Source organism: Paramagnetospirillum kuznetsovii (genome assembly GCF_003284725.1).
GTDB classification, from domain to species: Bacteria; Pseudomonadota; Alphaproteobacteria; order Rhodospirillales; family Magnetospirillaceae; genus Phaeospirillum; species Phaeospirillum kuznetsovii.
This window is the reverse complement of sequence record NZ_PGTO01000008.1, coordinates 1-56,027: the sequence shown is the minus strand read 5'-3', so window position 1 is coordinate 56,027 and position 56,027 is coordinate 1. Positions and strand designations below refer to the sequence as shown.

The following is a 56,027-nucleotide window of genomic DNA, read 5'->3' as shown; positions in this document are numbered from 1 at the left end:
ATGCTGGAGCAGTATGTGAAATTTCACCGCTATTTCCCTTATTATGCGGAGGTTATCTAATCGCTGGGGATGATCACCTAGCCGTCCGCCTCCTCTCACTAGGCATCACCCACGGCACTTGATCCAGCGTCCCCATGTCGATGACCTCCCGTCCCGTGTGAATCGCAGTCTCTGCGGCCAGGGCCAGCAGCTTGCAGGTCTCGCCGGTCAGCCCCTCTGACATGGCATGGATACGGCCGATCAACTCCTTCGAGCGGAAGTCGCTCTCCTGCCGCAGCTCCAGGCTCTGGGCATACCGCGCCACGAACAGTGCGTATTCCCGGCTCACGCTCCAGCGCGGGATACCGATCGGCTCGAAGCGGTTACCCAATTGTTGGTCGGTCTGGAAGACACGCACCGCATCCTGGGTGCCCATGGCCACCACGGGGATCTTCAGCTCGTTGCTGAGGCTCTTCAGGCTGTTCAGCACCATGGAGCGCTGATCCACCTTGCCGATCAGGAAGTTGCTCACCTCGTCGAGGATCAGCACCCGGGTGCCGACGGCAGCCAGTAGCTGGAGCAACTGGTCCCACTTGGCCTGGGGCCGGGCCGTTGACCGATAGGGGGCGCCCAGCGAGCGCAGGATCGCATCGTAAAGGCCGCTGATATCGGCATAGGGCGGGGCATGGGCGTAGACCACCGGGCGCTTGCCGAAGTCGGGACTGTCCTCGGCCGGACTGTGGTCGCGGACGAACTTCTGCGCCAGGGCCGTCTTGCCGTTGTTGGTGTCGCTATAGATCAGGCTGCACGGCGGCCGGACCACCTTGGGGTGGTCATAGAGCCAGGCCAGACGGCCGAGGATCGCTTCACCCGCCTCGTATGCGACGTAGCGCGGGCTGCGAATGCGGCGGATGCGCCCCTCAAGCTCATCCTGGGGGAAATCCAACGGCAGCATGGGCGCCGGATTGAGCGCAAACAGATCGGGCGTCACCATTCTTCTACCCCCATCTTGATCTCGGCATCATCGAAGTCGAAGTCGTTGGATGTCGGCTTGGGCTTCGGCGGATCGGCGGCCTGGTTGTCGACCACCAGGGCCAGATGACCGTCGCGGCGCCGCGTGGCCTTGGGCTTTGTCGGCGATTCCGATGGCGGGCGCGGCGGGTCCAGGGTCAGTTCCGCGCGGTGCTTGCCGAGCTCTCGTTTCTTGGCCTGTTCGCGGCGGGCACGCTTGGTTTGGCGGGCCGCCTCGGTGGTGATACGGTGCATGTCCTCGTAAGCGTCGAAGATCGCCTGCTCGTTCTCGGCAGCTTTGCCCTGGCGGCGCAGCCAAGTCGACCGCCCGGTACTCCCACAGCGAGATCGATGGCCGCCCGATGTCGCGATAGGGAATCTCGACATAGTCGCTAAGCCTCGGATCGAGAAAGTAGAGCTTGGAGATGTCGGTTGGGTCGCGGCGGACCTTGAACTTCCGCCGCCGGCGGCCTTCGTCAGCCCGGACCCACTGGGACAGCAGCGGATCGCGGTACCAAATCTTGTCCCAAACGATGCCTTCCGGCTGCACCGTGCGCTCGATGAAGGGCAGGAAATCCAGGCGCAGCCGCCGAGGATTGGGGATGGGTTCGGGCAGGCCAATGCCCCGGAACCGGTCGGTGCCCATGATACCGTCATTCCACCGGGCCAAGGGCGGGCAGCCGATCCCGCTATGGACCTTGTTGTGGTAGACGCCGACGATGAGGTTGAGCAGCCAGGGGCGCAAGTCCCGCAGCGTCATCTGGGCCTTGGCTTCGGACTTGTACTCACCGCGCTGCTTGGGGTTGGAGAAGGTGGCACCGGGAAGGGCGTGGACTTTCCTCGCCAAGGTCCCGGCCAGGCGCTCGATGTGACCGCCGTAATGGGGCGTCTTCGGCGGGCGAAATTCGTAGCGGATATCGTGTTCGTCCAGGGTGTCCTGGATCAGGTAGCTGCGGAAATCCTTGCCGTTGTCGGAGTGGATCATGCGGGGCTTGCCCCAGACCGGCCACTCACCCTTGACGCCCAATCGCTCCAGTTCCGCCGCCTTGTCCAGCATTCCATGGCACAGGCAGAGACCGACGGCGAAGGCGCCGGGATTGTCGAGCGAGAGGTGATAGCCCACCACCATGCGACTGAAGACATCGATAGCCAGAGTCAGCCATGGACGACCGATGGGCAGCCGCATCTCCTCGTCGAGCACCATGATGTCGAGCAGGGTGTGGTCGATCTGCACGACGGCCAGTGGCACATCGGCACCGGGGAAGTTGCCCTTCACCGCCCCGAACTTGTCGTGGGCGGCCTTCTTACCCTCGCGCCGCAGCACTTTCAGCTTGGGATCGACGGCGCGCAGCCGGGCCCGGATAGAGCCGGCACACGGCTTGGTCTCCTGCCTCGCGGCTCGGCAGCGGCGCTCGACCTCCAGGATGACCTCCTCGCCGCTGGCCTTCTGCGTGGAGAGGTACTTTTCGTCGATGACGCTGGCGATGATCGCCTCGACCTCGGGTGCCAGACGCTTGGGCATCTTGCGCCCCTTCCGTCTCGGCGCGAGATCGCTGACCCGACGCCGCCCTTCGTACAGCCTGATCCAGTCATAGATCGTCGTTCGGCAGATTCCATTGGCCTCGGCAATCCCAAGGACGTCCTTTTCTCGTCGTCGCTCGCAGCGCACCAGTGGCTTGATGATGGCGAAGCGCCGCTTGGCCTCGACCAGGTCTTCGGGAGCCAACCCGTCCAAGCTACGATCGGCCTGAGCGGGTTCGGCATCCTTGAGCGATCGCAGCTTGGAGACGGGCACCACCTCCTTGTCCAGACCATCCCCGACGTCGAGCAGGACCGAGGAGGCCGTCACCGCCTCGACGATGGTGCAGCGCTTGCCACGCCAGAGAACCGAGGCGCCAGGCTGAAAGCTGAATCCATTGCTCATGGCCGCTTCTCCTTTGCCGGTGTAACGAGGGCGCTCATGGTCAGGGGGCAATCCAGGTCGGCTGTCACCTCGAACTCTGCCACCAAGGTCCAAAGGCTGGGCAGAACCTCCGGCCGGCTCAAGCCCAGCGCCGCCGCAACTTCGTCGGCGAGCGATGCGACGCTGTTCGGACCACCTTTCCGCAGGACCGAGCGCAGTGCCTCCCGCAGACCGGCTGCAACGGGGCGGCCTCGGAACGGCAGCAGGAAGGTGGCATTCTCCAGCCGGGGCGTGCGGATTTCCCGCTCGGTCACCACCTGGAAGCGCCAGCCCTGTCGGCGGGCATAGGTGCGGGCGGCGGCAAAGCGGCCGTCCAATTGCCCCGACACCAGCATGGGATCGGTGGAGTATTTGATCTCGACCAGGCGCGGTACCGGCCGACCGCCACGATAGGTCACCAGGAAGTCGGGCACGTAGGATCGGGCGCGGCCGTCGGCATCATCGTATTCTATCCGCACCGGCTGTTCCTCGATGCCAACGACGGCCGAATCGAAGCGGCAGAGCAGCGCGAAATCCCGTTCCAGGGTCGATTCCACCTGGACGCCGGGCCGCCCCTGTCCCATGGGCACCCGCCCACTCACACTGCGATAGCAAAGGCCGATCTTGCGCACGGGCATCGAGTGTCCCCCATCACTCTTCACAACCAACATTACCGTCGAGCGTGATTGTGTCGGGATCATGACCATTAAAAGGTGTTTTGATGGCGCCAAGTCCAAGCGTCCGGCGAAGCAGGGCGTCCAACCATGGCCCCACATCCTCGCCGGCACGGTGCGCAGCCCGGCGGGCGGCAGCCTTCACCTCGGGGGAAACACCATCCAGCTTCCAGTAACGCCCCTTGCCCCAGGGCAGACCGGAGGCCACGGGTTCGGCCACTCCGCCCATGGAGCCCAGTTTGGTTCCGCACAGGGCCATCAGGTTCCGATGGCTGGCCGTCTGGCCGTGGTCGTGAAGCACCTGGGCCGCCACCGCGATCTCGTCTGCGGCGTCGCCCTTGTGCGGCTCCTTCAGGTGCCAGTCCACGGCATGGGCGTAGGCATAGGGATACTCGCCCACCGGACGCTTGCGCAGGTCGGTGCTGGTCATACCCACCGCCTTGGCGGCCTCGACGAAGCGATGCGGCCAATCAGCCAGCAGCCAATGGGCCATGGCGACCAGCGCACCGCGAGCGCGCGGAGTCAGCAGGGCACCATCCCGGGCACGGGGAAGGCTTTCCGGCCGAACCGCCAGACTGAGGTCGTGTTCAGCCAACCAAAGCCTCAAGGCATGGGCGTGCTTGCCGCCCGCCAGCAGACGGAGCAGCTGGGCCAGCATCTCGAACACCGCGAAGGAATAGACCGGCCCGTATTCGCCGAGGTCTCGCCATCCCTCCCGGATCAGCTCCAGCAGGTCGCGCTGCACGGGGACGGCATCGACTGCAGGTTCATCCCCGGTGAAGTCGCGGAGATCAGCGCCGCAGCCCGGGCAGCAGATGGTACCCCGCCCGTCCTGGCGCAGGATGCTGAACGGCTCGGCGCAGGTCGGACAACGGTCCAGCAGCAGGCGTCCGTGGATCGGGCAGACCGTGAAGAAGGAGAGCCGCCAGTTGAGGCGCAAATACGGCTGCGTATCCACCCGCAAGCACCAGGGGCAGACCTGCTGGCCGAAGCAGCGCCGACCGCCCTCGCGCCCGGCTGGCGGCGCCCAGGCCAGCTTGTTGAGGCCGTCGTCGTATTCGAACAGACGCCCGGACCAGCGGCGGAAGGTGGCGTGTTTCAGGTCTTCCGCCGCGAGTCCAGTCTTGCCCGCCAGCAGATCCAGCAGCCAGTCGTCGGCGTGGCGGTCGAGATCGCGGGGATTGCGATCACCACCGGGCTGGACGATGCGGTAAAGCTCGCCCGGCCGCAGGCCGTTGGCAGCGGCGGTTCGGGTAAACCATGAAGATACAGACTCGTCGGGCAGCAGTCTGGGGTACCCTGGCCAGCGGTCATCGTCGCGCATCGGCCCAGCCTCCAACCGAAGTGGAGGCCGAAGATCATAGCGCGATTGGCCCGAACTGGGGGCGGAGGAGAGGACTCAACGGCCTGCGCAGAGGGGGGCGGGACTTCCTCCAACGGATAGCCCTTTAAACCGGATCAATCCGATAAAACACGTTCGCCACCAACAATGTGCCGGCGACACGATGCGACGGTCATCCGGACCGAATCTGCGTCCCTATCGTCTTGTCTTACACGGAGAATGCCTGGGCGGCGCGTCCCGAATCCGTCCGCCCTATGGCTGTCGCCGTCCGGATTAAAGGTGCGAAATCCGGCTTAAAGCTGAAAGCGACAGCTAAATTTCCATGAAACGCAAGGTGATGGTTGGGGGACTAGGATTCGAACCTAGACTGGCGGAGTCAGAGTTTGCAAGTGAAGCTGTAATACGTTGTATATTAGAGCTTATTTTCTCCAAGAATCAAACTGCTGACAAAACTGCTAATTTTTCTTGGTATTTCTCAATGTTTTCATCCTGTTAGGCCCAACGCGGCTCGCTGCGGCGCAGCGTGTTCGCTGTTTGTTCTTGGCGGTTCTGCGGTTGGCAGCGTATGCTATAATGGGAAATCTGACTGGATGGTTCGGCCCAGGCGGCAGGTCGGTTGTCGTGTTACACGACAAGTTTCTTGGCTTTCGTTGATGCTGACTTATTATGCGCTGTTCCTCCTCCATCAACAGTCCTCCCTGGAGCGCACAATGTCTCCGAAAGTCCTAAGAGCAATTGGGCACGCAGCAATGGATGCGCAGCATCTGCTTCTGATGGATTTGGTCCAGAAAATCGTCACAACACTTAGAGAAGGACGGAGTGATGAGGAATTCATAACGTCTTGCATCGAATTCAAGGAGGCGCTTGCAACGCACTTCTCGGCGGAAGAAACCGCCCTCAAAGACGCGAGCTATAGTAAATACAAGGAGCACGCTGAAAAACATAGTGAAATCATAAATTCAATATCAACCTCTATTGAGGCGCTCAAGCTCGTAACATCAACATCGACAAAATTTTCAATCGTAAATGAAATTGAGGATTGTCTGTATAATCATGAAATTGTTGATGACTGTGATTATAGTGGAATAGCGCATAACATCCCAGAATCTTACTGCTGGGATGACACGCTATCGGTCGGCATTGAATGGATTGACAGTCAGCACAAAAATTTATTCTCAATGGCAAAAGTGCTTGGCGAATATGTTCGTGCTGAAAATTGGAAGCTGGCACAGTTTGTTTATGCAAGAATAATTGACCACATTAAAAAGCATTTTGATGATGAAGAGCTTCATATTGGTCATATTGGAGCAGATTTACTTTCACATCGCCGGTCTCATTTGCACGCACTCGTAGCGCTTAACGATATGTGGGATGGAGATCACTCGGATATACTTAAAAAAGTTGAAGAGTTTATATATCACTGGCTGCGACAGCACATTATTAACGATGACCAAGCTGACCTTGCGGGGAACATCTCTCAAAAATAGTCTTGCATGCTTGTGGCGCTGTCGATTTCACATAGCGTCTGCTCACGCAAAACGGCCAGCCTGCGGCAATTGGCCTTCTCCATCTCGGTCGTCGCGACAGCGGGGTATTTGGCCTCGTTGACGCTCAGCGAGGCGAGGTTACACGACAAAACTCAGTCACCTTCAGCGCCAACGGCCTTGCGGAATGAGGCTATAAGACGGTCAATTCGCGAGGTCATCGCCGATTGATCCCCAAGCTGCGGCCCTGCATCAACAAGAGATCGGAATAGATCTGCGTCGTCCTGAGAAAACGCGCCAATGTCGGCAAGCGCCATTCCCCAATTTGAAAAATTTCTTCGTTTGATCGATCCCTCATAAAGCTTAAATGCGCCATAGTGGCGCTTGTCCTGTTGGATCGCGTCATACAAGACATGTAAGTCATTTTCATGTCCTTCAAGAACCTGAAAAAATGTTCTGTCATGATACAAAAGAACGCCGCTAATGTTTTTATCTAAATTGTTTTCCGAAGACCGAATTGCAAGCATACGGATGTCGTCAGACAGCATATCGTTCCAGGCGGTGCTGCTGTAAATGATGCAATAAAGCTCATTATTCGGATTTGGCGAGCCCATCGGTTATCCAGCGGAAAATTTATGATGCTCGATGATCATAAATTGTCGATGATGGTGATGCAATATTGCTGGTCGATATGCCATCGCCCAGCGAGCGCCGAAGACAGGTGTCGTGTAACACGACAGCATAACCTGCGCTTCAATGCCTTATGCAGCTTGGCAAATATCGCAATAGCGGCAGCTATCTTTTACCCACCGACGTATCTCTCGCAGAAGCCGACGGTCTGTCCCCTGCTGGTTTTCCAAGATGGCATAGGCAGCAATCAGGTTGGCCGTGTGCATCTCCGACAAGATCGGCAGAACTGCAGCCTTTATGTGCGGCGGGGCCTGATCAAAAATCTCGCACATCGAAAACCATCCCTTGGGTGCATTGCAGCACAGTCTTCTATGCGTTAGTAGTAGAGTGATCATATCCCTTCGGTTAATAAATTGGAAACCTTTAATGCTGCAAGGTCGACGCTCACCTGATTGCACATCCCTCTGCGTTCGGCGCCATCAAGCCGCTTCTACTCGCTCGGCGGGGAAGGTCACGGTAACTGTGGTGCCGATGCCCTTCTCGCTGGCGATGGCGAGCGTTCCTCCATGCAGTTCGACCATGCCCTTAGTCAAGGGCAGACCAAGGCCGGAGCCATCGTGGCTGCGGGCCATACCAGAATTCACCTGACCGAACACGGAAAGCGCCTTAGTGATGTCGGCCGCATCCATACCAATGCCAGTGTCGGCGACGGCGATTTCCATCCGGCCTTTTGGGGTCAGATGCGCTGAAATCCACACCCTGCCGTTCTTGGGCGTAAACTTCACCGCATTGGCAAGCAGGTTCAAAATGATCTGCTTCAATCTCCGCTCGTCGGCTCGGAGACGAGGTAGGTCGGTCGGAACCTCGCTGGAAACAGCAACTCTGCCCTTTTCCGCCCGTGGACTGATCAGCCGTAGCGCCCCGTCAACCGCATCTCGTATGCAAACCGACTCCTCATACAATTCGAACTTGCCAGCATCAATAGCCGAGACATCGAGTATGTCGTTGATGACTGCAAGCAGGTGCAGACCGGCATCATGGATGTCGTTGATGTATTCCGCGAATTTTGGAGTAGGCGGTTGGCCGAACATTCCGGTCTGTAGGGTTTCGGAATAGCCGATCACCGCGTTCAATGGCGTGCGCAGTTCGTGGCTCATATTGGTCAGGATTTCCGATTTGGCCCGGCTGGCTATTTCCGCCTGTTCCTTCGCCTGATTAATCGCATTTGCCGCCAGTTTACGTTCGGTGATGTCGCGCGCCGAACAGTGGATCATGAGCTGGCCATTAAGATCGATGGCGCTGAGCGCAATTTCCACATCTAAGAGGTCTCCGCCTTTCCGCAAAAACCGTGATTCGAAGGTTTTAATATCACGGGAGTTTGTCAGCTCTCGTATAATGTCCCCGACCTCTGTGGCACGAATATTCGCATCCCACTGGGTGACATGCATGCCGATTACCTCGGTTCGCTCGTAGCCTAGCATACGACAAAAGGTGTTGCTCACTTCAATGAGCTTGCCCTCAGCATCAACAATATGGATGGCGTCGGTGGCATTGTGCAGCAGCAAGCGGCTGCGCTCTTCGCTTTGTAACAGGGACTTCGCTAGGTTGATATTGGCGGCATTGGCCGCCTCTGCTTTATCTCTTTCCTCTCGAATACGTTCTGAGGCCAATGCTTGAGCTTTGAAAAATTCAACCTGTCTTTCGACCTCTTTCGATCGGACGACGTGGGTGATGACTAGCCTTGATGCCACTATGCCAGATATAATAAGTATTGTAGATATAACATATGAGGCGTAAAGAGAAATCCTATCAAGAAATCTTGCTGTAATTGCTAGTGTTTTAGAAAATAAAACCTCTTTTTCAGTTAGTTTGTTATTAATTATGTCCAGCTGTGTAAGCTTTTCAGTGATGATGTCGTCGTTAATTTTCCAATATGATATGAGATTGTGTAGCTCGATTGCCTCATCATTAAATTCATTGATAAGTTGATCGGCCTCCGTCCAGTATTTTATTGCATTAGTCATAAACGAAATGTTCTGAAAGTTACGAAAAATATCTATCATATATTCTATATCATCTGGATCGTTGCCTCCTTTAATAAACCATTCACGAGCAATGCTCAGATCTGGATCTGATTTTTGCAATTCGACTCTCGCCTCTAGGTCGCCGAGTGGGATTCGAATTAAACGCTGATAAGTATTGTAGTCATCTTCATTGTGAAACTTAGCATAGCGTTCAAGGCTATGCATCGCGTCCTTCTGCGCTTTGGCCCATAATCCCTCAGCCATTATATAGACGCGTATTGCAGTTAATGTGTTGTCTCGAATATGCTGTAGAAAAATTAAAGAAATACCGATCGATATGAATGTAAAAATTATTAAAAGCGTATTTTTAACAGGAATATCATGCTGCATCATTTTGATATCTCCTGAATGTACTCATCTAAAAGGCGGTTATGGCTTTTGCAATTTTAGCTGCGACCTATAGCGCACCAGTCGTGTTGGCTGCGGTGGCGGCGATGAGCCTCTGCGCCGACGACATGGCAGGAGACAAGAGTAATAATATTGAAACGGGCCAATTCCATTCGTCTCCCAAGCGCACTCTATCCAGCGACAAGTCTATCAGCAAGCGAGGGCGTGTTCAGAGACAAAGGGCAGGATCGGGTCATGCACGGCCCTATCGCTCCCAACATCTGTCGCTCAGGCCGACGTAGAAACTTGACCTATTTCAGTTCCGACCTGATCACGCAAAACGGCCAACCTACAGCAGTTGGTCCGCTCCATCTCGGGCGTCGCCACGGCGGCGTATTTGGGCGTCATGGATGCAAGCCGCTGCGACAGCCGCATCAGCACCAGCAATGACGGTGGCCGCTGTCGCGCCTTGGCACAGGACATATAGCTTATCGTGTTACACGACGGCAAATCTCGCTTCAAATTCATTAAACAGCAGGTAGAATGAGCGATCAGCATCACAAGGCATGGGGTCGCAAGATGGTGGATTATAAAGAACCCAAAGACAGAAATGTATATCTTGAAAAACTTTCAGACATGGAAGAAGACAGATTAAAAGTCCAACTTGAAAATGCAAAAAAGCAGCTGCCTCAATCGCAATGGCTTGTTGAGGCTGTCGCAGATGTTCTTATCGCAAAGTCGAGAATGGAGCCAAAAATAATTAGAGATATTTTGATAGAATGCGCCCGCGGAGGAGAGACAATCACATATAAGAAATTGGGAGAAAAATTTGGCAAGTGGCCGAATGTCCGTTTTGTCCTTCAGCGCCGCCTTGATCCTGTGTGTCAGCTTGAACAAGACGCTAGTCGTCCAATGCTTTCATCAATAATTGTTGACGAGGCAACTGGAATGTGTGGAAAGGGGTTTACACAACTAGCTAAAGATTATGGACACGTTTTTCAAGATGCAGATCAGTTCCAGAAAGATGAGAGACAGCGTGTTTTCGATTATTGGAAAACTCATTAACATTTTACTCTAACATCTCATTTCAAGCTCAACAGCATTGTGTAGTGCGGCTAATCGCTTGCAGTTTGCCCTCTCAATCTCGGTCGTCGCTACAGCGGCATATTTGGCCGAGATGGAAGTGAGCCGTTGCGACAACCGCATCAGCACCAGCAATGACGGTGGCCGCTGTCGCGCCTTAGCACAGGACATATAGCTTCGCGATTGGCCAAGCCAAAACTGAGAAAACTCATACTGGCTCTCAACCATCCACATATCGCGCAATTCCCTATAGATGACTTCCAGCAGCATGGCCGTTCCTCCCAAGCGTTTCCAACCAGCTATTTATCCCTGGCGCTAAATACGCTTGCGGAGCAGCGCCACGCTGGACGCTGCTGCAATGGGAGAAAACGCCATGAACAGACTGACCTATTTGCCGAGAGGCTATTGCGAACTTGGATTTGACCACGAGATTGTGCTGATCGAGGAAGCCGTACAACAGGCCATCATCGCTACGCTGCTAAGGATGACGGCTCGGCGGTTGCCTTGAACTGAGGCGCTTTGGAATTCGGGCTGCGGGTCGCCTGTAGCTCGAACTGCCAAATCGTGTCGTTGATCTGCACGACGCACCGTGAAGGTACATCGCCGCTATAGCCCAAGAACGCGATCCCACCGATTAGGCCACTTTGCTCGCAACGACTGTCGTGGAAATCATGGACGGCGCTGGCGATGTGGTTGCTGCTCAGCCGACCGCTGGCAGCTTCCGCCTTGGACTGCAAATGGGGGATCAACTGGGCACTGATTTCCTCGTACCACTGCCGCGCTTCCGCGTCCTGGCCCTGCCCCACATAGATCAATTCCTCGGCACGTAGCGGGCTGCGGAAGTTCAGGCGGAACTCTTTATCTCCGACTTCCAGTCGGCCACGCACATGGCTGCGTGAGCCGCCATCGACCCACAGCGATATATTGGCCTTTGTGGAATTGGCCTTTACCTGACCCATTGGCCGATTGGCCTTTGCTCCCATGGGCGAATTGGCATTGGCTGTCTTTGGGTCTTTCCCTTGATGAAATGGCTCGTCCGATTTGGCGGCGAAGCCACGAAGTGGCGAAGCCGCATCGTCAATCACATTGGTATTCACCGCGATGGGCAAAGCCGCCTCGGTGATCTGGTGGCGAGCAACAGGTGAGCCGCCATCGACTTGGGCTGAAAGGACATCGGTCGTGGCCGAAGGCCATGAGAACGCCAACGGCGCATCGATTAGTTTTAGTAATAGTCTAGCAATAGCAGCGTCATAAGTCGTTGGATCAGCTAAAGAAATAGCGCCTTTTGTGCGGAAAACCTGCGGGAACGATGTGGAAACAGTGCGGAAAACGTGTGGAAACTTTGCGGAAAGCACGGCCCGTCTGGTCTTGTCGGCCACCGAGACTGCTGCGGCCACAGCTTCTTTGACGATACGGTGTTGCGGCTTTGTCAGGTGGATTGGCCCAATATGAGTGAGCTGAATGCCATGGTGCATGTCCAACTGCGTGACCAGCCAATTGCCCTGGTTGACGCTGGTGCGGCCTGTTCGGTGCATGGCCGCGATGCAATCGAGGAAAATGTCGTCAAACCGCGCATCACCGCGCAGGTCGCAAAGTCGGTTGATATGTCTGATCCATTGTATTGTTGTCATGATGCGATTTTCTCCATGAGCGTTTTCGGTTGAAAATCGCTGGGGCTGCCTGGAAAACGCAATGAAAGAGGCTGTCACTGATCCCGTCGGACACAGCTAAGCCCCAGCATTGTATTTATGATGGTCTGCGGCCTATCTGCGGTTGATCTGTGAAATAAATTTACCACGATTGTCGCGGTTTGCCCCATTGCTGCATGGCACAAACCAGGGCATTCATAATTCATTGATTATACTGCTGAAATTGGGCGGATTATCGCCTTGTCGTGTTACACGACACTCGTGCCTGTAGTTTACCCTAAGCATGGCCCGCGCCCACGTTGCCCACTTGTCCGGAAACCCGACAAGTTGTCCGCGCCCATAAATACCGTCGGAGAAGCCGACAGCAGGAGAACGCCGATGCGGATGTGGGAGATTGTGGCCGAGGAGATCAAGGCCAACACCATCAAAAAACGAAAACGCCTTTTCCAACAAGCACTGCATAAAACAAAAAACAAAAATATAAAAAGCCATTAATTGTCCGGTATATAGATATTAACGCAAACTCCAGTTGTGTCGTCACTTTCTATAAACACGCACCCGCCAACAGATTCAATTATTTTTCTTATGTGCGGCAACCCCATTCCAGACTTGCCAAATTTTGTTCGTTCTAGGCGTTCGCATATGTTGAAAACACGATCCCTATACTCCGCAACAATGCCAACGCCATTATCTTGAAGCTTTAATACGGTGTACCCTTCAACATTTTCAGATAGAACACTAATTTTTAGTGGGTGATCTGGCCTTGAGTTTTCAATCGAGTTGATAATTAGCTCTTTAAATACCAATTTAAGCAAATGGCCTGATATGCAGACCTCTGGAAGATCTGCCACGTTCAAAACAGCGGAAACCTCATCCAATTTTTCTCTGAGCGCACCGACTGCTGAATTAAATGCGTCAAAAGCATTGCAGCGCTCAGGTGATGATATTTCATATGGAGTGTCTAAATAGAATTGAATGGATAGCATTAAAGCCTTAAGGTCAACAGCATTTGACTTTATATAGTGAATAAAAAGTTCTATATCGTCTCCATCCCCTTCGTGAACAGCCTTCTCAAGTTTCTGAGAGTATATAAATTGCAACCGCACAGGCTCTTGCATGTGGTGCGCCATGACGCGGGCTAGCTGATCAATGTCTTCATTAATTCGTTCGAGCTTAGCATTTTGTAGTGATTGCTTTTTTTGAAGAAATGCTGAGTGGCAAATATTGTTAGCAACATGATTTAAGAAATTTGCAATGGCTTGGAATTTATCCAGACGCATATAAGGGACTTCTAAAAACGCCCTTAGTGTTTCATCCTCATCGGCGCCAATATCCCGTGCATAGTCGCGAATCTGGATTTCAGTTTGAGTTTCATCTCGAACTTGGCCAATAAGCCAATTGGCCAAATGTTTACCATCCACGACAATGCTTGCGCCCGCATCCCAAAGACCGATGCTGCTGCACTGGCGAATAGTGGCCGCAGCGTAAAACCCTCCCCCTAGGATCGCATCCGAGTTCTCACAATTTCTGAGGCCAAGTGGGGTTTTTCGAACAATGTCCTTGCATAGACGACAGAAGCCACTCGGATTAGTTATGGGCTTGCCATTAATGTCCGTGATAAGCGACGCAACGCCGGTAGCCGCAGAGAAATCATCCTGAAGGCGCTGCAATTGCTCCAAAGAGAAAAGATCGAAAAGCGTAAAATCTTGGCGTGTGGGAAACTTTCGGCTCATGCTATCAATTTCCCCAAGCTGTCCTCAGATTTTCATTAGTTCCATAGATGCGGACAAGATTAATTAGTTTGCCTAGTTAAGTTCTTCGTGTTGAGCGTTCCGCTTTATGGCAAATCTTATTAAATCAATTCCACATTTTCTGTCTTGGTATATTGTCAGTCGCATTGTGTATGCTGACAGGATAGCAAACATTCGTCCAATCTGGAAGATGTGACGGCGCGACAGTCAGACAAGGGGGGGGGTGAGTTTCGAATTTTGGCAAATTGGATATGCCCATAAATACCCTCGGAGAAACCGTCAGCAGGAGACCGCCGATGCGGATGTGGGAGATTGTGGCCGAGGAGATCAAGGCCAACACCATCGGGGATAATTTGAAGAAGCAGGCCGATGCGAAGGCCGAACAAGCCAAGAAGCTCAAGCAGGCGGCTTCCGTTCAGAAGAAGCGCGAACAGGTTAGCAGCGCAAGAGCGTCCATGCTGAAGAAGCAAGGCGATCTGACCAAGCTCATGGCCACGGCCACTCAATCGTAGGCGACCAGTCAGTATCCGCTACGGATAATCCGTCACCCCACCATCTGGTAAAATTTCAACTGCGAAATGTGTCGCGGAATTGATCCGATGAACGCCTCCCCGCTTTGGCAAGTTTTCGGCCTCGAACCTCCCGCCATGTCCTCAAAAGCATCGGAGTTGGGCATGAGCCACGACGGCGAAAAATGCAAAACGCTAACGGCGATGCGGAAGCGACCTGCACTTGCGGGAAACGATCAGATCGATCTTCATCGGCGAGCTATCAATTCGATGCTGAATTGCCCGAATGGTGGCGAATGCGATGATCGCGCCCTATGCACCATCACCTGCGCCGCCCTTCTAAAAGAACTGCCGCAGAATTGATAGAGAACCCGTGAACCTAAATGGGCTCAGAATGTCGGAAAAAGCCGAAATCACAAAACCATCACGGCCCATGCATTGCCTGCCCAGGCGTGTTCGGCAATTGCTAGCGGCCATGAATGTTGGTCGCTATCACGCCATGGCAATCATGATTGAAGAGGTTGAAATCTGCCCGTTCAAGGCAGAATGCGAACTTGAGTTTGCCTGCTTGCGAATGCATCAAGCATTCAAGCCGTTGATCAATAATTAGAGTTACAAGCCAGCCATGACTGACAATCAGCGCTTTACTGTTGCAGTGATCGACGATGACGAGAGTTTTCGTGAAGCTGCTTTGTGGCTTGCCGTATCGAAGGGCTTTTCCGCTAAAGGCTATGCAGATGAAAGCTCCTTCTTTGAAGGCCACCCTCTTGACGCAATCGGGTGTGCCCTCATGGACCTGCGATTAGGGGAAAGATCGGGACTTGAAGCGTTCCTGCAATCACGCGAACGCGGCTTTGATATGCCTGTCATTATGATTTCTGCCTACGGTAATATAGCGACCGCAGTCCGTGCTGTTCACTTGGGTGCATTTAGTTGGATAGAGAAACCTATTCGGAATGAAAAGCTGTTCAAGGCCATTGATACAGCGTGCAAGGCACATGCCGATATTTGCAATCAATACGGTCGCGCTGCCAATTACATTCGAAACTTTCCAATGCTTACCCAGCGTGAGTTGGAGATTTATTGGCAACTCTGCAAAGGATTAACTGCAAAGGAAATCGCATCGAAATTTTCCATCAGCCATCGGACGGTTGAGACCCATCGCAACCAAATTGCGGCAAAGCTATGCATTCGCTCAATTAGAGATTTTGCATCTGCCGCGTTCCATACCAGATTTTTCGCCCCAAACGCAGCCGCATCAGTATCGGCTACTTAGTTTTCCGTGCTGAGCGGCCACTCCTGAGTAATCGGCACGAATATCCTTGAGGCGCTCTGTTTGAGACAACCACCACTAGGTGGCGTGCTTGTCTCGCGCAGAATAATCAAGGGGAATACTCAAATGAAACGTTTTGCCGCTCTGGCCTGCTCGATTGCCGCGTGCGCGACCTTCGCTAGCGTCGCCACCGCTGCCGAGAATCAGCCTGCGAAAAAGTCGGGGTTCTATGTCGGTGGTGAGGCTGGTTGGTCTGGTTCGCAGAGCACCAATTGGGGTGATGATCAGAACAACTTCAACCTGCAGATTTTTGGCTCTGCGAATGGCCGCGCCAACAAGCTGAATTCCGACGCGGGCAATGCCGCCGTTATGGGGCTGATGGCTGGCTATCAGTTCACGGATTGGTTCAGAGCTGACCTCGGCGTTGACTATCGGACGGGCTATCAGGTGAATGGTTCCCGCACCGACATCACCATCAAGCAGTATAAATCCGATGTGGATGTGTGGACGGTCATGGCCAATGGCTATGTCGAGCCGTTCACCTTCGGTAGTTTCAAGCCCTATGTTGGCGTCGGCCTGGGAACCGCAATTGTCTCCACCAGCGGCGGCAAGGTTGCCTACAACAATGGCTCGGGTGACAGCAAGCTTGCTGGTTTGACCCAAACCAACTTTGCCTGGGATGCCAAAGCGGGTGTCGGTTACACCCTGACCGACAAGTGGAGCTTGGACCTGGGCTATCGCCACCTGGACGCGGGCAAGGTCTCGGTTGGGAGCGGCGGAAACAATGGCAAGACCAAGGGCGACGGCCTGGAAACCAACGAGGTTCTCCTCGGTGTTCGCTTCGGCCTTTAATCGACCTGTAAACCAATCTGGTAGGGCGGCCATAGGGCCGCCCTACTTCTTTTGCAGTATTGTCCCGTTCATCAAAGAATCTCCACCGCCGCCCGCATCATCTCGTCGTTCACATCGATATAGCGTTGCGTGGTGCTCATGTGCTTATGACCAGCCAGTGTCATGATGACCTTGGCCGACACACCCGAATGAGCCAGCCGCGTTATGAACCAGCGCCGACCGCTGTGACTGGTCGCGCCGTCAATTCCAGCTTCGTCGTATATCTGACCGAATAGCTGACACAGCGTATTGGCCGAAAACGCTGTGCGTTTCTGCGTCATCAAAAGCGGCTCGGCGAGATCGAGTGTCGTGTAACACGACACGTAGCGCTCAATTTCCTTTCTCAACTTGCCATTGATGAAGATCGTCCGCGCTTCGTTGGTCTTGGTCATTGCCGCTCGCAGTGAAATGCAATCGCGCAAGTGACGTGCGTCGTCGATCACGTCGCCAAGCTTCAGTGCAGCAATCTCTCCGACACGAAGCCCTGCGTAAAAGCTCAGCATCAACGCCATGCGGTTGCGGGCGGAAAAACGAGATTGGGCGACCACAGTGAGGACGCGCTTGAGTTCTGTTTCAGTTGGTACCCTTGCCTGCTTCATCACAAAACCTCATAAAATACACGCTTTACGCACTAAATATTATACGATAGATATAGGTACGATCGCTACGGCGCTGTTCTTCTATTAGTCTCAACGCTTTAGCGTGAAACATAATGAAACATAGCTTTTATGAGGTATTTGTCTGGGCACGAGGGGCGAGCAAGGGCGCCGCGCTCCTTCGTGCCTCTGTAATCAGTGCCATTTATGTTTCTGCATGGATTGTCTCTTTTCGGGCGGCTATTGCCATGGGGGCAGCTCCTGGTGTGAGTGCTTGGTTTCCCCCAGCTGGACTGACTTTCGCATTTCTACTTAGGTTCCCGCGTCTGTGGCCCATGGCGTATGTCGGCGTTGGCTATATCGTCGCTACGGCCCCATACCCGCACTCCACGCTCGCCATAATTCTCTCCTGGTTCATTCCCCCAACGGCCTATGTCGTCGGAATTCGGTCATTGCGACGCTGGCTCGGCTCTGTCCACATTGACCTCGCCAACATGCGCCACCTGATCGCCTTCTCGATATTCTCGTTGCTGATTCCTGTCGTAGCGGCATTGGCTCTCATCGTGAACTTCTGTGCCGATGGACTGATCCCTTGGTCGAATTACTGGGATATGGTTCTGCGCTTCTCCCTGGGGGATGCGATTGGCATCGTCACACTCTCGCCCATTCTTCTGCTGTCGCGGAGTGATTTGGCGGCTGCGACAAGTGGACGGTCGCTGATCTGGCTTGTCGCCAGCTTTGTCGCAATCGGTTTGGCAATCTACGTGGAAACGGTCGCAGTGGTTCTGGGGCAGGACCAGGGGCCGATGTCGTATTTTCTTATGCTCCCCATCGCCTGGAACGCCATGAATTTCGGCAATGTGGGCTCGGCTGCGTCCAGCTTGATCGCCAACATCTCTATTACGGCGGTGAGTTGGCTGGCCCCCGATCATCGGATTGTCGTGGGCGCTCCGTACTTCATGCTGTCGGTCGGCTATCTCGGACTAATCATTGGCAGCATGACCAGTGAACGCGAACGCGGCGTTCAGAAGCTGCGGGTGCAGGAACGTGCGCTTGATCGCGCCTATACCCATTTTACGGGGCAGCAGACTGCGGCGAAACTGGCCCACGAAATTCGCCAACCGCTGGCGGTGGTCTCAACTTATGTCGAGGGGCTGGTTGGCTACATTGAGAAGGATGCCAATCGCACGGACGATGCCTTGATGCTGGCCAAACGCACAGATCGCGAGGTCCAGCGCATCGGGGAAATCATTACCGCAGCCCAGTCGAAAATTGAACATGCGGCAGGGCAGCGGGAGACTTTTGATTTCGCCAGCGTCATGCAGGACGTTGATCCCCTGCTTCGCCAAATTTGCAAAGATCACAGCGTTACTGCAATTTTTGATGTAGCGGTGTCTGCTCGGGTTTCGGGCGTCAAGGCTTCCTTGCAGCAGGTTATGGTGAATTTCGTGCGGAATGCCTGCGAGGCCATGAGCGCGGTTCCTGCAACAGATCGCCGCCTGAATGTAGAAACAAGTCTCACGGATGAGCGGATCAGCGTGACCGTCTCGGATAATGGAACCGGGCTGGCACAGGACATGGAGAAGGCTGGACACGCGCTGTTTGCATCGACAAAAGTCGGGGGCAGCGGCTTTGGCATCCCTATCTCAAAGACCATCATTGAAGGCCATGGTGGCGCTTTAACCATCATGAACCGCCCTGAAGGTGGCGCGGTTATTTCGTTCTGGCTCCCCATCGTGAAAGCGGCCTGATCATGAGCGATAATCAGCGCTATACCATCGCCGTGGTCGATGACGATGAAAGTTTCCGCGAAGCGGTTGTCTGGCTGCTTTCTTCGAGGTCTTTCAACGCGGCTGGGTACGCTGATGCGTCATCATTCTTCGCAAATCATCCTGTTGAAGCCCTCGGCTGCGCCTTCATGGATCTGCGGCTGGGCGATCTGTCAGGCCTTGATGCATACCGAGAGACGCGTGAACGTGGGTTCGATATGCCCGTCGTTATGATTTCCGCTTACGGCGATATATCGACGGCAGTCCATGCTGTCCAGCTCGGCGCTTTTGGCTGGGTCGAAAAGCCTGTTCGCAACGAGAAGCTGATTGAGACGGCTGTGTCGGCCTGCTCTGCACATGAGCAGACCTGCAAGCAATATGGCCGCGCTGCCGATTACGTCCGTAATTTTTCGCTTCTCACTCCCCGTGAACGGGAAATTCTGATGCACCTTGGCAAGGGCGCGACGGCAAAAGAGGTCGGGTTGGAATTGGAAATTAGCCATCGGACGGTTGAAACGCACCGCAATCAGATTGCGGAAAAACTTGGCCTGAAATCTGCGCGAGATATTGCAGCAGCTCTTTTTCATACACGGCACTTTTATGCCGAACTCACTGCGACGTGATGCAACGCCGACAAACAATGATTGCTACCAAATTGAATTGATTTCACTCAAAGGTCGGCTAAATGCATCCTTCGCGATTCTACCAACTAATGCGAAGCAGTACGGTCGCTGCAATGTCTGTCGCGTCCATATGCGTGATGCCCGCAGTAGCTTCTGAAGATTCCAGCGGCCAAAAACCGTCGATCAGCGGAACGGTGAATATGTTCATTGGCGACCGCTGGCGCTATGCGGCGGAAGACAAGACGCAGCGCAATGACCTGTTCGTCTTTGTCGAGCCATTCATAAAAGCGAGCTTCAACAAAGAACTGTCGATCCAAACGCTTTTCACATATGACCCTGCCATTGATCCCCATCCCGATGAAAGCCGTGCATTTGCCAACGAGCAACTACACCTGAAAAACCTTGTTCTCGACTACAGCAAGGACGAATGGGGCGTTTACGGCGGAAGATTCGCCGCCGAATTCGGCCAGGCCTGGCTCACGCTCCCTGGCTATTTCGGCAGGGAACTGGCCGAGGACAACGCCATATGGGATCGTAATGGCGTTGGTGGCTGGATGAATGTGAAAGGTGGCGAGGCTGGTACGGTGCGCGTGGCCGCCAGCGCCTTCATGCTGGACACCACCATCATGAGCAAATCGTGGATTGGAACGCCGACACGGACGCGGAAGCGCCAATTTGACGGCGGACAGAGCAATACTGGACGGCTGGATTCTTTTGCACTATCGGCGACGGGAACAAAGGTTCCTTCATTTGATGGATTTTCCTGGCATACAGGAGTATTGCGGCAGGAAGTCAGAAAAATCAGTACCGCCAATTCCGATATTCCCGACGCCGAACTTGGCGTGGTCGGCGGCATTCGGCAGGAGTGGAAAATTGATGACTGGCTGGTTGTCGCTCCGATGTTTGAATACCAGCATTTCTGGAACAGGGGCGGTGTGCAGAAGGCCGAGCGGGATTACATCTCGACGGGCATGGAGATAAATCCCGCGAATTGGCGACTGAGCGTCGGCTACACGTTGCGGATCAGCAATGCACCAAATGTCGAGGAAAAGCGCGACTACCTGTTCAACACGAGCCTCGGCTATGAATTCGGCAACGGTGTGCGCCCCGAAATCGGCTATCGCGTCAGGAGCATCGACAGCCTGGAGGTGTACGAGATCACCTCACGGGTTCTGTATGTATATAAATTTTAATTTATTATTTCTGCGGAACTCGTCGGCGTAAGCTTTCTGTCTTTCGATAACGCAACGGCAAAAGCAACAATTATTCCTAGGAGGGGCACAAGCACCAAAATTCCGCCCCAAGGATTTCTTCCGATTGCACGGAGACGTCTTACGGTAGCTGCCACCATAATCCAGTGAGATATGAGGTATGCTGCTATTAGGACGTAAAAGGCACTTGCGCCAAATGCGCCGATTAAAAGCCGTGCTACAGCATTATTAACAGAAACGAAATATATAAAAACATATTGCGCGATAGACAATATTGCTTGTTTTTGCGATATCGTTCCGCGCAATGAAAATATTGAAATATTACTATGCATTTCACTGCCCCATTTCGGCTGCATCTGCATTTGCACAGTCTGCCGATTGACGTTGATCCGCCCAATTTTTTCCAGGACTGGGGGGAGACCTCAAGCATTCCGATGCGGCCATTACCAAGTCATAGGCCAACATATTTCCGCAGTCGCGGATTGCCACCGCAACATACGGGCGTGCATCAGTAGCAAATACGGAGGCTCTTTGAATCAGTTCCGCATTTGGTCTGTCGTGTTACACGACAGTCGGCTTTCCTTCAAAATCCCAATCTCCATGGCCGCTGCAATCACAGCGTCTCCCATCGGCCCCTGAATTTCGTCGGGCAGCGTGACAGCGGTTCGCCAAGAACCGTCTGGCGCTCGGTAATTTGGCAGGGTGATTTCCGTCTTGGCAGCGTCAGCGCGAACCTGAACGCCGTGGATGACGATGGACACGCCATCGAGGATCAATTCCACATCGGCCAGTGCCAGCACGCGGCCTGCATGGATGGCCGTGATCTGTAGGACGCTGATGGTGGCCGTGCTGGTTTCCATCGCGAAAAAATAGCATGGGAAGGCTTGTTCACAAAAGCGAAGACCCCCGTCTGCTTGGCAGGCGGAGGCTTCGCTGGTTATGCCGCTTGTGAACTGGGCGGCGTCTGGATGGCTATCGTGTCGCACGACACCGATTTGCTCTGTGCTGCACTGGTCGGCGAAGGCTGACTGACCGTCGTGTTACGCGACACTTTGGGAGGTGGAACAGGCTGAATATTGGCTCTCCTGGAGGTGATCACATCCGTCTCAAGTTGCATGAGCAATCCTCTGATACTGCTGCCATATTTCGCAATGTACTGGTTAATTTGCGGATCGCTCATTCCAAGTCCTTCGCTTTTCAAAACACGTTTCACGAAGGGTACAAGGCGCATAGCTGGAGGAGGATCAAATTGGAAAATCTGGGTTCGACCTTGAATTCCTCCATCCAAGTTGTTTATGTAATTGGTGGTGAATATAAACATCGCGTTGCGTGCAAAGTCGTCAAGAACTCCTTTTAGTGCAAGCTGAGCTGGTCTTGTAAGCTGCTCAGCTTCATCGATGATAACGAATTTGCAGCCCAAAGAGTTCCAAGAAGAAAGGCTCAAGAAGCTTGTTACTGGTCGAATATCAATAACGCTTCTTATCATGCTGCCATTGATGAAGCGCACTTCATTTTGCCAATCGACATCTGCCACGACCGCTTTTGGCATTAACTTTGCGATGGTGGTCTTGCCAGTGCCGTATGTGCCGTAAAGAACTATGTGATTGAACCGACCAGCGTTTTCGTATGCGCGGATGTCGTCTTCCGTCTGGCTATCGGGATACACGACATCAGCAAGGGTGTTCGGCTTGTATTTGATAGTAAAGGAAACCATTTTCTTTCTCCTGGCGGCTGGGGATAAGTGATGGAGGGGCGCCGCTACCCTCCACCACGATTGACCTGATTTAGGCCGCTTCATTGACCGAATCGTCATCGGCGTTGACCTTGTAAATGACGAAAGCCTTGTCCGACGGCTCGGGCAGTTTTTCGTCAATCCGGGACTCAGCAGCAAAATTCCTCTTGTCCATTTTCGCGTGGAGGGCGGCCTTAGCCTCCTTCGCAGTTTTTTCATCCGCCCTCTTTTTGGTAGCAATGTTCTTCTTCATGGTTTTGATCGCCTTGGAGGCGCTGGCCTTACAATCCGCGTCTTCCGCAGCGGCAGCCTTGATGACAATGCTCTTGGCGCGTTCATCGTTTACCTTGCCGATAAACTTGACGACGCTCAGGCTGCGATCAGGAGCGATGCGCGCAAGGACCATCACGTATCCAGTTTCCTCGGGAAACTTGGAACTGGGGGCGATGCTGGCGATGGCAGCTTCCTTGCCAAGCCTTGCTGCGGCCTTGTTGAACGCCTCGGGATCGCTGGTTGTGCCCGAAGACCCACCGCCAGTCGTCGCATTGCCGGTCCGAATGGCTTCAATGCCTCCCTCGCGCTTCACCCACGCAGCGAAATCCGCAGTCGCCTTGCTGGCATTTTCATGCGCGGCCTTCATGACCGTGGCGTAGGCGCTGACGCGACGACGGTCATTGTCCCCAAAGATCAGCTTGATCAACTTGTTCGCAGGATGCACCGCAGCGGTGAACTTGATGCCCTTAGCAGTCAGCATCTTGTCAAGCTCTTCGACCAAGAACTGATTTTGCTTCAGCTGCTTGTAAACCTCAAAGCAACGGCTAAGAATAGAGTAGAGCTTTGTATTGCTGGCAGCGAGTTCAATTTTCTCCCAGTTTTCGCGCTCAGAGATGAGGGACTTACAGGTAGAGTTAATGCTTGTATTAAGATTAGTCATTATAGTGGTCTCCTTTATGGTCAGGCTTGCTGCCGATCTCGTCGGTCAAAATTCAGCCGTGACGATGTTCATATTGATAGCGGCCCTGCGTGACGCGCGAACGCCACAAGCACGCAAAAGCCACAATGTTAGACAGAAGATCCCGCTTAGCTTGTGTCGATAGACATGGTTATCCTCCTCTGAGCAATGTCAGTCAAACTCCACACTGGAGCGTCTGCACGATGTAAAGTGACAAACTACAAAAAGCAGGCGTGCGTAATCACGCCGAGATAGTCAATATCGTGACAAAAAGTACTGCGATAATTTTGGGGTGGGTTTCGACAAGGCTTTTGGCCTTGCGATTCGGCAAAAAAATAACTGGCCACTTGGTTGCTGTGTGGCCAGCTCGATTTGTAACGGTTCGCGTTTAACTGAGAGCAGAATATCAGATTCGACGGTATTGTCAATAGGCAAGTGAAAAATAATGTTGACCTCACTCTCCAACCCTGATACCCCCTCTGAAAATAATTATCGCATTGAAATTGTTCATTAAAAAATTTAGCGCCCACCTGATTTGATAAGCCGCTGGGTGTGTCGGCTCGGAAATGGGCGGCTGTCGTGTAACCCGACGCGGCTTTCTGTAGGTTAAGCCTACGCCTGTCTTTTCGTTGTGATCCGCTTCAAGTCTCCATACCGTGTTCGCAGTACGTTCCTATTTGGAGAATTGGAAATGAGCACGTTGGACAAGCTGAAGCTGATGGAAGTCACCCGCAGGGCGGCGGCCAGCACCCCCGAAGGGCATTTGCGAAACAGGATGGTCGAGGCCATCAACCAGCAGATCGCTGCTGCGGAAGCGATGCAAAGCGGCGAAAGCTTCCAGCTTCGTCGTCGGCATTGGGTAAAAGGCACTGGCGGTGAAAAGACCCTACAGGAGAAGCTGGTCCGCTTTCGTCCGTGGTACTGGCAGGAGGCCAATGGCGCGTTCATGCTGGAAGTGCGCTACGGAAATAAGGTGATCGAGATTAAGCCCAAGAAGACGGCCATCGAGGTCGGCGTGGTAGCCGAACTGGTTCCGACCTTGACGCTGCTGCGCGAAGCGGTGGTCGCTGGCGAACTCGACAAGCAGTTGGCCGCTGCAAAAGGCCGTTTTGGTAAAAAGCTCGCGTAAGAAGCTTTTCCAGCCCCATACAAGCGGGGCTGGTTTCATGAGTGCCGCACTACACGGCCTCCGGCTTTGAAGCGTGTGCGGCGGTTGGCAGCGCGAACGCGGCGGCGGTCCATATATAAGGTGTGCTTGTCGTGTCACACGACACTGGTAATCAGCGACCGTGGCAATGCCTAGCCCGATTGCAGTTCCAAAATTTTGCTGCACTGCATATAATTGCCCGATGAACAGCAACAGCCAGACCGACTGCCATCTCAAAGTCGCCCACGAGATTGAGCGGAATGCCGAGAAACTGGACCACGCGAATTTGAACGAAATCACGGACAAATTGCGCTGCGCTTCCTCCTGCGTGAATCACTGTACCTGTGGCCAAACCAGCTATTGCACCATCGCCATTGCGGGGCTTTTCTCTCGGATCGGCAGACGCAGTTGATCGCATCGCTGTCGTGCAACACGACAGCAACCTGACCAAAATCAGCCCAACATATCGCTCAATCTGATCTTTGCGCGTCTGCGCGGCACATTGGGATCGGGTTCGGCCTCGGGTGCATCAGGGTCGAGTGTTGGCCCTTCGGGCGCTTTTCGTAATAGCGCTTCGGCCATCGCGGGGTTCTCGGTCAGCATGGCGACCCATGTCTTCATATCAAGCTGCTGTTTATCGTGGGTCAGTTCCTCCGAGCGTTGCTGCGGCTCGTCCTGACCGTAGTGTTTGCGGATCATCTCCACGCTCGTGCCCATGTTCTTCGCCAGCAACCAAACGTCCACTCTGCCGTTGATCAGGCGGTCGGTCGCATAGGTATGGCGCAGACTGTACGGTGCGAACTTTTCGCCATGCCGATTTGTCACCAAATCGACCGTCTTGAGCAGAGCTTCCATTCCATGGTTGAAGCTCTTGATCGGTTTGCCCGTCGCTCTGTCGGCGAACACAGGATCACGGGGCTTGGTCCACGGTGAGAATGACCTGATGTATTGCAGCGCCGACCATGTGTCCTCGCTGCTGACCGCGAGCCGTTTGCCTGTCTTCGTGTCATCACGGACATGGACATGGGTGATCTTGCGAGTGCCAAATTCCCCTTTGGCCTCGACCAGTTCGCAATCTTCCCACCTGAGTTGCTGGTGCTCTTTCCCAGGGCGCAGGCCAGTCTCGAACATAAACCGCATATAGCCACAGAGCATCTTGCGGTCATGCTGCACCACGGGGCCGTTGGCACTCTCTATATATGGCCCCATTGCCGCATCCACGCGCTTCCATTCCGAGGGTGAAAATGCTGGCCGCCGATTGTCCTCGCGGGGGTCTTCCTCAATGTCGGGAATTTGATCACGGGAGACCCATTTGCGCTTCAAGGCCGCCTTGAATATGGCCTTGAGAATGAGGATTTCACCCGAGCGCTGGGTCTGCGCTTTCTTCGGCATTTTGGCCTTGATCAGCCTGCCGCCGCGCATATATTCCCGCGTTTCCTCCTTGGAGCCAGGGCCGCTGATCCAGTAGTTCAAGCGCCAGGTCTTATACGCTTCGATCTGATCCTGCTTGATCGCGTCGATGGCCTTGCTCTTGAAATACGGCAGCAGATAGCGGTCGATGACGGCCTTGTTATCGCGTTGTGTCCGAGCCGTCTTTTTCCCTGACGCTACAGCAGCAGCGAGGTCTTCAAGGTACGCATCGACCGATCGCTGGAAGGTGCGGCTGTGAATCGCAATGCCGCGACGGTGGTCGGCGGTCAGTTCGTAGAATTTTTCGAGGGCGACTTCCTTCGCTTCTTCGAGGTCGCGCTTACCCGTCGTGCTTGTCACATAGCCTTTGTGGCCCTTGATCTTGTAGCGAGCCGTCCAGGTCTGCGCCCCCATATAGAGACGCTGATAGAGCGCTATTGCGCCATCGAGAATATGAACAACATTGCCCATTTTCAGCCTCGCAACGGCCCAATTCTTTGCGGTGCAGCACGGCCAAAATGGCCGATGAGCAGCGTTGGACCACTGCTAATGTACTGCTAATGCCAAAAACGAGCAATGCGACCACAAGAGCGATCTGCTAACGCATTGTATTTGTTGTAAAAAGTTGGCTGGGGGACTAGGATTCGAACCTAGACTGGCGGAGTCAGAGTCCGCTGTCCTACCGTTAGACGATCCCCCACCAGGCTCGCTGGCGGAATGGAGAGGCCACCCTGAGGGGGCCTGCCACGAGAGGCGCACCTTCTATCACAGCGTCCCGATGCGATCAATGGTCAAAGCGGGGGGAATTTGGGCGGTGGGGCGGGGCGGGAGAGGGCGCTTCCCACCGCCCATGAAACCGGAGTAACATCCGCCCCCTTTCAGTTCTAAAGCCGCCGTCCGTATCATGCCGTCCGCCCCCCTTTACGCCGCGCTCGATCTCGGCACCAACAACTGCCGCATGCTGGTGGCGCGGCCGACTCCGCGCGGCTTCAAGGTGGTGGACGCCTTTTCGCGGGTGACCCGGCTGGGCGAGGGCCTGGGGGCATCCGGCGTGCTGTCCGAGGCGGCCATGGACCGCACCTTGGATGCGCTGGAAATCTGCGTGGCCAAGATGGAGCGCAATCAAGTCCGGCGTGCCCGGCTGGTGGCCACCGAGGCCTGCCGCCGCGCCTCCAACGGCGCCGAATTCACCGCTCGCATCGCCGAGCGCACCGGGCTTGAGCCCGACATCATCAGCACCTCGGAGGAAGCCGGTCTGGCCCTGGCCGGCTGCGCGTCCCTGCTGGACCCGCTGGTGCCTTGGGCGCTGGTCTTCGACATCGGCGGCGGCTCCACCGAATTGGTGTGGGTGCGCAACACCTTGGGCACCCAGACCGTCATGGGGGTGCAGTCCATTCCCACCGGCGTCGTCACCCTGGCCGAGCAATGGGCCGCCGAACTGGGCTCCAACGCCGGTTATGCCCAGGTGGTGGACCAGATCGGCCGCGCCTTCAGCCCGTTCGAAAGCCTGCACACCATCGCCTCGCTGATGACCGGCAATCTGGTTCAGATGCTGGGAACCTCGGGGACCGTCACCACCCTGGGGGCGCTGCATCTGGGGTTGCAGCGCTACGACCGCTCGCAGGTGGACGGGCTGGAGCTGGGCTTCAACGACATCGCCGCCGTGACCCGACGGCTGGCCGCCATGAGCCATGACGAGCGATCCGCCCATCCTTGTATCGGGCCGGAACGCGCCGATCTGGTGCTGGCCGGTTGCGCCATCTTGGAGGCGGTCTGCCGACTTTGGCCGCTGGGCAAGTTGCGGGTCGCCGATCGCGGCGTGCGCGAAGGCGTTTTGCTCGGCATGATGAAGGACGACGCCGTCAACAGCGGCAGGAGAACGTCATGAGCGGCGGAAGCAAGAAGGGCGGCGGCAGCAAATCGGGAAGCCGGACCACCGGTTCCGCCCCCGGCACCTCCCGCGAGCTGACCGTCAAGGTCAAGACCGCCAAGCGGCGCAAGCTGTCGTCGACACTGTGGTTGCAGCGCCAGCTCAATGATCCCTATGTCCACGAGGCCAAGCGCCAAGGCTATCGCTCGCGCGCCGCCTTCAAGCTGATCCAGTTGGACGAGCGGTTCCATATCCTGAAGCCCGGTCTACGCATTGTTGATCTGGGGGCCGCTCCCGGCGGCTGGACCCAGGTGGCGGTCCAGAAGGTGGGTGGCAAGAAGGGCAGCATCGTGGTCGGCATGGATATCCTGGAATGGGATCCGGTGCCCGGCGCCATCACCATGCAAGGCGACTTCCTGGCCGACGATGCCCCCGACCGTTTGAAGGAGGCCCTGGGCGGCCCCGCCGACGTGGTGTTGTCGGACATGGCTGCCCCCACCACCGGCCATCCCTCCACCGATCACCTGCGCATTATCGGGCTGGTGGAAGTCGCGCTTCATTTCGCGCTGGAGATCCTGACGCCGGGCGGCACCTTCGTCGCCAAGGTGTTCCAGGGCGGCACCGAGAAGACCCTGCTGGACCAGTTGAAGAAGAACTTCACCACCGTCCGCCACGCCAAGCCGCCCGCCAGCCGCCAGGGCTCGGCCGAGACCTATGTGGTCGCCATGGGATTTCGGGGAAGCGTGGAATAGCCCTGCTCAGGCTCCCCTTGAGACGTGGCTTCGAATGTGTATGATGGCGCGCCACTAACCGGACACCGGAGGCGGCATGGTCATCAAGGAAGCCCTCACATTCGACGACGTTCTGCTGGTCCCGGCGGAATCCGATGTTCTGCCTGCCCAGGCCGATACGCGGACGCGGCTGACCAAGAGCATCGAATTGGGTATCCCCATGCTGTCGGCGGCCATGGACACCGTCACCGAGGCCCAATTGGCCATCGCCCTGGCCCAGGCCGGCGGCATCGGCGTGCTTCATAAGAATCTGGACATCGAGACCCAGGCCGCCGAGGTCCGCAAGGTCAAGAAGTTCGAATCCGGCATGGTGGTCAATCCGCTGACCATCCACCCGGAACAGCCCCTGGCCGACGCGCTGCGGCTGATGGCGGACAACAAGATTTCCGGCATTCCGGTGGTCGAGCGCGGCTCGGGCAAGCTGGTGGGCATCCTCACCAACCGCGATGTGCGCTTCGCCTCCGACGCGGCCCAGCCGGTCTACGAGCTGATGACCAAGGAAAAGCTGGTCACCGTGCGCGATGGCGTCGACAAGGAAGAGGCCAAGCGCCTGTTGCACCAGCACCGCATCGAGAAGCTGCTGGTGGTGGACGGCGATTACCGCTGCATCGGTCTGATCACCGTCAAGGATATCGAGAAGGCCCAGGCCCATCCCACCGCCGCCAAGGACGAGAAGGGCCGCCTGCGGGTCGCCGCCGCCACTTCGGTCGGCCCCGACGGCTTTTCCCGTGCCATGGCCCTGATCGAGGCCGAGGTCGACGTGGTGGTGGTCGATACCGCCCATGGTCATTCCAAGGGCGTGCTGCAAACCATCCGCGACATCAAGAAAGCGGCGCCGCTCTGCCAGATCGTAGGCGGCAACATCGCCACCGCCGACGCGGCCAAGTCGCTGATCGACGCGGGCGCCGACGCGGTCAAGGTCGGTATCGGTCCCGGCACCATCTGCACCACCCGCATGGTGGCGGGCGTCGGCGTGCCGCAGCTCTCCGCCGTGATGGAAGTGTCCGAGGTCGCGCACAAGCACGGCGTCATGGTCATCGCCGACGGCGGCATCAAATATTCCGGCGACATCGCCAAGGCCATCGCGGCGGGCGCCGATTGCGTCATGCTGGGCTCGCTGTTCGCGGGCACCGAGGAAAGCCCCGGCGAGGTGTTCCTGTTCCAGGGGCGCTCGTACAAGTCCTATCGCGGCATGGGCTCCATCGGCGCCATGGCGCGGGGCTCCGCCGACCGCTATTTCCAGGCCGAGGTCAACGACAAGCTGAAGCTGGTTCCCGAAGGCGTCGAGGGCCGGGTTCCCTATAAGGGGCCGGTGGCCACCGTCATCCATCAGTTGATCGGCGGCCTGCGCGCCGGCATGGGCTATACCGGCAACCGAACCATCGCCGAGATGCAGACCCGCTGCCAGTTCCGCCGCATCACCTCGGCGGGCCTGCGTGAAAGCCACGTCCACGACGTGGCCATCACCAAGGAAGCGCCCAACTACAAGACGGATTGATTTCCCTCTCCGTCCCTGTCGCGAAAGATCGCCCATGACACCGGCCGCCCGCCTCCAGGCCGCCATCGAACTGCTGGCCGAAATCGAAAAGTCGGCAAGACCCGCGGATTCGGCGGCCTCCGCCTATTTCCGCGACCGCCGCTATATCGGCGCCAAGGACCGCCGCGCCGTGGCCGAGGTGGTGTGGCGGGTGCTGCGCCGCAAGGCTCGCCTGGATTGGTGGTTGGCGTTCATGGAGCATCCCGACCGCGATAATCTGAGCGGGCAATGGGGGGCGCGGGCCCGCGTCTTCGCCGACATGGCCTTCGAGGGCATCGCCCCCGAGCCCGACCTGTTCAAGGGACAGCACTCCCCCTATCGGCCCGAACCGCACGAGCTGCGGGTCATGGAGATGCTGGCCGAGCAGAAATCCATGTTTCATCGCGACATGCCGCCCCATGTGCGCGGCGAATATCCCGAATGGCTGACGCCGCGCCTGACCGCCCTGTTCGGTGACAAGCTGATCGACGAGATGGGCGCCATGCGTGACGAGGCGCCGCTGGACCTGCGGGTCAATGCCTTGAAGGCCACCCGCGACGAGGCCGCCCGCGCCCTGGCCAAGGAAGACATCAAATCGGTGCCGACCCCTCATTCGCCGCTGGGGTTGCGGCTTGCCCGAAGGGTGCCGCTGGTCCAGGTCCAGGCTTGGCGCGACGGATTGGTCGAGGTCCAGGACGAAGGCTCGCAACTGGTGGCGCTGCTCACCGATGCCCAGCCGGGCATGGCGGTGGTGGATTACTGCGCCGGGGCGGGGGGCAAGACCCTGTGTCTGGCCGCCGCCATGGCCAACAAGGGTCGGCTGGTGGCCTGTGACGTTGCGGAATGGCGGGTCGACCGCGCCGGAGACCGGTTGCGCCGCGCCGGTGTCCACAACGTCACCAAGCGGGTGATCGGCGGCGAGAGCGACAAATGGATCAAGCGGGCGGCGGCCAGCTTCGACCGCGTCCTGGTGGACGCGCCCTGCACCGGCACCGGCACCTGGCGGCGCAATCCCGACGCGAAATGGCAGTTGGGCGAAAAGGATCTGCTGGAACTGGTCGAGCGCCAGAAGCTGATTCTCGACAGCGCCGCGCGCCTGACCAAGAAAGGCGGGCGGCTGGTCTATGCCACCTGTTCGCTGCTGGCGGAAGAAAACGAGGCCCAGATCGGAGATTTCCTGATCCGCCATCCCGACTATCGGGTGATTCCGGTGCCCGAGCTGTGGGCCGCCGTCATCGGAACCCCGTGTCCGGTGCCGGGGCCTTATTTGCGTCTGTCGCCGCTCGCCCACGGCACCGACGGATTCTTTGGTGCCTTCCTGGAACATGCTTAGTGAGCCAGCATTTACAATGGTGTTGGGATGTAGCATGGTCTCAAAGTCATGACTTTAGAGACTGATTCGATCCGACTGCTGATCATCGAGGACAACCCTGGCGACCAGAGGTTGATCGAGATCCAATTGCTGGATGCCGCGCCACACTGGGCGGTTCAGTTTTGTTTCACGCTGGCCGAAGCGGCCAAGCATGTTCCCTTCGCCGAGTTCGACTGCGTGCTGTCCGATCTGGGATTGCCCGACGCCTCCGGCATCGAATCGGTGTTGACCTTGAAATCGTGGGCGCCCGAACGGGCGTTGGTGGTGTTGACCAGCCTGGACGACGAAAGGGTGGCCCATGAAGCCATCCGGGCCGGAGCCCAGGATTACGTGGTCAAGTCCGACATGGGCATGACCATGCTGCCCCGGGTGATCCGCCACGCCATCGAGCGTCAAAGCGGCCAGATCGCCCTGGAAGCCTCGCACCGCACCGCTCAGGCCCTGCTGGACGCCAGCCACGATGTGGCTTTGCTGCTGGATTCCGGCGGTGTCATCGTCACCCTGAACGCCGAGGCCGAGCAGTATTTCAATCTGCCTCAGGACGATTTGATCGGACGTTCCATCTTCGACTTCCTGCCCGCCAGCCTGGCGTCGCATCGCCGCGCCTATCTGGAACAGGCGCTGGAAAGCGGACGCACGGTGGAGTTCGAGGACACCGACGGCCTGCACTGGTTCGCCAACCGGCTGCTGGCGGTGATGGGGGCCAATTCGGCCGAGCACCGCTGCGCCATGTTTTCCCGCGACATCACTTCGGCCAAGGCGGCGGCGGCCCGGCTGGCCGAGGCCAAGGAAGAGGCCGATATCGCCAATCGGGCCAAGACGGAATTCATGGGCCGCATGAGCCGCGACATCCGCACGCCGCTCAACGACGTCATCGGCTTTTCCGAGATGATATCAAGCGAGATGCTGGGGCCGCTGGCGCCGACGGGCTATCGCGAATATGCCGAGTCCATCATGAATTCGGGCTCGCAGATCCTGAAGCTGATCGACCGCATCACCGACGTTTCCATGCTGGAATCCGCCCTGCTGAAGGACGAGGTGTCCTATCGCGATCTGGTGGAGCTGTCGCCCGACCTGATCTGCGTCTGCGTCGACGGCATCGTCGAGCGCATCAATGCCGCCGGTCTTGGCATGTTGCGCGCGCCATCGGCGTCGTCTTGCGAAGGCAAGCCCTTCACCGATTTCATCCATCCCGACTACCGTGCCATTTTCGGCAATGGCCTTGACGCGCTCTACGAGGAGGGACACCCCCTGCCGGTCAAGGTCGTGACCTTCGCCGGACGGCTGCGCGACGTGGAACTGTCGGCGGTCCCATTGCGCCGCGAAGGTCAGAACGCCACCTTGCTGGTGGGCCGCGACACCACCGAGGTGACGGCGGCCATGCGGGCGGTGGCGGCGCGCGAACACCGCATCCGCGCCATCATGGACACGGTGCTCGATGGCATCGTCACCATCGACGAGGACGGCATCATCTTGAATGCCAATCTGTCGGTGGAGCGCATCTTCGGCTATTCGCTGTCGGAACTGATCGGCGGCAATGTCTCGGTGTTGATGCCCGAGCCCGACAGCGGCCGCCACGACGGCTATATCCGCAAATATCTTGAGACCGGCGTCGGCACCATCATCAATATCGGCCGCGAAGTCCTGGGCAAGCGCAAGGACGGCACCATCTTCCCGCTTCACCTGTCCATTTCCGAACTGCGCATGGACAAGCGCCGCCTGTTCACCGGCACCATCCGCGACCTGACCGAGAACAAGGAACTGGCGCAGCGGGTGGCCTATCTCGCCAATCACGATTCGCTGACCGACCTGCCCAACCGGGCGCAACTGACCGACCGCCTGGGGCAAGCGGTGGCCATGGCGCGGGCGGCAAGCCTGCATGTGGCGGTGGTCACCGTGGATCTGGACGGCTTCACCACCATCAACGATTCGCTGGGTCACGACGTGGGCAACACCCTGCTGCGCGAGACGGGGCGGCGGCTGGCCCAGGAAGTGGGATCGGCAGGGACGGCGGCGCGTCTGGCGGGTGACGAATTCGCCGTGGTGCTGCCGCAGCTGCGCGACCTGGACGACGTCACCGCGTCGGTCGCCCATATTCGCGAGGTGCTGAGCAAGCCACATATGGTGCACGGCTCCGAGCTCGTGATTCCGGTGGACATGGGCGTTTCCGTCTTCCCCCGCGACGGCGAGGACGCGCTGGACCTGCTGCGCAATGCCGAAATGGCGCTGCATTCGGTCAAGCGCCGCACCGACGAGCGTCTGGGTTTCTTCGATGCCGCCATGTCCTATGCGGTGACCGAGCGCCTGACCCTGGAACGTTCCATCAAGGACGCGTTGAAGGCCGGGCAGTTCGAACTGTTCTACCAGCCCCAGGTGAATCTGAAGACCTATGCCCTGGTGGGCGCCGAGGCGCTGATCCGCTGGCGGCATCCCGAACTGGGCATCATCAGCCCCGATAAGTTCATTCCGGTCGCCGAGGAAAGCGGCCTGATCGTCCCCATGGGAACCTGGGTGCTGCGGACCGCCTGTCGGCAACTGCGCATCTGGAACGATATGGGCATTCGCGGTCTTCGCATCGGCATCAACGTGTCGGGGCGGCAGTTTCATGAACATGACCTGCCTGATCTCGTCGCCGACGCCATTTCCGAATCCGGCGTCAACCCCACCCATATCGACCTGGAACTGACGGAAAGCATGCTGATGGCCGATGGCGAGGGCACCTTGAAGATGCTGCGCGCCCTGGCCAAGCTTGGCGTCACCTTGTCCATCGACGACTTCGGCACCGGCTATTCCTCGTTGGCCTATCTCAAGCGCTTTCCCATCAACACGGTCAAGATCGACCGTGCCTTCGTCAAGGATCTGGACCAGGACGAGGATGGCCGCGTCATCGCCAACGCCATCATCTCGCTGGCCCATTCGCTGTCGCTCAAGACCATCGCCGAAGGTGTCGAGACCGAGGCCCAGGCGGCCCTGCTGGCCCGCCACGGCTGCGACGAGATTCAAGGCTATATGATTGGCCGGCCATTGACCGTGGCCGACTTCACCGCATTCACCAGCAGCTACATAGCCCGCGGCCGCGACGTCGATACTCGGCCGCGGGCGGCGCAAACCCGAGAGGTGGGGCCATGACGGGAACCGTCGTCATCGTCGAAGACAATGCCATGAACATGAAACTGCTGGAGCAGGCCTTGACCATCGCCGGTTACCAGACGGTGAAATCGTCCGACGGCGACGGGCTGGTGGAAATGACCGCTTCGGCGGGTGCCGCCTTGATCCTGATGGACATCCAATTGCCGAAATATTCCGGCGTCGATCTGCTGAAGCTGCTCAAGGCGGATGCCAGGACCAAGAATGTGCCGGTGGTGGCGGTGACCGCCTTCGCCGATCCCGACTCGGTGGCGGGCTTCCTGGAAGACGGCTTCGAGCAGGTCATCACCAAGCCCATCTCCATCCGCAAGCTGCTCGACGAGGTCGCCCGCTACTGCAATGCCGCGGGCTGAGGCTTGCAATCGCCTGCGACGCAGGCTATAAGCGTCGCCTTCCAAAGCGGACAGGGCCGTTAGGGCTGCCTTGCCGCTTGTTCTCGCTAGAGACTCTTAGATCAAGGAAAAGCGAAAATGCCCAAGATGAAGACCAAGAGCTCCGCCAAGAAGCGGTTCAAGCTCACCGGCACCGGCAAGGTGAAGGCCAATGTCGCGTTCAAGCGTCACTGCCTGAGCGCCAAGACGTCGAAGATGAAGCGCCAGCATCGCGGCACCTTCATGCTGTTCAAGACCGACAGCGACAACGTCAAGAAATTCTACCTGCCGAACGGAGCTTAACCCATGTCGCGCGTCAAGCGGGGCGTCACCACGCACGCCCGTCACAAGAAGATTCTCAAGCTCGCCAAGGGTTACCGCGGCCGTTCCTCCACCTGCTTCCGGGTCGCGATCCAGAAGGTGGAAAAGGCCCTGCGTTACGCCTATCGCGATCGCCGCGCCAAGAAGCGTAATTTCCGCGCCCTGTGGATCCAGCGCATCAATGCCGGCGCCCGCGCCCATGGCATGCCCTATTCGCGCTTCATGGACGGCCTGAAGAAGGCCAATATCGCGCTCGACCGCAAGGTGCTGTCCGACATCGCCATCCGCGAGCCGGAAGCGTTTAAGTCGCTGGTGGACAAGGCCCAGGCCGCCCTCCGGTAGGACTTCCCTCGCGGAAGCAATGGTTAGGAGAGGGGCCGGCCCATCGGGGGCGGCCCCTTTTCGCGTCTTAGGGAAACGCAAAGCATGCAGGATCTCGATCAACTCCGCGCCCAGGCCCTGGCCGATGTGGCCGCCGCCGCCTCGCTGGATCAGCTTGAAGCCGTCCGCGTCGCCGCCCTCGGCAAGAAGGGCACCATCACCGGCCTGATGAAGACTCTCGGCTCCATGGGGCCGGACGAGCGCAAGGCGGCCGGTGCCGCCTTGAACGCCGCCCGCGACGAGATCGCTTGCGCCCTTGATGCCGCCAAGGCGGTGATGGAAAGCAAGGCGCTGGACGCGCGACTGGCCCGCGAACGCATCGACGTCACCCTGCCGGGCCGTCCCGAGACGCAGGGCCGCATCCATCCCATCAGCCAGACCATCGAGGAAATCACCGCCATCTTCGCCCAGATGGGCTTCATGGTGGCGGAAGGTCCAGATATCGAGGACGACTTCCACAATTTCACCGCCCTGAACATCCCGCCCGAGCATCCGGCCCGCCAGATGCACGACACTTTCTATTTCGGCGAGCGCCCCGAGGGTGGTCGGCATTTGCTGCGCACCCATACCAGCCCGGTGCAGATCCGCACCATGCTGAGCGACAAGCCGCCCATCCGGGTGATCGTGCCGGGCCGCACCTATCGCTGCGATTCCGACATGACCCACACGCCCATGTTCCACCAGGTGGAAGGCCTCATCATCGACGAGACCACCCATATGGGCCATCTCAAGGGCTGCCTGATCGAGTTCGTGCGCGCCTTCTTCGAGGTGGATGACGTGCCGGTGCGCTTCCGCCCCAGCTTCTTCCCCTTCACCGAGCCCTCGGCCGAGGTGGATATCGGCTGTTCGCGCGAAGGCGGCGAATTGAAAATTGGACCTGGCGCCGGTTGGCTGGAAATCCTGGGCTGCGGCATGGTGCATCCCAATGTGCTCAGGAATTGTGGCATCGATCCCGACCGTTATCAGGGCTTCGCCTTCGGCATGGGGGTCGAGCGGGTCGCCATGCTGAAATACGGCATTCCCGATCTGCGCACCTTCTTCGATTCCGACCTGCGCTGGCTGAAGCATTACGGCTTCGTGCCGCTGGACGTTCCCACGCTTTCGGGAGGGCTGACCCGATGAAATTCACGCTTGCTTGGCTCAAGGACCACCTTGAGACCACCGCCACCCTCGCCGAGATCGAGACCGGTCTGACCGCCATCGGCCTGGAAGTGGAAGGCATCGAGGATCCGTCCAAGCATCTGGGCGGCTTCGTGGTCGGCCATGTGCTGGAAGCCGACAAGCACCCCGACGCCGACAAGCTGAAGCTGTGCAAGGTCGATACCGGCGCCACGGTGATCCAGGTGGTCTGCGGCGCTCCCAATGCGCGGGTCGGCCTCAAGGTCATCCTGGCCCAGCCGGGAACCTATATCCCGCACAACGGTGAGATCCTGAAGAAGGGCAAGGTTCGCGGTGTCGAAAGCCAAGGCATGATGTGCTCGTGGCGCGAGCTGAAGCTGGGCGAGGACCACGACGGCATCGCCGAACTGGCCGCCGATGCCGAAGTCGGCGCCAAGCTGCTCGACATCATGAGCTTCGATCCCATGATCGAGATTTCCGTCACCCCCAACCGGGTGGACTGCCTGGGCGTGCGCGGAATCGCCCGCGATCTCGCCGCCTTCGGCCTCGGCAGCTTGAAGCCGCTCAAGGTCGAGCCGGTGCCCGGCACCTTCAAGAGCCCCATCGGCGTGCGCCTCGACTTCTCGGCCGAGGATCTGCCCGCCTGCCCGCTGTTCGCCGGACGCCATATTCGCGGCGTCAAGAACGGCGAAAGCCCGCAATGGCTCAAGGATCGACTGACCGCTATCGGCCTTCGCCCCATCTCGACCCTGGTGGACATCACCAATTTCTTCACCTACGACCTGTGCCGCCCGCTGCATGTCTTCGACGTCGCCAAGGTCAAGGGCGACATCCGGGCGCGTCTGGCCAAGACGGGCGAAAGCCTGGTGGCGCTCAACGGCAAGACCTATGCGTTGGACGAGTCCATGACGGTGATCGCCGACGAGGCGGGGCCGGAAGCCCTGGCCGGGATCATGGGGGCAGAGCATTCCGGCTGCACCGAGGCGACCACCGAGGTCTTCCTGGAAGCCGCCTATTTCGATCCCATCCGCACGGCGGCCACCGGGCGCAGGCTGGAAATCCTGTCCGACGCCCGCTTCCGCTTCGAACGTGGCGTCGATCCCGCCTTCGTGGTGCCCGCCATGGAACTGGCCACCCGCATGATCCTGGATCTGTGCGGCGGCGAGGCCTCGGAGGCCGTCATCGCCGGGACCGAGCCCGACTGGCAGAAGTCCATCGTGCTGCGCCCCGAGCGGGTCGCCGAACTGGGCGGCGTCGAGGTGCCGGTGGTCCGCATGGAGGCCATCCTCAACGATCTCGGTTGCGCCGTGGCGGAACACGCCGACGGATTGCTGGTCAACCCGCCGTCCTGGCGCGGCGACATCACCGCCGAGCACGATCTGGTGGAAGAGGTCATCCGCATCAACGGCTATGACAACATCCCCTCGGTGCCTCTCCCCCGTCTGCCCATGCCCAAGCCGATTCTGACCCCGTCGCAACGCCGCTCCGGCTGGGTGCGACGCCAGTTGGCGTCGCGGGGGCTGGTGGAAACGGTGACGTGGTCGTTCCTGCCCGAGGCCCAGGCCAAGCTGTTCGGCGGCGGTCAAGCCGACATGCATCTGGCCAATCCCATCTCGTCCGATCTGGACGTCATGCGTCCCTCGGTGCTGCCCAATCTGATCACGGCGGCCGGCCGCAACGCCGATCGCGGCATGCGCGACCTCGGTCTGTTCGAGATCGGGCCGCAATTCGACGGACCGGAACCGGGCCAGCAGCGCCAGATGGCGGCGGGCATCCGCGCCGGTAAGGCGCGGGGCCGTCATTGGGCCGAACCGGTTCGTGCCGTCGATGCCTTCGACGCCAAGTCCGATCTGGTGGCCGCCATCGCCGCCGCCGGGGGCAATCCCGACAGCTTCCAGGTGGTCGCCGAGGCGCCCGCCTGGTATCACCCCGGCCGTTCCGGCTCGCTGAAGCTGGGCAACAAGCCGGTGGCTTTTTTCGGCGAGATCCATCCCGGCATCTTGAACAGCCTGGACGTGAAGGGGCCGGTGGTGGGCTTCGAGCTGTTCCTGGAAGCCCTGCCGCCCGCCAAGGCCAAGGCCACCAAGGCGCGGACCCTGCTGAAGGCCTCGCCCTTCCAGCCGCTGGAACGCGATTTCGCCTTCATCCTCGATTCCTCGGTGGCCGCCGATGCCGTGGTGCGCGCCGCCAAGGGCGCCGACAAGGTGCTGGTGTCCGAGGTGGCGGTGTTCGACCTCTACGAGGGCGACAGGATGGCGGCGGGTAAGAAGTCGCTGGCCATCACCGTGACGCTGCAGCCCACCGAGAAGACCCTGACCGACGAGGAGATCGAGGCGGTGGCCGCCAGGATCGTCCAGGCGGTGGCCAAGGCGACCGGCGGCGAGCTGCGGGGATAATGTCGACCATTATCCTGGTCCGCCACGGCGAGACCCAGTTCAACGCCGAGGGCCGCGTTCAGGGCTGGCACGATTCCGCCCTGACGCCCAAGGGGGTGGCCCAGGCCTTCCGCTATGGGCTGTGCCTTCGCGGGCTGATCGAAGGCGGTGACGGATGGCGGCTGGTGTCCAGCCCGCTGGGCCGCTGCGCCGAGACCACCGGCATCCTGTGCGAGGCCGCCGGTCTGGACGCGGAACGTGTCAGCTATGACGCCCGCTTGAAGGAAATCAACACCGGCAGCCTGTCCGGATTGCTGAAGTCCGAGATCGCGCCCGAGCTTCGGGGCGGCCACGGACTGGACCACTGGGTGTTCAAGAGCCCCGACGGCGAAACCCACGCGGCGCTGTCCGCCAGACTCGCCCAATGGCTGGCGGGGATCAGGCCGTCGGAAAAGCTGGTGGTGGTCAGCCACGGTATCGCCGGCAAGGTGCTGCGCGGCCTCTATCTGGGCCTGGACCCGGCCGAGGCGCTGCAGGCGGACAGCCCCCAGGACGCGGTGTTCGTCCTGAGGGATGGCGCCGTCACGCGGGTGGCGTGCGGCTGATCCCGTTGCCTCCGGCCTCGAGTGGGCGTATTCTTCCTAACTGGGAAGAAAGGAAGACAACGTGGCCTTGAACATCAAATGCGCGCAAACCGACCGCCTTGCCCGTCAGTTGTCCGCCCTGACCGGCGAGAGCATCACCGAGGCGGTGACCACGGCGCTGGCCGAGCGGCTGGAGCGCCAGCGGCAGGCGTCGCCGGGCAAGCGGATGCAATTGCAGGGCATTCGGCAGCGGGTGGCGCGGTTGCCTGTTCTCGACGACAGGCCCGTGGACCAACTGCTTGGCTATGATGAAGACGGTCTGCCGGGATGATCGTTATCGACACTTCGGCGATCATGGCTTTTCTGCTGAACGAGCCCGAAGCGGAGTGGATTGAATCGACCCTGGCTGCCGCCGATGGCTGCTTGCTCTCGGCTTTCACCCTGTTCGAATGCCGGACGGTATTGCTGCGGCGTCTCGGCCCGGCATCCCTTGGTGAATTGGAGACGCTGGTCCAGGTCGCCCAAGTCACCGTGTCCCCCTTCGATGCGGAGCAATCGGCACTGGCCTTCGAGGCCTATCGCCGCTACGGCAAGGGCTGCGGCCATCCCGCCCAGTTGAACCTGGGAGATTGCGCCGCTTATGCCCTTGCCATATCCAAATCCTCTCCCTTGCTGTTCAAGGGAGAGGATTTCGTCCACACCGACGTGATCCGGTGTCCTTGCCCCGCCCTATAGGCTATTCCCCTTCAGCCATTTGACCAGCCGCGCCCAGCCGTCCTTGGCCGGGCCTTCCCGGTAGGACGGGCGGTAATCGGCGTGGAAGGCGTGGGGCGCGTCGGGATAGACCACGATCTCGACGGGCATCTTGCCCGCCTTGACCGCCTCGCGCATCTTCTCGACCGTCTCAAAGGGAATGCCCTGGTCAGCACCGCCATACAGGCCCAGGACGGGGGCCTTCAGCTTGGCGGCAAGGCTCAGCGGATGGTCGGGGGTCATCACGGTGGAATCGCCCGCCAGACGGCCATACCACGCCACGCCCGCCTTCAGCTTGGGATTGTGTGCGGCGTACAGCCAGACGATGCGGCCGCCCCAGCAAAAGCCGGTGATGCCGAGACGCTTGGGATCGCCCTTGTTCTTGGCGGCCCAGACGGCGGTGGCGTCCAGATCGGCCATGACCTGCTCGTCGGCGACCTTGGTGACGATATTGGACAAGATGGTGGGGATGTCGGTGATCTTGGAGGGATCGCCCTGGCGGACATACAGTTCCGGCGCCACCGCGAGATAGCCCAGCTTGGCCAGACGGCGGCAGACGTCTCGGATATATTCATGGACGCCGAAGATTTCCTGGACCACCAGGATGGTGGGGAACGGCCCCTTGCCCTCGGGCATGGCGGCATAGGCCGGAATGGAATCGGCGCCGCTGGGGATCATCACCGCTCCGGCCTTCAATCCCTTGGTGTCGGTGACGATGGCGTCGGCGGCGGCCGGGCTGACCGCCATGGCATAGCCGGTGGCCAGCACCGCCGCCGAGACGAATCCGCGTCGCGTCATATCCAGCTTCGGCATCAGACTCTTGATGTCATCATCATGCATGGTCCGCTCTCCCCGGACGATTGACTGATCCAAAGATGGCATCGCGCCCTCGGCGAGACAATGGGGCGATTGATTCTTTATATTTGCCTCAATCGTCGGCGCACGCATCCGCGTGCTTGGCTTTCGCGCCATGTGGCGCGCGCCCTCCCTGCGGGCAATTGCCCGCCCGGGCCTAATGGCAATGGGCTCGCTGCATCGGGAGGAGTGGAATGCGGCATCCGCTCCTCCTTGGGATTGTCCTTGCCCTTGCATCAAGCCCAACCAGGCGGCGTTTGATTTGTTTCATGGGGTTCCGGCAAAACGAAAAGGGCGCCTCCATCGAAGCGCCCTTGCGGTTCACAGCCCTGTTCGGAGCCGATCCTACTTGATCTTGGCTTCCTTGAACGCGACATGCTTGCGCACGACGGGGTCGTACTTGCGGAACTCCAGCTTCTCGGTCGTCTTGCGCGGATTCTTCTTCGCCACGTAGAAGAAGCCCGTCCCGGCGGAGCTCAGCAGCTTAATGAGAATGGTGGCAGGCTTGGCCATGACGAAAATCCCGGCAAACGTTGGTGATCGAAACTCAGGGGGCGCACCATACTGATCCCGGCAGCAGAGTCAAGCGTTAGAATGGCTCGGCTTCGCCATCGGTCGTTAGAATGGCTCGGCTGCGCCATCGGTCGTTAGAATAGCTCGGCGTCGCCATCGGTGCGTTCGGCGTCGGTGAGGCTGCCGTCCGCCAGCAACCGCTCAAAGGAGCGGACCTGATCGCGGCCGTGTTCCTTGGCGTAATACAGGGCCTTGTCGGCATTGCCGATCACCACCGAGGGCAGGTCGTCGGAGTGGATGCGCACGAAGCCGATGCTGACGCTCACATGGCCGACCTGGGGGAAGGCGAACTCGCCCACCGTGGCGCGGAAACGGTCGAAGACCGCCTGGGCGTTCTCGTAGGTGGTGGGGGCCAGCATGACGACGAATTCCTCGCCGCCGAAGCGGAACAACAGATCCTCGCCTCGGAACGCCTTGCGCATCAGGGCGGCCAGCAGCAGCAGCACCTCGTCGCCGAACACATGGCCGTAGGTGTCGTTGACCCGCTTGAAATGGTCGATGTCGATGATGGCCAGCCAGTGATGCTCGCCCGACAGTTCGCCGCCGCGCCGATTGCCTGCGAAGGGCACTTCCAGGTGACGGGAACTGGCGACGATGCGGCTGAAATTCTCGTCGAAGGTCTTGCGGTTCTTCAGCCCCGTCAGGGTGTCGCGGGCCGCGTCGCGCAGAATGGCGAGATAATTGCGGTAGATGGAGGCAAAGCCGCCGATCAGCGCCAACTGCTCCATCTTCGCCGCCGGAGAGATGGTGACCAGGAAAGCGCAGACGATGCCGCGGTCATCCACGATCGCCTGGGCGCGGCGAAGCGCGCCATCCTCCATCTCCTGCGCCTTGGAACCGCCGGTGGCCATGCATTCCATCAGCAGCGGGTCTTGGCCGATCTCGATCAACTGGTCGGGCGCCTCGCCGCCTTCATGGGCCACGTAATCGATGAAGATACCGCTGACGGATTGGGTGGGACGACAGATGCCGCAGAATGTCAGCCCAGCCAGATCGCGCAGGGTGGACACCAGCGAATGTTCCAGATGTTGCCGCGAGCGCTGCTCGGTGATCCTGATCACCGACGACAGCACGGTTTCCGGCGTAATCAAACTATCCATGGCCGACCCCTGTTCCTCAACCCTGGGTATGACTGAGTCTACAACCAGGAGTCAACGGACAGTTCGTCAGTGCTGACCCGCATCATAGTCAGGGGGGCGGGATTGGCGGGCTTCCAGCGTCCGGGGAGGAGTGGACAGGGCCAGGGCACGGGCGAAGGCGGCGCGGTTGAGCAGCAGCTTTTCGGCCAGCTCCAGATCTGCCTTGGCTTCCGAGCGCCGCGCCGGTGGGCAGGTGTCGCGCAGGCGAATGCGCAGGGCAGTCTCGTCGAATCCGGACTGCCGCCACACCGCCAGTGTCTCGGGCAGCTTGGCCGACTGGGTGCCGCGCAGCAGACCATCGATGACGGCGGCGGCATTGGGATTGGCGCCGGTGCACAGGACGGGTAGAACCCCCAGACCGTGCAGGGCATAGCCCGAGGGCGTGTGGAAGCGCGACCATGTCAGGGTGATCTCGCCGTCATTGGGTAGGCCGATGACGGTCTGAACCGTGCCCTTGCCGTAGGAGTTGGTTCCGACCACCACGGCGCGGCCGGCGTCTTGCAGAGCCGAGGCGACGATTTCGGCGGCCGAGGCCGAGCGGCCGTCCACCAGCACCACCACCGGCAGATCCTCGCCCATATCGCCGGGATGGGCGTCGAAGGCGTTGTCGGCCTCGGGATGGCGGCCCTTGGTGGAGACGATGGGCCCCTTGTCCACGAACAGATCCACCACCGAGACGGCCTTGTCCAACAGGCCGCCGGGATTGCCGCGCAGGTCCAGGATCACCCCGGTCAAGCCGGGGCCCAGGCGAGTCTTGGCGTCCTTCAGCAGGCTTTCCAGGCTATAGGCGGTGCGTTGATTGAAACTGGCGATCTTGAATTCGGCGATGCCGCCCACAAGGGACATGGTCACCGTCTTGGGAACGATCAACGAGCGCCGCAGGGTCACCTGCACCGGATCGCCGCCCCTGCGCACCAGCAGCAGGACGTCGCTGGCGACGGCGCCGCGCAGAAGGGCCGAGATGCCGTTGCGGTCAAGGGGACGCACGGATTGGCCGTCGATCATCAAGATCACGTCGCCTGTTTTAAGTCCGCCTCGGGCCGCCGGGGTGTCCTCGATGACCTCGATGATGCGCGGCTCGGACTCGATCATGTCGAATTTGATGCCGATGCCGCCGAATCCGTTGCGGCTGGCGCGATGCTCGCGGGCCTCCTTGGCGCTGGCGTAGCGGGAATAGAGGTCGACCTTGCCCAGGGCGCCTTCGAACACCGCCTGATACAGCGCTTCGTCGTCGGCGGCGCGGATCATTTCCGACGACAGGCGGGCGGCGGTGATGGCGGCGACGGTCACCCGCGCCCAACCCGCCGAATCCGCCGCCGCCGGGGCCGGGTATTCCCCGACCAGCGAATCGGCGGTGGAAATCCGGACCACGCCGCCCTGGACGATCACCGCCAGTTGGGGGTCGATCTCGGCCAGCGCCCGCATGCCGTCCAGGGCGATGGAGGCGGCGGTAACCGGCTGGAGGTGGCGTTCGACGATGGCGGCGAAGCCGAAGGCGATGGTCTTGTCCGCCTCGACCGCGTCCCAGCCCGCCGCCCAGGCGCCACGGGGAAGCGCCAGCAGCATGGCCGCCGTGAAGACGGCGGGCAAAAGCCGGGAGAAGGGGGACGAGGGCATGATCGGGCGCATGGCTGGAATTATGCGCAACCCCCAAGCGCCGGGTACAGGAAAAAGCAATGGAGCCGGTGGCGATTCTGGCCACCGGCTCCTTGTTTTTACTGACGGTTACCGCTTGATCTGGACCAGTTCGTCCAGCATCTGGTCGGCGGTGGTGATGATCTTGGCGGCGGCGGAATAGGCCCGCTGGGTCACGATCATGGTGGTGAACTCGGCACCGATATCCACGGTGGATGCTTCCAGCGAGGCCGAGGCGATGGAGCCCGCGCCGGCCTTGTTGGCTTCACGCAGCGTATAGGTGCCCGAACTGTTGGTTTCGATCCAGCTGTTGCCGGTCAGCGATTCCATGCCGTTGACATTGGTGAAGGTCGCCACCGGGATCTGGAACACCGGGCGGCGCACGCCGTTGTCGAACAGGGCGGTGACCACGCCGTCGGACCCCACCGAGACGCCGGAGAAGTTACCGAACTTGGCGCCGTTCTGGGTCAGGTAGGACAGCTGGAAATTGCCGCCCAGCTGGGTCATGCCGTCGGCCTGGGCGGTGTTGCCCAGGAACCAGTTGATACGGTGATCAGCGCCGGAGCCGTTGGGGACTTCCATCATGGACTGGGCGCCATTGGCCCATTCGATGGAGATCTTCGGCGTCGGGGCGGTGGCGGACGAGCCCGAGGTGCTGCCATAGCCCATGATGGTCTGCGGCGTGCCGTCGCCGTTGTATTTGATGGCAGGCGTGCTGGCAACCGCCGACGAGATGTGTTGCAGGGTGAACTTGCCGGTCACCTGATCCACGGAGGGAATGGAGGAGTTCCACTGGTGCGACTGCGACTGGGTGCAGCCGGTGCCCAGAGCGGAGACGTCGAACAGATAGCTGTCGGCGACGCTGGTCTGCTGCACGATTTCCAAGGTGCCGCCATTGGCCCGGAACAGGGGCAGGGTGGAGCCGGTGGAGGTGGAGACCGAGGTGGTCGGCAGATGGGTATTGGTGGTGGCATCCCAGTTGGCGGCATTGTTCAGCGCCTTGGCCACCAACTGCGCGATATCGGAGCCCGAGGTCAGCGAGGTGGTGGACAGGTCGATGATGATGTTGCTGGCGCCGGTGGGATTGCTGACCACCTTGTACAGGTCGTTGGTACCGTTGGTGTCGAATTCCACGGTCAGCGCCACGCTGCTGCCGGTCGGCGTGATGGAGAAGGTCTTGCCGTCCAGCGCGGTGATGTCGGTGCGCGAGGATGCGGTGAAGTCCAGGCGGCCCTGTGACGCGTAAATGGCGCCCGAGGTTCCGCTGGGGTCGTAGATGTCGAGCACGGCGGCGCCCGCCGGCGGCTTGATGCCGCGCAGAGTCTGATAAGGCGCGGTATCGACGGCCACGTAATCAAGGGCCGAGACGGTGGTCGAGCCCGCGGCGCCGACGTTGGTAACCTGATAATAGCCGACCGTTCCGGCCGCATTGGTGACCTTGATGATGTCGCCCGCCACCAGGGTCGGCGTGGTCGCGCCGCCGAAGGTGATGTTGGTGGCACCGGTGGAGGTGACGCTGGAATAGGTGGTGGTGGTGCCGTTGCGGACGACGCTGACGGCCTGGGACGCGGTGATCAAGGTATCGGCGCCCGCCGATGTGGTCGCTGCGGTCTTGACCAGGAAGGTGCCGTTATTGGCGGAATCTTCCGAACCGGCCACGGTGAACTGGGTGCCCAGCGGCAGGGTCGCCGCGTCGGCGGCGGCCTGGAAGGCGATGACGCCAGTGCTGGCGAAGAACCCGGCCGTGTGGCCGCCAGCATAGGATGTCATGCTCGCCACGGTGGCGCTGCCGCCGGTGGCTTGGCCCGCGATGGAGAAGGTCGCGGTGGAATCCGGAGACGCCGTGGTGTCGGTCAGCGCCATGTTGACGCCGAAATAGTTGGTCTTGTTGGCGATGTCCCACTGGTTGGCGTTGGTCTTCATCCAGCTGACGTTCAGGCTGCTGCTGCCGCCCAGCGAGTCGTAGATCAGGGCGCTGCTTTCGTGCAGGCCGCCGGACCCGGCGACGCCCGGATTGAAGATGCCGTCGCCCGACGGCAGGTTGGCGCCCATCTTGATCTGGGTGGTGGGATCCGCCGTGCCGCCGATGGTCTTGAGGTTCAAGGACTTCATTTCGGTCGGGTTGATGGTGTTCTGATTGATGTAGTGATAATTGCCCGTCGTGTCCTTGTAGGCCTTCATATAGGTGTTGCCGTCGATGACGGTTTCACTGGGCCGGGCGGACGAGCTGTTGTCGGTGGCGGCCAGGGGCCAGCCCTGCAGGTAGAAGCCCGACACATTGGTCAGGTAGCCCTGGTTGTCGGTCTTGAACGATCCGGCGCGGGTATAGGCGAACATGCCGGTGCCGCTGGTGGCCGAGTCGGGCGCGGTGTTGACCACGAACATGCCCTGGCCCGACAACGCGATGTCGGTGGACGACGAGGTGGACTGCAACAGACCCTGCACGTCGATGCCGTTGCGCGGCTTGGACTGCACACCACCCGGCGAGTACTGGGTGATGGAAGTCTGCTTGGTCACCAGCGTCTGGAAGTTCACCTGGGCACCCTTGTAGCCCGTGGTGTTGACGTTGGTGATGTTGTCGGAGATCGCGCCCATGGCGCTGGACTGCGAGGCCAGGCCAGAGACACCAGAGAAAAGTGCGCCGTATAAGCTCATGACAGCCTCCTAGTACTACTGGCCGGTCGTCGTCGAGGACGACGAGGAATTGTTGCTGGCTTCGGCCGCCTTCAGGGCATTGTATTGGGCGAGGGCGGCCTGGTATTGGGCGTTGGCGGCGGTCAACTGGGCGTTGACCAGGGATGTGTCGGCGGTGACGGCCAGCACTTGGTCGGGAGTGACCGAGACCTTGGCCCCGTCGGTGCCCGCCCCCAGTTCGAGGGTGGCGCCGTTGGTCGCGTCGTTGCTCAGCTTGGTGACCGAACCGGTGACGGTGGTCGAGACGGCCAGGGCGGCGCCGTCGGAACCCTTGGCGACCACGTTGATGGTGTAGAGGCCGCCCTTCTGGGTGGTGCCGTTGGTGTCGGTGCCGTCCCAGGTCAGTTCGTGACGACCGGCGCTGGTCTCGGCATTGGACTTGTAGACGATGTTGCCGGTGGAGTCCTTGATCTGGACTTCGCAGCTGCTGGCGTTGGACGGCAGCGTATACGAGAAGGACGCGCCCGAGCTGTTCTGCAGCGGCAGGGTCGATCCGGCCACTTCCACCGTCTGGCCCACATAGGAGATGGCCTGGGCGGTCTGGCTGGCGGTCTGCAGCTTGATCAGCTTCTCCAGATTGGAATTGGCGTTGATCTGCTGCTCGACGCTGGAGAACTGCACCAGCTGATTGGTGAACTGGGTCGAGTCCATGGGCGACAACGGATCTTGATGCTTTAGCTGAGTGGTCAGCATGTTCAAGAAGGTGTTGAAGTTGGTCCCGAGCGTCGCCTTGGCCGTGGTCGACTTGCTGGTCGATGCGGAATTGGCGGCCGATGCGGCATTGGCGGCGCTGTTGTCTACGGCGGTGGTCATGTCATGCCCTCCTACACCGAGATATCGACGCCGGAGCGTCCGCCGGAGCGGCGGGGCTGTGCCGCCTGGGACGCGCCGATGGCGGCGGTCTCCTCGGCCTGGCCGGTACCGCGACCACGGCCGCGACGCTGATTGTTGTGGCCGCGATCGGCGTTGTTCTGCTGCTCGCCGTTCTTCAGGCTGAAGCTGGTGGCGCTGGCATCGGGCTTCAGCCCGGCATCTTCCAGCGCCTTTTCCAGGCCCTTGGCGTCCTTCTGGAGCAGGGCGAGGGTTTCCGGCTTTTCGGCGGTCACCGAGGCCGAGACATGGCCGTCGATCACTTCCAATTTGATTTCGATGCGGCCCAGATCGTAGGGACGCAGCTGGATCTTGACGGTGTCGGCGCCGTCCTTGACCGCCTTGTCGATCTGAACGCTGACCTGCTCCATCACCTGCTGCTGCAGAGGGACGCGCGGAGCCCGCGCGGTCGGCGCGGCGGCCTGGGTCGCGCTGGGCTTGTCGGCGGCCTGGGTGGGGCCGACGGCGGCGATGGTGGTGTTGGGGCGCTGCTCGGAGGTGGTATTGACCTCCTGGGTGCTGGCTTCCACCTGGGCGGCGAGAACGGCGCTGAAGGCGCGGAAGTCGTCGGCCACCTGGTCGGTGGGGGCCGCATTGCTCACCGCTGGCTGCAGCGAGACGGCGGTGTCGGCCAGATTGGTGTTCTGTTGCTGTCCCTGGGTCTGGCCTTGGCCGATGGCGGTCGGGTTCTGAACTTCCGTCGTCATCTGGGCCAGGACGTCCAGGGCCGAGGCCGTGGTCTGGGTCACGGTCTCGGTGACGGTCTCGGTGACTTGGACCTGGACATCCATCTGGGCGCCGCTTCCGGCCAGCATGGCGGCCAGATCCTCGGCTTGCTGGTCCTTCAGGCTGTTGGCCTTGCCCATGTCGTGGGTGTTGCCCTTGACGGCGGAATTCTGCTGCTGGGTGGCCTTGCTGATCAACTGGTCGACCAGTTCGGTGGCGGCGTCCAGGGCGTCGTCGGCATCGCCGGAATCCAGGTCATCGACGATCCGCTTCTCCAGATCATTGATGCGCTGGCGGTCATCCTTGCTGAGACCGGCCAGCGGATCCTTGCCCGTGGTGTCGGCCTGGGCGGCTGCCTGCTGGACCGGCTTGCCCGAATTGTCGGCCTGGACGGCCTGGGCGGCGGGATTGACCTCGACCACCTCGACCGTTTCGGTGACGGTGATGTCAATCTCGACCACCACCTTTTCCTGGGCGGCGACGGCATTGACCTGGACCTGCTGCGCCTCGGCCTTGGTATCGTTCTGGCCGGTGTTCTGGTTGTCGGACGTGCCGGTATCGGCCTTGGGAGCGTCGTCGTCGGCGGCGACGGTCTTGGTATCGTCGGTGGCGACGGGTGCGACCGCATCGTCGTCCTTGACGGCGACCTTGGCTGTCGGCGCGCCGCCGTCCGACTGACGGGGCTTGTCGGCCTTGACGACCTGACGGCCGTCCTTGCCGGTGGTGCCGTGGTCGGATTTGGCGTCGCCGCGAGCCGCCTGGGCCTTCTCGGCGTGAATCTCGACCTGCTTCTGGGTCAGGATCTGGTTCATGACCTTGTCGGGCGAAGCCGATCCGGCGGCCTTGTTGCCGAAGCGCTGGGCGGTCTGCTGGAGAAGGGCGACGAAGGCGTCCTCCACCGAGATGGCGCTCTGCTGCTTGTCGGACGTGGCCGGGGTCATGTTGGCCTCGGTTGCCAGTCGCTTGTCGATGGTTTGCACGGTCATGGTCTGGTCCCCGCAATTGGGATTGGTTCGCCATGTTCTGAGCAAGCGCCGGGCCAACTGCCGGACCACATTCTAACGCATTGTTTTTAATGGAATAATTTCTTGAAGCCCGAAGCGCTTCGGGGACGTGGTCGGGCGAAAGGGGAAAATATTGCCGGGCACGGGGAAAAGCCTGCCGGGGTGAACAGGAAGAGTCAGTCCTGTCCGTCGTCGTCGCGGGCGAGGTTCATGATGCCCACGCCCATGGCGACGCTGCCGAAGGTGATGATCAGGCCGAAGAACATCAGCGCCAGCACCTGATAGGGCGTGGCCGATTCCATGATCATGGTGCGGATATGGCTGAGATCGGTGGCCAGCACCAGGCCGCCGAAGGTCAAGGCGGCGGCGATGCCGTAGATCAGGTGCTGCCCCAGATATTTAAGCGGCTCTTTTTCCTGGGGAGTCATGGCCGCCTCAGGGGTCCAGCACGGCGGCCCGCAGACGCACGGCCAGGGCGCGGGTCTCGGCCAGCACATTGTCCAGCATGGCCGGATCGGTTCCCCGCGCCACCACCGTGACCAGTGATCGTCCTTCGGTGAAGGAGGGGTAGCTGCCGATCTCGGTCTCGGGATGGGCGGTCTGGATGGCGGCCAGTCCCTCGGCCAGATCGCCTTCGCGCGCCGCCAGGGTGATGGAGCGCGAATGCTGCGGCGGTCCGCCCGCCAGGCCGCCCTTGATGCCGTCGAACATGGCTTGCAGGATGCGCGGCACCCCGGCCAGCACGAAGACATTGTCCAGGCGGAAGCCGGGGGCCTGGCTGACCGGGTTGTCGATCAGCGTCGCCCCTTGCGGGATGTCGGCCATCTTGAGGCGGGCGGCATTCATTTCATTGGCGGCATAGCGGGTCCGCAGACAGGCCTCTGCCTCGGGGTTTCGCTTCAACGCAACCCCGAAGGCGCTCGCCACCGCCGCCGAGGTGATGTCGTCATGGGTGGGGCCGATGCCGCCGCTGGTGAAAACGTAAGTGAAGTGCCGCCGCAATTCGTTCAGCGCCGCGACGATGGCGTCGCTGTCGTCGCGGACGATGCGGACCTCCGCCAGGGTGATGCCGCGCGCCGCCAGTTCGGCCCCCAGGAACGCGACATTGGCGTCGCGGGTGCGGCCCGACAGAATCTCGTTGCCGATGATCAGGATGGCGGCGGTGGCGATGGCTTGGGTCATACCCACTCCCGCAGCAGGGCGATGAGGGGGATATCGGCCGGTGGCGTCGGCAGGTCGGCCAGCCGGGCGGCACGCACCCAGCGCAGTTCCTGGCCCTCGCGGGCGGCGGGATTGCCCTTCCACACCCGGATCACGTAAAGCGGCATCAGCAGATGGAAGGTGTCGTAGTCATGGGAGGTGAAGCCCACCGGGGCGAGGCAGCTTTCGGTGACGTCGAGACCCAGTTCTTCCTCCAGTTCGCGGACCAGGGCCGCTTCCGGCGTCTCGCCGTCATGGACCTTGCCGCCGGGGAATTCCCATAGCCCCGCCATGTCCTTGCCGGTGGGCCGCGACGCCATCAGCACCCGACCGTCGTGGTCCACCAGGGCGGCGGCGACCACCAGCAGCATGGGCCGGGTGGCGCGCAGCATCTGCCATTCCCCCTTCTTCAGGGCGAAGACCGGGGCGATGACGCTTTGGCCTCGTGCCGGCATGGCGCAGGTGTCGACGCCGAAATAGGTCAGCCCCGCCTTTTCCAGCACCCGCTTCGAGGCGGAATTGTCGGGATGGAACGACGACCACAGCCGATGGAAGCCGAGATCGTCGAACAGGTGGCGGATCAGGCGCCGCAGCGCCTCGGTGGCGAAGCCCTGGTTCCAGAAGGCCTTGCCCAGCCAATAGCCGAGCTCCGGTTCGCCATTGCGCTCGAGCCCGAAACCGACGACGCCGATCAGCACGTTGTCGGTGACGCGCTCCATGGCCAGCGCCACCCCCTTGCCCTCGATGCGGCGAACCTCCTGCTCGTTCACGAAGCGCTTGGCGTCATCGACGGTGTATGGGTGGGGAAGGGCGGCGGTCAGTCGCACCACGTCCCAATCGTCCAGCAGCGCCGCCAAGGGCTCGATGTCGCGGGTGGCCAGCGGCCGCAGCCTCAGGCGCGCCGTCACCAGCGGATGTCCCGCCCATGCCGTTCCCGGTTGCCGACAACCCGCGTCCGCCATCTTCACTCTCCCAGAAAAGCCAGCTTTCGAGCGTAGCAGGCTGGCCATTGCCTGTCATGCCTGCTTGAAACCCATGCCCGGCATCCCACATTAGGGTTGTTGAATGTTTTGAGGCAGGAGAGCGTCATGATGATCGAGGGGTTCAATTCCGACGGCGTCATTACCGTCAATCGGGTTCTGTTGCGCCCCGGCTTTACCGTGGACGATTTGGAGGAGCGGGTGGCGCTGCTATGCGAGAACGTCAAGACATGGCATTCGGAAACCGGCTTCATCGGCGGTTTCGTCTGCCTGAATTCGGGCATGATCTCCAATGAAGGCTCCACGGTGGGCCAGGCGGTGGCCTCGCCCCTGGCGGGCCGCGAGGCGCTGATCGTCACCTTCTGGCGCAGCTTCGAGGAACACGAACAGTCCCACCGCAGCCCGACCTTCCAGCCGCTGTTCCGCCAAGTGCTGGACCTGTGCGAGAACGGCAACGAGGAAATCGCCTATACCATGCTGTGGCAGGGCAAGGCCTATTCCCCCGACGAAGCAAAGGCGGCCCAGCGCGCCAAGACCGACCACGCGGCCTAGCTTTTGTCACGGAACGGCAAGGGAGGCGAGATTGTCGTCGGCGCCAAAGTGCGTTAGAGTTTCCCCCCGATCACAGCCGCTTTTATAGGGGAGTCCAGATGGGCCACGGAACCGAGGTGAAGGATCTTGCCTACCGCCTGTGGGAAGAGGCGGGCAAGCCCGAAGGCCGCGACATGGATTTCTGGCTGATGGCCGAGGCGCAAACGGCAAAGCCCGCAAAGGCGAAGGCCGCTCCGAAGGCGAAGGCCAAGCCAGCCGCCAAGCCAGCCGCCAAGCCCAAGGCGACCAAAAGCAAATAGCCCTCGGGCCAAGGCTCGACGAGGAGTGCCACACCTTCGCTGACGCGACTCTTGTGGAAAGCGGCCGGGACGGCCGCGCTCCGAGATGGGCAAGTCGTTCGGAGCGCGGGCGTCTCGCCCGCCTGGGGGGCGGGGGGCTTCAAACGACGAGCGGTGTTAAGACTGAGCGGGTCTGGGCATCAGCCGCCGCGTGCCGCCTTGATGAAGGCGCGGATCTTGTCCGCGTCCTTGACGCCGGGGGCGCTTTCGACGCCGGACGAGACGTCCACCGCCGTCGCCCCCGAGATGCGGACGGCCTCGGCCACATTGGCGGGGGTCAGGCCACCGGCCAGCATCCACGGCACGCCCCATTTGCGTCCGGTCAGGATGGACCAGTCGAAACTGACCGCGTTGCCGCCCGGCAGGACGGCGCCCTTGGGCGGCTTGGCGTCGAACAGCAGGCGGTCGGTCACCGCCAGGAACGGTTCCGCCAGGGCCAGATCCCCGGCCGAGGCCACGGAAATCACCTTCATCACCGGCAGGCCGTATTCCAAGCGGATGGCCTCGATTCGCTCGGGCGTTTCGGCGCCGTGCAGTTGCAGCAGATCGAGCCGGACCTTGGTCAGCACCTGCTCCAGCAGGGCGTCGTCGGGATCGACGAACAGCCCGACCTTGGTGATCTCGCCGGGGGTAAACTCCACCAGTTCGGCGGCGCGCTCGGGCGCTACGGCGCGCGGGCTGGGCGGAAAGAACACCAGCCCCACATAGTCCGCTTCCGCCTCGATGGCGGCGTCCATGGCATCTTCGTCGGTGATGCCGCAGATCTTGACCTCCACCGTCATGGGGCGAGTCCAAGTTCTGTCTTGATGCGCCCGGCCGCCTCGGCGGGATCGGCGGCCCCGGTGATGGGGCGCCCGATCACCAGAACGTCGGCGCCCTTGGCGCGGGCCTCGGCGGGAGTCAGGAAGCGCTTCTGGTCGCCGGTCTCGCTCCAGGCGGGGCGGATGCCGGGGATCACCAGCTTGAAGTCGGGGCCGCACAGGGCGCGCACCGCGTCCACTTCCAGCGGCGAGCAGACGATGCCGTCGGCGCCGCTGTCCTGGGCCAGGGCGGCCAGCCGCTTGACCTGATCCAGCACGGCGCCGGAAAAGCCCACCGCTTCGGCTCCCGCCTGATCCAGACTGGTCAGGATGGTGACGGCGACAACGGCGGGCGGTGCGAGGCCCAGCTTGGCGGCCTCGTCCTTGGCGGCGTCGGCGGCGGCGCGGATCATGGCGGCCCCGCCCGAGGCGTGAATGGTGGTGATGGCGGCCTTCAGGCGCACCACGCCGCGCATGGCGGCAGCCACCGTATTGGGGATATCGTGCAACTTCAGGTCCACGAACAGCGGCATGCCCAATTCGGACACCGCCGCCATGCCCTCGGGGCCATTGGCGATGAAATATTCGAGGCCGAGCTTGAAGCCGCCCACTTGACCGATCAGGGTGCGCGCCAGGGCGGCGGCCTTGCTCTGTTCGGTGGTGTCGAGGGCGACGAAGACGGGATTGGAAGCGGTCATTTCTGTCCTGAACGGGTTAGGGCGCCGGTTTAACGGCGGCGGCAAGCTGGCGTTCCAGGCTTTCGGCACGGCGGCGGTCGGCGCGGGCGCGCAGTCTGGCGCCGGTGCCCGACAGCCAGACCAGCACCGCTCCCATCACCAGCCCCAGGGCCAACGGTCCCAGCACGGCGAGATAGGCGGCCACGTCCACGCCGAAGGGCAGTGGCCAAAGGTCGAAACGCACATCCTGGCGATTGGCGACGGCGAAGACCGTCGCCACCACGGCCAAGGGAAGGCCGAGCAGCCAGGTCAGCAACCTCATGACCCGCTGCCGCTGATGTTGAGCTTTTCGCGCAATTGTTTGCCGGTCTTGAAGAAGGGAATCGCCTTTCCATCCACCGATACCGTCTCGCCGGTCCGGGGATTGCGGCCCTGGCGGGGGTCGCGCTTCTTGACGGAGAACGCACCAAAGCCGCGCAGTTCGACCCGGTCGCCGCGCGCCAGGGCATTGGCGATTTCGTCGAAGATGGTGGTGACGATGCGTTCCACATCCCGCTGGAAGAGATGGGGATTACGCTCGGCCAGACGGGCGATCAGCTCCGACTTGGTCATGGTGTTTCTTATCCTTTGACGGTGACGCGAATTTCACGGCAAGGATGCCGGAGCCTCCCGGCAGCGTCAAGCCAAGCCGTTGAGGGACAAACATAAACCTGGCTCAGCTTTCGGCATCCTTGAAGGGCTCCATCACCTCCCAGCTGCCGTCGGCGTGGCGGCAGGCCATGACGTCGCGGGCATAGGTGCCCTCGGACTCGTGGAGGCGGCTGGCTTCTTGATGCAAGGTCCGGCACGTCCGGCCGCCGCCGTCGGTCCAGCCTTCGCCCACGGCGCTGACCGAGCCACGATGGCCGTGGCTTTCCCATTTGACCGGCTGTCCGGTCTCCGCCGCCTCGACGGTGGCGCTTGCCCACATGCGCTGGGCCGGGGGGTCCACATAGTCGCCCACGGCATAGCCCAAGGCGGCTCCGGCGACGACGCCGACGCCGGTAAAGGCCCAGGGATAGCGGGTGCCGATGGCGGCGGCGCGGCCGATGCCGCCGCCGATCACGGTGCCCGCTCCGGTTCCCCAAAGCTGCCCCTCGGTGGGATTCTCGGCGCAGCCGACCAGGGCAAGAGCCATCAGGCCGACGGTCATGGTTCGGGTCATGGACATGGATGCACTCCGCTGCTCGCCCACTATAATACCAAGTCTCGGTGATCGGAACCGATCACCGAGGCCCTCAAACGCCGGGCGGGTTTCCCCGAAACCCTTGGCTTC

At 60.0% G+C, this 56,027-nt stretch carries 57 protein-coding genes, 1 tRNA gene and 1 pseudogene (1 of these 59 running past the window's edge); 27 read left to right on the top strand and 32 right to left on the bottom strand.

Annotation, left to right across the window (positions count from 1 at the left end):
- A protein-coding gene (locus CU669_RS11880; protein ID WP_112144929.1) for an O-methyltransferase crosses the window boundary here: on the top strand, positions 1–60 show its 3' end. 939 nt of this gene lie to the left of the window's left edge; 60 of the gene's 999 nt are visible here — the last part of the coding sequence; its start codon lies off the left edge, out of view; the stop codon is at positions 58–60.
- A gap of 13 nt (positions 61–73) precedes the next feature.
- Here the strand turns inward: CU669_RS11880 and CU669_RS11875 are convergent, their stop codons facing one another.
- The 4 genes from CU669_RS11875 to CU669_RS11860 all read right to left on the bottom strand — a co-directional run bounded on the left by CU669_RS11875 (position 74) and on the right by CU669_RS11860 (position 4,930).
- On the bottom strand, positions 74–934 hold the full coding sequence (locus tag CU669_RS11875) for a TniB family NTP-binding protein (protein ID WP_161539652.1): 861 nt from the start codon (positions 932–934) through the stop codon (positions 74–76).
- 66 nt (positions 935–1,000) lie between these two features.
- Positions 1,001–2,914, bottom strand: a complete 1,914-nt coding sequence (locus CU669_RS11870; RefSeq protein WP_112144925.1) for a Mu transposase C-terminal domain-containing protein — start codon at positions 2,912–2,914, stop codon at positions 1,001–1,003.
- Entirely contained in the window at positions 2,911–3,570 is a 660-nt protein-coding gene (locus CU669_RS11865) for a TnsA endonuclease N-terminal domain-containing protein (protein WP_239988687.1), read from the bottom strand. Before CU669_RS11865 ends, CU669_RS11870 begins: the two co-directional genes overlap by 4 nt.
- Positions 3,571–3,583: 13 nt before the next feature.
- A complete protein-coding gene (locus tag CU669_RS11860) occupies positions 3,584–4,930 on the bottom strand; it encodes a TniQ family protein (RefSeq protein ID WP_112144923.1) in 1,347 nt (448 codons plus the stop codon).
- A 728-nt stretch (positions 4,931–5,658) separates the two neighbouring features.
- On the opposite strand from CU669_RS11860, the gene CU669_RS11855 reads away from it, so the two are divergent.
- Positions 5,659–6,435 carry a hemerythrin domain-containing protein gene (locus CU669_RS11855; protein WP_161539651.1) on the top strand — a complete coding sequence of 259 codons (777 nt, stop codon included), beginning with the start codon at positions 5,659–5,661 and terminating at the stop codon, positions 6,433–6,435.
- A 152-nt stretch (positions 6,436–6,587) separates the two neighbouring features.
- Here CU669_RS11855 and CU669_RS11850 read toward each other — a convergent pair whose 3' ends face one another.
- On the bottom strand, positions 6,588–7,046 hold the full coding sequence (locus CU669_RS11850; RefSeq protein ID WP_112144919.1) for a BLUF domain-containing protein: 459 nt from the start codon (positions 7,044–7,046) through the stop codon (positions 6,588–6,590).
- A 495-nt stretch (positions 7,047–7,541) separates the two neighbouring features.
- Positions 7,542–9,479, bottom strand: coding sequence for a PAS domain-containing sensor histidine kinase (locus tag CU669_RS11840; protein WP_112144915.1), 1,938 nt, complete (start codon positions 9,477–9,479; stop codon positions 7,542–7,544).
- Between the two features lie 537 nt (positions 9,480–10,016).
- Between CU669_RS11840 and CU669_RS21135 the strand changes: the two genes are divergently transcribed.
- Positions 10,017–10,538, top strand: coding sequence for a hypothetical protein (locus CU669_RS21135; RefSeq protein ID WP_146747729.1), 522 nt, complete (start codon positions 10,017–10,019; stop codon positions 10,536–10,538).
- A gap of 9 nt (positions 10,539–10,547) precedes the next feature.
- On the opposite strand, the gene CU669_RS11825 is transcribed toward CU669_RS21135, so the two are convergent.
- The 3 genes from CU669_RS11825 to CU669_RS11815 all read right to left on the bottom strand — a co-directional run bounded on the left by CU669_RS11825 (position 10,548) and on the right by CU669_RS11815 (position 13,938).
- Complete coding sequence (locus CU669_RS11825) at positions 10,548–10,826, bottom strand: DUF6626 family protein (protein WP_112145098.1); 279 nt, start codon at positions 10,824–10,826, stop codon at positions 10,548–10,550.
- A 200-nt stretch (positions 10,827–11,026) separates the two neighbouring features.
- Positions 11,027–12,187: a hypothetical protein gene (locus CU669_RS11820; protein ID WP_112144909.1), complete on the bottom strand. Its 1,161-nt coding sequence runs from the start codon at positions 12,185–12,187 to the stop codon at positions 11,027–11,029.
- Between the two features lie 509 nt (positions 12,188–12,696).
- The gene (locus tag CU669_RS11815) at positions 12,697–13,938 is read right to left on the bottom strand and encodes a PocR ligand-binding domain-containing protein (RefSeq protein WP_112144905.1); all 1,242 of its coding nucleotides are present in this window, start codon (positions 13,936–13,938) and stop codon (positions 12,697–12,699) included.
- Between the two features lie 314 nt (positions 13,939–14,252).
- Between CU669_RS11815 and CU669_RS11810 the strand changes: the two genes are divergently transcribed.
- The 5 genes from CU669_RS11810 (at position 14,253) to CU669_RS11800 (ending at position 16,590) form a co-directional block, all read left to right on the top strand.
- Positions 14,253–14,468: a hypothetical protein gene (locus CU669_RS11810; RefSeq protein ID WP_112144903.1), complete on the top strand. Its 216-nt coding sequence runs from the start codon at positions 14,253–14,255 to the stop codon at positions 14,466–14,468.
- Positions 14,469–14,555: 87 nt separating this feature from the next.
- Positions 14,556–14,828: a hypothetical protein gene (locus tag CU669_RS21130; protein ID WP_161539650.1), complete on the top strand. Its 273-nt coding sequence runs from the start codon at positions 14,556–14,558 to the stop codon at positions 14,826–14,828.
- A 31-nt stretch (positions 14,829–14,859) separates the two neighbouring features.
- A complete protein-coding gene (locus CU669_RS21125) occupies positions 14,860–15,075 on the top strand; it encodes a hypothetical protein (protein ID WP_146747727.1) in 216 nt (71 codons plus the stop codon).
- A gap of 15 nt (positions 15,076–15,090) precedes the next feature.
- Complete coding sequence (locus CU669_RS11805; protein WP_112144901.1) at positions 15,091–15,741, top strand: response regulator transcription factor; 651 nt, start codon at positions 15,091–15,093, stop codon at positions 15,739–15,741.
- A 123-nt stretch (positions 15,742–15,864) separates the two neighbouring features.
- Positions 15,865–16,590: an outer membrane protein gene (locus tag CU669_RS11800; protein WP_112144899.1), complete on the top strand. Its 726-nt coding sequence runs from the start codon at positions 15,865–15,867 to the stop codon at positions 16,588–16,590.
- Positions 16,591–16,661: 71 nt separating this feature from the next.
- Here CU669_RS11800 and CU669_RS11795 read toward each other — a convergent pair whose 3' ends face one another.
- Complete coding sequence (locus CU669_RS11795; RefSeq protein WP_112144897.1) at positions 16,662–17,228, bottom strand: tyrosine-type recombinase/integrase; 567 nt, start codon at positions 17,226–17,228, stop codon at positions 16,662–16,664.
- 113 nt (positions 17,229–17,341) lie between these two features.
- On the opposite strand from CU669_RS11795, the gene CU669_RS11790 reads away from it, so the two are divergent.
- The 3 genes from CU669_RS11790 to CU669_RS11780 all read left to right on the top strand — a co-directional run bounded on the left by CU669_RS11790 (position 17,342) and on the right by CU669_RS11780 (position 20,810).
- On the top strand, positions 17,342–18,976 hold the full coding sequence (locus CU669_RS11790) for an ATP-binding protein (RefSeq protein ID WP_112144895.1): 1,635 nt from the start codon (positions 17,342–17,344) through the stop codon (positions 18,974–18,976).
- A gap of 2 nt (positions 18,977–18,978) precedes the next feature.
- Entirely contained in the window at positions 18,979–19,617 is a 639-nt protein-coding gene (locus tag CU669_RS11785; protein WP_112144893.1) for a response regulator transcription factor, read from the top strand.
- Between the two features lie 113 nt (positions 19,618–19,730).
- A complete protein-coding gene (locus CU669_RS11780; RefSeq protein ID WP_146747726.1) occupies positions 19,731–20,810 on the top strand; it encodes a hypothetical protein in 1,080 nt (359 codons plus the stop codon).
- Here the strand turns inward: CU669_RS11780 and CU669_RS21120 are convergent.
- The 4 genes from CU669_RS21120 to CU669_RS21370 all read right to left on the bottom strand — a co-directional run bounded on the left by CU669_RS21120 (position 20,807) and on the right by CU669_RS21370 (position 23,494).
- The gene (locus CU669_RS21120; RefSeq protein WP_146747725.1) at positions 20,807–21,190 is read right to left on the bottom strand and encodes a DUF805 domain-containing protein; all 384 of its coding nucleotides are present in this window, start codon (positions 21,188–21,190) and stop codon (positions 20,807–20,809) included. The genes CU669_RS11780 and CU669_RS21120 overlap by 4 nt on opposite strands.
- Positions 21,191–21,364: 174 nt before the next feature.
- Complete coding sequence (locus tag CU669_RS11775) at positions 21,365–21,688, bottom strand: hypothetical protein (protein ID WP_112144889.1); 324 nt, start codon at positions 21,686–21,688, stop codon at positions 21,365–21,367.
- A gap of 77 nt (positions 21,689–21,765) precedes the next feature.
- A complete protein-coding gene (locus tag CU669_RS11770; protein ID WP_161539649.1) occupies positions 21,766–22,542 on the bottom strand; it encodes an AAA family ATPase in 777 nt (258 codons plus the stop codon).
- A gap of 70 nt (positions 22,543–22,612) precedes the next feature.
- Entirely contained in the window at positions 22,613–23,494 is an 882-nt protein-coding gene (locus tag CU669_RS21370) for a hypothetical protein (RefSeq protein WP_161539648.1), read from the bottom strand.
- 709 nt (positions 23,495–24,203) lie between these two features.
- On the opposite strand from CU669_RS21370, the gene CU669_RS11765 reads away from it, so the two are divergent.
- Positions 24,204–24,641 (top strand): DUF6641 family protein, encoded by a 438-nt coding sequence (locus CU669_RS11765; protein ID WP_112144885.1) that lies wholly within the window; start codon positions 24,204–24,206, stop codon positions 24,639–24,641.
- Between the two features lie 471 nt (positions 24,642–25,112).
- Here CU669_RS11765 and CU669_RS11755 read toward each other — a convergent pair whose 3' ends face one another.
- Both CU669_RS11755 and CU669_RS11750 read right to left on the bottom strand, forming a co-directional pair.
- On the bottom strand, positions 25,113–26,540 hold the full coding sequence (locus tag CU669_RS11755) for a tyrosine-type recombinase/integrase (RefSeq protein ID WP_112144881.1): 1,428 nt from the start codon (positions 26,538–26,540) through the stop codon (positions 25,113–25,115).
- 155 nt (positions 26,541–26,695) lie between these two features.
- A tRNA-Gln gene (locus CU669_RS11750) sits at positions 26,696–26,769 on the bottom strand.
- A gap of 204 nt (positions 26,770–26,973) precedes the next feature.
- Here CU669_RS11750 and CU669_RS11745 point away from each other — a divergent pair.
- The 13 genes from CU669_RS11745 (at position 26,974) to CU669_RS11685 (ending at position 40,651) form a co-directional block, all read left to right on the top strand.
- A complete protein-coding gene (locus CU669_RS11745) occupies positions 26,974–27,957 on the top strand; it encodes a Ppx/GppA phosphatase family protein (RefSeq protein ID WP_239988686.1) in 984 nt (327 codons plus the stop codon).
- Positions 27,954–28,691 (top strand): RlmE family RNA methyltransferase, encoded by a 738-nt coding sequence (locus CU669_RS11740; protein WP_112144879.1) that lies wholly within the window; start codon positions 27,954–27,956, stop codon positions 28,689–28,691. Before CU669_RS11745 ends, CU669_RS11740 begins: the two co-directional genes overlap by 4 nt.
- 76 nt (positions 28,692–28,767) lie before the next feature.
- Positions 28,768–30,228: an IMP dehydrogenase gene (gene guaB, locus CU669_RS11735; protein WP_112144877.1), complete on the top strand. Its 1,461-nt coding sequence runs from the start codon at positions 28,768–28,770 to the stop codon at positions 30,226–30,228.
- Positions 30,229–30,262: 34 nt separating this feature from the next.
- Entirely contained in the window at positions 30,263–31,579 is a 1,317-nt protein-coding gene (locus tag CU669_RS11730; protein ID WP_112144875.1) for an RsmB/NOP family class I SAM-dependent RNA methyltransferase, read from the top strand.
- A gap of 48 nt (positions 31,580–31,627) precedes the next feature.
- Positions 31,628–34,747, top strand: coding sequence for an EAL domain-containing protein (locus CU669_RS11725; protein WP_112144873.1), 3,120 nt, complete (start codon positions 31,628–31,630; stop codon positions 34,745–34,747).
- The gene (locus CU669_RS11720) at positions 34,744–35,118 is read left to right on the top strand and encodes a response regulator (RefSeq protein WP_112144871.1); all 375 of its coding nucleotides are present in this window, start codon (positions 34,744–34,746) and stop codon (positions 35,116–35,118) included. Before CU669_RS11725 ends, CU669_RS11720 begins: the two co-directional genes overlap by 4 nt.
- 117 nt (positions 35,119–35,235) lie before the next feature.
- The gene (rpmI, locus tag CU669_RS11715) at positions 35,236–35,439 is read left to right on the top strand and encodes a 50S ribosomal protein L35 (protein WP_112144869.1); all 204 of its coding nucleotides are present in this window, start codon (positions 35,236–35,238) and stop codon (positions 35,437–35,439) included.
- Positions 35,440–35,442: 3 nt separating this feature from the next.
- Positions 35,443–35,799, top strand: a complete 357-nt coding sequence (rplT, locus tag CU669_RS11710) for a 50S ribosomal protein L20 (RefSeq protein WP_112144867.1) — start codon at positions 35,443–35,445, stop codon at positions 35,797–35,799.
- An 84-nt stretch (positions 35,800–35,883) separates the two neighbouring features.
- Positions 35,884–36,960: a phenylalanine--tRNA ligase subunit alpha gene (pheS, locus tag CU669_RS11705; protein WP_112144865.1), complete on the top strand. Its 1,077-nt coding sequence runs from the start codon at positions 35,884–35,886 to the stop codon at positions 36,958–36,960.
- Complete coding sequence (gene pheT, locus CU669_RS11700) at positions 36,957–39,353, top strand: phenylalanine--tRNA ligase subunit beta (protein WP_112144863.1); 2,397 nt, start codon at positions 36,957–36,959, stop codon at positions 39,351–39,353. The genes pheS and pheT overlap by 4 nt, the downstream gene beginning before the upstream one ends.
- Positions 39,353–39,937, top strand: a complete 585-nt coding sequence (locus CU669_RS11695; protein ID WP_112144861.1) for a histidine phosphatase family protein — start codon at positions 39,353–39,355, stop codon at positions 39,935–39,937. The genes pheT and CU669_RS11695 overlap by 1 nt, the downstream gene beginning before the upstream one ends.
- Positions 39,938–39,998: 61 nt before the next feature.
- A complete protein-coding gene (locus CU669_RS11690) occupies positions 39,999–40,247 on the top strand; it encodes a type II toxin-antitoxin system VapB family antitoxin (RefSeq protein WP_112144859.1) in 249 nt (82 codons plus the stop codon).
- Positions 40,244–40,651, top strand: coding sequence for a type II toxin-antitoxin system VapC family toxin (locus tag CU669_RS11685; protein WP_205119441.1), 408 nt, complete (start codon positions 40,244–40,246; stop codon positions 40,649–40,651). Before CU669_RS11690 ends, CU669_RS11685 begins: the two co-directional genes overlap by 4 nt.
- Here CU669_RS11685 and CU669_RS11680 read toward each other — a convergent pair.
- The 11 genes and pseudogenes from CU669_RS11680 to CU669_RS22175 all read right to left on the bottom strand — a co-directional run.
- Entirely contained in the window at positions 40,646–41,509 is an 864-nt protein-coding gene (locus CU669_RS11680; RefSeq protein ID WP_112144857.1) for a dienelactone hydrolase family protein, read from the bottom strand. The two genes, CU669_RS11685 and CU669_RS11680, sit on opposite strands and share 6 nt — an antisense overlap.
- 360 nt (positions 41,510–41,869) lie before the next feature.
- On the bottom strand, positions 41,870–42,037 hold the full coding sequence (gene rpmG / locus CU669_RS11675; RefSeq protein WP_101252076.1) for a 50S ribosomal protein L33: 168 nt from the start codon (positions 42,035–42,037) through the stop codon (positions 41,870–41,872).
- 134 nt (positions 42,038–42,171) lie between these two features.
- Positions 42,172–43,197: a GGDEF domain-containing protein gene (locus CU669_RS11670; protein ID WP_112144855.1), complete on the bottom strand. Its 1,026-nt coding sequence runs from the start codon at positions 43,195–43,197 to the stop codon at positions 42,172–42,174.
- Positions 43,198–43,263: 66 nt separating this feature from the next.
- On the bottom strand, positions 43,264–44,853 hold the full coding sequence (locus CU669_RS11665; RefSeq protein ID WP_112145091.1) for a S41 family peptidase: 1,590 nt from the start codon (positions 44,851–44,853) through the stop codon (positions 43,264–43,266).
- 108 nt (positions 44,854–44,961) lie between these two features.
- On the bottom strand, positions 44,962–47,526 hold the full coding sequence (locus CU669_RS11660) for a flagellar hook-basal body complex protein (RefSeq protein WP_112144853.1): 2,565 nt from the start codon (positions 47,524–47,526) through the stop codon (positions 44,962–44,964).
- Between the two features lie 15 nt (positions 47,527–47,541).
- Entirely contained in the window at positions 47,542–48,378 is an 837-nt protein-coding gene (locus CU669_RS11655; protein ID WP_112144851.1) for a flagellar hook assembly protein FlgD, read from the bottom strand.
- A gap of 11 nt (positions 48,379–48,389) precedes the next feature.
- A complete protein-coding gene (locus CU669_RS11650) occupies positions 48,390–50,147 on the bottom strand; it encodes a flagellar hook-length control protein FliK (protein ID WP_112144849.1) in 1,758 nt (585 codons plus the stop codon).
- A gap of 194 nt (positions 50,148–50,341) precedes the next feature.
- Positions 50,342–50,593 carry a hypothetical protein gene (locus CU669_RS11645; RefSeq protein ID WP_112144847.1) on the bottom strand — a complete coding sequence of 84 codons (252 nt, stop codon included), beginning with the start codon at positions 50,591–50,593 and terminating at the stop codon, positions 50,342–50,344.
- A 7-nt stretch (positions 50,594–50,600) separates the two neighbouring features.
- Positions 50,601–51,347 (bottom strand): competence/damage-inducible protein A, encoded by a 747-nt coding sequence (locus CU669_RS11640; protein ID WP_239988685.1) that lies wholly within the window; start codon positions 51,345–51,347, stop codon positions 50,601–50,603.
- A complete protein-coding gene (locus tag CU669_RS22180) occupies positions 51,344–51,757 on the bottom strand; it encodes a (deoxy)nucleoside triphosphate pyrophosphohydrolase (protein WP_456095309.1) in 414 nt (137 codons plus the stop codon). The genes CU669_RS11640 and CU669_RS22180 overlap by 4 nt, the downstream gene beginning before the upstream one ends.
- A gap of 102 nt (positions 51,758–51,859) precedes the next feature.
- Positions 51,860–52,327, bottom strand: a pseudogene (locus tag CU669_RS22175) (GNAT family N-acetyltransferase); the annotation flags it as partial.
- 126 nt (positions 52,328–52,453) lie between these two features.
- Here CU669_RS22175 and CU669_RS11630 point away from each other — a divergent pair.
- Together CU669_RS11630 and CU669_RS11625 are read left to right on the top strand one after the other, a co-directional pair.
- Positions 52,454–52,897, top strand: coding sequence for a ligand-binding protein SH3 (locus CU669_RS11630; protein WP_112144843.1), 444 nt, complete (start codon positions 52,454–52,456; stop codon positions 52,895–52,897).
- Between the two features lie 98 nt (positions 52,898–52,995).
- A complete protein-coding gene (locus tag CU669_RS11625) occupies positions 52,996–53,196 on the top strand; it encodes a DUF2934 domain-containing protein (RefSeq protein ID WP_112144841.1) in 201 nt (66 codons plus the stop codon).
- Between the two features lie 179 nt (positions 53,197–53,375).
- Here CU669_RS11625 and CU669_RS11620 read toward each other — a convergent pair whose 3' ends face one another.
- The 5 genes from CU669_RS11620 to CU669_RS11600 form a co-directional block, all read right to left on the bottom strand.
- The gene (locus CU669_RS11620; RefSeq protein WP_112144839.1) at positions 53,376–54,017 is read right to left on the bottom strand and encodes a phosphoribosylanthranilate isomerase; all 642 of its coding nucleotides are present in this window, start codon (positions 54,015–54,017) and stop codon (positions 53,376–53,378) included.
- Entirely contained in the window at positions 54,014–54,733 is a 720-nt protein-coding gene (pyrF, locus tag CU669_RS11615) for an orotidine-5'-phosphate decarboxylase (protein ID WP_112144837.1), read from the bottom strand. Before pyrF ends, CU669_RS11620 begins: the two co-directional genes overlap by 4 nt.
- A gap of 16 nt (positions 54,734–54,749) precedes the next feature.
- The gene (locus tag CU669_RS11610) at positions 54,750–55,034 is read right to left on the bottom strand and encodes a lipopolysaccharide assembly protein LapA domain-containing protein (RefSeq protein WP_112144835.1); all 285 of its coding nucleotides are present in this window, start codon (positions 55,032–55,034) and stop codon (positions 54,750–54,752) included.
- Positions 55,031–55,324 (bottom strand): integration host factor subunit beta, encoded by a 294-nt coding sequence (gene ihfB, locus CU669_RS11605; RefSeq protein WP_112144833.1) that lies wholly within the window; start codon positions 55,322–55,324, stop codon positions 55,031–55,033. The genes CU669_RS11610 and ihfB overlap by 4 nt, the downstream gene beginning before the upstream one ends.
- Positions 55,325–55,427: 103 nt before the next feature.
- Positions 55,428–55,922, bottom strand: coding sequence for a hypothetical protein (locus CU669_RS11600; protein ID WP_239988684.1), 495 nt, complete (start codon positions 55,920–55,922; stop codon positions 55,428–55,430).
- Between the last annotated feature and the right edge of the window lie 105 nt (positions 55,923–56,027).

Coding starts and splice junctions, on each gene's coding strand:
- CU669_RS11870 (WP_112144925.1), bottom strand. CDS start 2,914: ATGAGCAATGGATTCAGCTTTCAGCCTGGCGCCTCGGTTCTCTGGCGT.
- CU669_RS11610 (WP_112144835.1), bottom strand. CDS start 55,034: ATGAGGTTGCTGACCTGGCTGCTCGGCCTTCCCTTGGCCGTGGTGGCG.
- CU669_RS11725 (WP_112144873.1), top strand. CDS start 31,628: ATGACTTTAGAGACTGATTCGATCCGACTGCTGATCATCGAGGACAAC.
- CU669_RS11840 (WP_112144915.1), bottom strand. CDS start 9,479: ATGATGCAGCATGATATTCCTGTTAAAAATACGCTTTTAATAATTTTT.
- CU669_RS11875 (WP_161539652.1), bottom strand. CDS start 934: ATGCTGCCGTTGGATTTCCCCCAGGATGAGCTTGAGGGGCGCATCCGC.
- CU669_RS11600 (WP_239988684.1), bottom strand. CDS start 55,922: ATGTCCATGACCCGAACCATGACCGTCGGCCTGATGGCTCTTGCCCTG.
- CU669_RS11755 (WP_112144881.1), bottom strand. CDS start 26,540: ATGGGCAATGTTGTTCATATTCTCGATGGCGCAATAGCGCTCTATCAG.
- rpmI (WP_112144869.1), top strand. CDS start 35,236: ATGCCCAAGATGAAGACCAAGAGCTCCGCCAAGAAGCGGTTCAAGCTC.
- CU669_RS11780 (WP_146747726.1), top strand. CDS start 19,731: ATGTCTGTCGCGTCCATATGCGTGATGCCCGCAGTAGCTTCTGAAGAT.
- rplT (WP_112144867.1), top strand. CDS start 35,443: ATGTCGCGCGTCAAGCGGGGCGTCACCACGCACGCCCGTCACAAGAAG.
- CU669_RS11685 (WP_205119441.1), top strand. CDS start 40,244: ATGATCGTTATCGACACTTCGGCGATCATGGCTTTTCTGCTGAACGAG.
- CU669_RS11620 (WP_112144839.1), bottom strand. CDS start 54,017: ATGACGGTGGAGGTCAAGATCTGCGGCATCACCGACGAAGATGCCATG.
- CU669_RS11855 (WP_161539651.1), top strand. CDS start 5,659: ATGTCTCCGAAAGTCCTAAGAGCAATTGGGCACGCAGCAATGGATGCG.
- CU669_RS11805 (WP_112144901.1), top strand. CDS start 15,091: ATGACTGACAATCAGCGCTTTACTGTTGCAGTGATCGACGATGACGAG.
- CU669_RS21120 (WP_146747725.1), bottom strand. CDS start 21,190: ATGCAGATGCAGCCGAAATGGGGCAGTGAAATGCATAGTAATATTTCA.
- CU669_RS11810 (WP_112144903.1), top strand. CDS start 14,253: ATGCGGATGTGGGAGATTGTGGCCGAGGAGATCAAGGCCAACACCATC.
- CU669_RS11815 (WP_112144905.1), bottom strand. CDS start 13,938: ATGAGCCGAAAGTTTCCCACACGCCAAGATTTTACGCTTTTCGATCTT.
- CU669_RS11775 (WP_112144889.1), bottom strand. CDS start 21,688: ATGGAAACCAGCACGGCCACCATCAGCGTCCTACAGATCACGGCCATC.
- CU669_RS11820 (WP_112144909.1), bottom strand. CDS start 12,187: ATGACAACAATACAATGGATCAGACATATCAACCGACTTTGCGACCTG.
- CU669_RS11670 (WP_112144855.1), bottom strand. CDS start 43,197: ATGGATAGTTTGATTACGCCGGAAACCGTGCTGTCGTCGGTGATCAGG.
- CU669_RS21130 (WP_161539650.1), top strand. CDS start 14,556: ATGAACGCCTCCCCGCTTTGGCAAGTTTTCGGCCTCGAACCTCCCGCC.
- CU669_RS11785 (WP_112144893.1), top strand. CDS start 18,979: ATGAGCGATAATCAGCGCTATACCATCGCCGTGGTCGATGACGATGAA.
- CU669_RS11665 (WP_112145091.1), bottom strand. CDS start 44,853: ATGCCCTCGTCCCCCTTCTCCCGGCTTTTGCCCGCCGTCTTCACGGCG.
- CU669_RS11650 (WP_112144849.1), bottom strand. CDS start 50,147: ATGACCGTGCAAACCATCGACAAGCGACTGGCAACCGAGGCCAACATG.
- CU669_RS11865 (WP_239988687.1), bottom strand. CDS start 3,570: ATGCCCGTGCGCAAGATCGGCCTTTGCTATCGCAGTGTGAGTGGGCGG.
- ihfB (WP_112144833.1), bottom strand. CDS start 55,324: ATGACCAAGTCGGAGCTGATCGCCCGTCTGGCCGAGCGTAATCCCCAT.
- CU669_RS11660 (WP_112144853.1), bottom strand. CDS start 47,526: ATGAGCTTATACGGCGCACTTTTCTCTGGTGTCTCTGGCCTGGCCTCG.
- CU669_RS11745 (WP_239988686.1), top strand. CDS start 26,974: ATGCCGTCCGCCCCCCTTTACGCCGCGCTCGATCTCGGCACCAACAAC.
- CU669_RS22180 (WP_456095309.1), bottom strand. CDS start 51,757: ATGCTGCGCGCCACCCGGCCCATGCTGCTGGTGGTCGCCGCCGCCCTG.
- pheT (WP_112144863.1), top strand. CDS start 36,957: ATGAAATTCACGCTTGCTTGGCTCAAGGACCACCTTGAGACCACCGCC.
- CU669_RS11740 (WP_112144879.1), top strand. CDS start 27,954: ATGAGCGGCGGAAGCAAGAAGGGCGGCGGCAGCAAATCGGGAAGCCGG.
- pyrF (WP_112144837.1), bottom strand. CDS start 54,733: ATGACCGCTTCCAATCCCGTCTTCGTCGCCCTCGACACCACCGAACAG.
- CU669_RS11795 (WP_112144897.1), bottom strand. CDS start 17,228: ATGAAGCAGGCAAGGGTACCAACTGAAACAGAACTCAAGCGCGTCCTC.
- CU669_RS11770 (WP_161539649.1), bottom strand. CDS start 22,542: ATGGTTTCCTTTACTATCAAATACAAGCCGAACACCCTTGCTGATGTC.
- CU669_RS21135 (WP_146747729.1), top strand. CDS start 10,017: ATGAGCGATCAGCATCACAAGGCATGGGGTCGCAAGATGGTGGATTAT.
- CU669_RS21370 (WP_161539648.1), bottom strand. CDS start 23,494: ATGACTAATCTTAATACAAGCATTAACTCTACCTGTAAGTCCCTCATC.
- CU669_RS11850 (WP_112144919.1), bottom strand. CDS start 7,046: ATGGGCTCGCCAAATCCGAATAATGAGCTTTATTGCATCATTTACAGC.
- CU669_RS11790 (WP_112144895.1), top strand. CDS start 17,342: ATGAAACATAGCTTTTATGAGGTATTTGTCTGGGCACGAGGGGCGAGC.
- CU669_RS11640 (WP_239988685.1), bottom strand. CDS start 51,347: ATGACCCAAGCCATCGCCACCGCCGCCATCCTGATCATCGGCAACGAG.
- CU669_RS11630 (WP_112144843.1), top strand. CDS start 52,454: ATGATGATCGAGGGGTTCAATTCCGACGGCGTCATTACCGTCAATCGG.
- CU669_RS11625 (WP_112144841.1), top strand. CDS start 52,996: ATGGGCCACGGAACCGAGGTGAAGGATCTTGCCTACCGCCTGTGGGAA.
- CU669_RS11765 (WP_112144885.1), top strand. CDS start 24,204: ATGAGCACGTTGGACAAGCTGAAGCTGATGGAAGTCACCCGCAGGGCG.
- guaB (WP_112144877.1), top strand. CDS start 28,768: ATGGTCATCAAGGAAGCCCTCACATTCGACGACGTTCTGCTGGTCCCG.
- CU669_RS11695 (WP_112144861.1), top strand. CDS start 39,353: ATGTCGACCATTATCCTGGTCCGCCACGGCGAGACCCAGTTCAACGCC.
- CU669_RS11860 (WP_112144923.1), bottom strand. CDS start 4,930: ATGCGCGACGATGACCGCTGGCCAGGGTACCCCAGACTGCTGCCCGAC.
- CU669_RS11825 (WP_112145098.1), bottom strand. CDS start 10,826: ATGCTGCTGGAAGTCATCTATAGGGAATTGCGCGATATGTGGATGGTT.
- CU669_RS21125 (WP_146747727.1), top strand. CDS start 14,860: ATGTCGGAAAAAGCCGAAATCACAAAACCATCACGGCCCATGCATTGC.
- CU669_RS11645 (WP_112144847.1), bottom strand. CDS start 50,593: ATGACTCCCCAGGAAAAAGAGCCGCTTAAATATCTGGGGCAGCACCTG.
- CU669_RS11720 (WP_112144871.1), top strand. CDS start 34,744: ATGACGGGAACCGTCGTCATCGTCGAAGACAATGCCATGAACATGAAA.
- rpmG (WP_101252076.1), bottom strand. CDS start 42,037: ATGGCCAAGCCTGCCACCATTCTCATTAAGCTGCTGAGCTCCGCCGGG.
- CU669_RS11655 (WP_112144851.1), bottom strand. CDS start 48,378: ATGACCACCGCCGTAGACAACAGCGCCGCCAATGCCGCATCGGCCGCC.
- pheS (WP_112144865.1), top strand. CDS start 35,884: ATGCAGGATCTCGATCAACTCCGCGCCCAGGCCCTGGCCGATGTGGCC.
- CU669_RS11800 (WP_112144899.1), top strand. CDS start 15,865: ATGAAACGTTTTGCCGCTCTGGCCTGCTCGATTGCCGCGTGCGCGACC.
- CU669_RS11680 (WP_112144857.1), bottom strand. CDS start 41,509: ATGCATGATGATGACATCAAGAGTCTGATGCCGAAGCTGGATATGACG.
- CU669_RS11730 (WP_112144875.1), top strand. CDS start 30,263: ATGACACCGGCCGCCCGCCTCCAGGCCGCCATCGAACTGCTGGCCGAA.